Genomic DNA, 57,671 nt, shown 5'->3' with positions numbered 1-57,671 from the left:
CCCGGAAGGGGGACGGGGTGGTCAGGCAGATCACCTCGTCCGCCTCCGCGATCTCGCCCACGGTGTCCGCCGGGCCCACCGGAACGGCGAGGACCACCCGGGCTGCGCCAAGGGCGTGTGCCACCCGGCACGCGGCGCGCGCCGTCGAGCCCGTGGCGATCCCGTCGTCCACCACGATCGCCGTCTTCCCCCGCAGGTCCTCCTGCGGCCGCACCGCGCGGATGCGCGTGGTGCGCTCCCGCAGCACCTCGCGCTCGCGGGCCTCGACCAGGGCGAGCTCGCGTTCGGTGACACCCGACACGGCGATGACGTGCTCGTCCAGCACGCGCACGCCCCCCTCGCCGATGGCGCCCATCGCCAGCTCGGGCTGGAAGGGCACGCCGAGCTTGCGCACGATGATCACGTCGAGCGGCACATCGAGGGCCACCGCCACCTCGAAGGCGACCGGGACCCCGCCGCGGGGGAGTCCGAGGACCACCGCGTCCTGGTGGCGGTACCGGGTGAGGGCCCTGGCGAGCTCCCGGCCGGCCTGGGACCTGTCCTTGAAGACGTGCATGGCGACCTCCTCGCGTTCCTCCACTGTCCTCCCGCCGCGCGTGCGGCGGCAGGGCACAACGTCCATAGAGCGCAGCGCGCGGGCGCGGTGCCCCGAGGACCGCGCCCGCGGAAGAAGGCCTGCCCGGCTCAGTCGAGGCCGCGGCGCGCCAGGAGCGGCGCAACGTCCGCGTCCCGGCCACGGAACGCCCGGAATGAGGCCAGCGGGTCCCGGGAGTTCCCGCGGGAGAGGAGCTCGCGGCGGAAGGTCTCTCCGTTGGCGCGGGTGAGCCCGCCGTTCTCCTTGAACCACTCGACGGTGTCCGCGTCGAGGACCTCGCTCCAGATGTAGGACCAGTAGCCGGCGGCGTACCAGCCGCCGGCGAAGATGTGCTGGAAGTAGCCGGTGCGGTAGCGCGGCGGCACGAGGGGCACGGACACCCCGGCATCGGCGAGCGCCTTCGCCTCGAATGCGAGGGCGTCCTGGGGCTCCTCGCCCCGGCGGAGCCGGTGCCAGGCCAGGTCGAGCAGGGAGGCGCCGAGGTACTCGGTCGTGGCGAAGCCCTCGCCCCACAGCCGGGCGGCGTCGAGCCGGGCGAGGGTCTCCGCGGGGAGCGGCTCGCCCGTGGCGTGGTGGCGCGCGTAGTTCGCCACGACGTCGGGATCGAAGATCCACATCTCGTTGACCTGGGACGGGTACTCGACGAAGTCCCGGGGCACATTGGTCCCGGAGAAGCGCGGGTACTGCACGTCGGAGAGCATGCCGTGGAGGGCGTGGCCGAACTCATGGAAGACCGTCCGGAGCTCGTCCAGCGTCAGGAGCGCGGGCTCGCCGGCCGGGGGCTTGGGGACGTTGAGGTTGTTGATGACCACGGGGGCGTGGCCCAGCAGCCGCGACTGCTCCACGAGCGAGTTCATCCACGCCCCGCCCCGCTTCGTGGGCCGGGCGAAGTAGTCGCCGAGGAAGAGCCCGAGGCCCGAGCCGTCGGCGTCGAGCACCTCCCAGACGCGCACGTCCTCGTGGTAGCCCGAGAGGTCGGGCCGCTCCCGGAACGTGAGGCCGAAGAGCCTCCCGGCGGCGTAGAAGACGCCGTCCTCGAGCACCCTGTCCAGCTCGAAGTAGGGCCGCAGCGCCTGCTCGTCCACGGAGTACCGCTCCCGGCGGACCTTGGCGGAGTAGAAGGCCCAGTCCCACGGCTCGAGCTCGTGGCCCGCGGCCTCGGCGAGTGCCTCCGCCTCGCCCGCGGCATTGCGCACGGCCGCCGGAGCCAGCCGTCCCAGCATGTCCTCCACAGCCGAGATCGACGGCGCGGTCTGGTCGTCGACGGCCAGCTCGGCGAAGTCGGCGAAGCCGAGCAGCTCGGCCTTCTCGGCGCGCAGCCGGGCCATCGCGGTGACGAGGTCGAGGACGTCGGTCCCCCCGCCGGAGCTGCCGCGGGAGACCGAAGCCTCGAAGATGCGGCGGCGCAGGCCGCGGTCCTCGAGCACGGCAAGGTGGGGCTGGGCCGTGGGCTGGATGAACGTGAGCAGCCAGCCGGACTTGTGCCCGGCGGCGCGGGCCGCCTCGGCGGCGGAGGCCCTGTCGTCCTCCGGCATGCCCGCGAGCTCGGCGGGGTCGGTGACGAGGACCGCGGCCTCGTTGATGCCCTTCGCGACCCGCTGGCCGTACTCCGTCCCGAGGCGGGTGAGCTCGGCGTTGACCTCGCGCAGGCGCTCCTGGCCGGCCTCGTCGAGGGCGATCCCGGCGCGCCGGAAGGCGGCGAGCCATTCGGAGACCAGGCGCTCGGACTCCGGGTCGAGGCCCTCCACGGGGATGGCGGCGAAGCGCTCGTAGAGCGTGTGGTTGAGGTAGACGGCGTCCTCGTGGGCCGAGAGCTCGGGCATGAGCTCGCTCTCGAGGGCCCGGATGCCGTCGGTGCCGTGCGAGGACACGAGCGTCATGAACGCCGAGACGGCACGGTTCAGCAGGGCGCCCGAGCGCTCCATCGCCACCGCGGTGTTCTCGAAGTCCGGCGCGGCGCTGCTGCCGGCGATCGCGTCAATCTCGGCGAGGTGCTCGGCCAGGCCGGCCCGGACGGCCTCCGCGTAGTCGGCATCGTTGAGGTCGGCGAAGGGCGGGAGCCCGTAGGGCAGCGTGCTGGGGGCGAGGAGCGGGTTCGTCATGAAGTGAGGCTTTCATGTGCCGCGGCACGCGGACAAGGGGGCCGCGCCGGTGCGCCGCCGGCCCCCAGAACGGGCGACGGCGGCCGCGCGAGGTGCGCGGCCGCCGTCGTACCCGGTATCCGCCGGCCGGGCGTGTCAGCCCTGCGTGAACACGAGCGACATCGGGGTGGCCTGGGCCCCCTGGCCCTGGGGGTTGTCCTTGAACATGCCGGCGATCGTCTCGGTCGGCAGGTCCGTGTCGTGGCCCATGACGACGACGCCGAGGTCGTTGGCGTCCATGATGGCGGTGCCGCCGAACAGCTCCGCGGCGCCCGCCGGCAGCGCCGCGCGGACGGCCGCGCTGAGGGCGCGGGCCACGCCCTCGGGGTCCTTCGGCGCGAGCTTGACCGAGTTGCTCGCGGCGCCGAGGCTGTACGGCGTGGCGCCGTCGATCGCGTTGATGTTGTTCCCGACCACGTCGTAGAAGACGCCGCTCTTGCCCTGCAGCTTGCCCACCACGGAGGCCGCGGCGGCCTTGGCGATGAGCGGCAGGCCCACCTCGTTGATCGCGATCTGCATCGACCAGGGGCTCCCGAGCCCGATCCCCGCGGGGGTGCGGGTGACGAACTTCGACAGGACGCGGGCGGCGGGGGAGACCTCGATCTCCCAGACCGGGAAGGACCGGCCCTGCGTGATCGCGACGATCTTCTCGCTCACCAGCAGGTACCACGCCTTGCCGTCGACGGCGGCGCGCGCCTCCTCGGGGGCGCCGGGCAGCCCGTCGAAGAACCGCTCCACGTAGGACGTGACGGCCGGAGCGAGCTCGGTGTCCTTCGCGAAGACGTCCGTCTGCAGGGGGTAGCGGCGGTACACCCCCGAGCCCGAGGCGATGTCGAGCTCCTTGCCGGGGTTGGCCTCGTAGTCGCTCTTGTCCGCCTTGACGTCGGCGGGCGCCTCGTCCTTGTCGATGAACTCGCGCAGCCACAGCTCGACGTTCAGCAGGCGCCAGAAGATCATCGTGTCGGCGTCGTTCTTGCCGTTGAGGTACTCCTCGAAGGCGGTGAGGACCTGCTCGCGGTCCCAGTACGGGCGCGAGTAGAACGAGTTGGACATGAAGACCTTGTAGATGCGCTCCTTCATGAGCGTGAACCACTCGGCCTCGGGCGTGGTGAAGCCGATCTTGTTGCGCCGGTTGCTGATCATCTCGGGCAGGAGGCCGCGCGTGGCGTCGCGGAGCACGCGCTTGTTCCAGCCCTCCTTGATGATCGCCTCGTCGGAGAGGCTGAACAGGTACTTGACCACTTCCTTGTCGAGGAACGGCACGCGGCCCTCGAGGGAGAAGCGCATCGTGTTCTTGTCCTCGTAGCGCAGCAGCGAGGGCAGGGACTTGGCGAACAGGTCGTCGATGAGCCGGGCCTTGAGGTTCGCCCGGATGTTGCCGAAGGACTCGCCCGAGAACTTGCCGGTCCACGACTTCTTCAGCAGGGTGCCCATCGAGACGGTCTTCTTGCCGCTCGCCATGCCCTTGAGCCGGAAGCGGCCGAGCCGGTAGAAGATGTCCAGGCTCGAGCCCGACTCCTTGGCCAGCGTCGCGTAGTCGCCGGCAGCCTTGAGCTGGCGGAGGTAGGCGAAGTAGTAGGGGATGTAGCCCGCCATCATCTCGTCGGCGCCCTGGCCGTCCAGGAGCACCGTGACGTGCTTGGAGGCCTCCTTCATGACGCAGTACTGCGCGTAGGGGCCCGAGGAGATGATGGGCTCCTCCATGGTCCGCACGAAGTCGGCCAGGTCCGCGTCGAAGCCCTCCGGGGTGGGCTTGATCTTGTGCGCCTCGATGGTGCCGCTGCACGCGGCGATGGCGGCGTCGGCGTACGCCTCCTCGTCGTTGATCGCGTTGGGGAAGACCGCGCTGAATGTGTTCTGCTTCGCGCCGACGGCCTCGAGGCCCTCCGCCTTCTCCTGCATGAGCCGGTTGATGGTGACGACGACGGCGGACGAGTCCAGCCCGCCCGAGAGCGCGCTGCCCACGGGGACCTCGGAGTTCAGGCGGATCCGGATGGCCTCGGTGAAGCGGCGCCGGTACTCGTCGATGACCTCGGGCGTGTAGGGCGTGTTGACCTCGGCCAGCTCGGCGAGCTCTTCCCGCAGGCGCGTGAAGGAGGAGATGCGGAAGCGGCTCGTGGCGAGGTCCACCGTCATCATCTCGCCCGGGAGCAGCTTGCGGACGCCGTCGAAGAAGGTCTCCTCGGTGTCGTCGTGGATGCGGTACTGGAGGTACCGGTACAGGATCCGCTCGTTGGGCCGGGCCTCGACGAGCCCCGTGGCGAGGATCGGCTTGATCTCCGAGGCGAACAGCAGCTGGGGATCCTGCTCGGTGCCGGCATTGGCCCAGTAGAGCGGCTTGATGCCGAAGTGGTCACGGGCCAGGACCAGCTGGCCCCGGTGCCGGTCGAAGATGGCCAGGCCGAACATGCCGTTGAACCGGTCGAACGCCTCGGCGCCCCACTCCTCGTACGCCTGCAGCACCACTTCGGTGTCGGAGGCGGTGCGGAAGCTGCGGCCGGCCGCTTCGAGCTCGGCCCGCAGTTCCCGGTAGTTGTAGACCTCCCCGTTGTAGACGAGGACCGTCTGGCCGTCGGCACTGATCATCGGCTCCTGGCCGTGGGCGACGTCGACGATCGCGAGCCGCCGGTGCGCGAGCCCCACGCTGCCGTCGGTGAAGTAGCCCTCGCCGTCGGGCCCCCGGTGCACGATGCAGGTGTTCATCGCCTCCAGCAGCGATTCATCGAGCCCAGCGCCGAAATAGCCGGCGATTCCGCACATAGTGCTGTCCTCATCTGTTGTCCTGCGGGTCTGCGCTCCATGCTACCGGCGGGGCCCCGGGGAACCGCCGCGGAGGGTCCCGACTAGACTGTCACGGTGACATCGAACGCCCCGACCCCGCCGCAGCCAGCACCGGATCCCCGCCCAGCCCAGGACCAGGGCGCGCCCGTGGTCGGTGTGCTCGCCCTGCAGGGCGATGTGCGCGAGCATCTCGCGGCCCTGGAGCAGGCCGGCGCGCGGGCGGTCAAGGTGCGCCGTCCCGAGGAACTCGACGAGGTCGACGGCCTCGTGGTCCCCGGCGGGGAGTCGACCACCATTGACAAGCTGGCCCGTGCCTTCGGCATCGCCGAGCCGCTGCGGGCCAAGATCCGCGCAGGCTTCCCCGTGTACGGCTCGTGCGCCGGGATGATCCTGCTCGCCGACGAGATCGCGGACCCCACTCCTGATCTTGCAGGCAGGCCGCAGGAGTCGTTCGGCGGCCTCGACATCACGGTGCGGCGCAATGCGTTCGGCCGCCAGCGGGAGTCGTTCGAGACGGATCTGGACTTCAAGGAAGTGGACCAGAGCCGCGGGCCCGTCCACGCCGTGTTCATCCGCGGGCCGTGGGTCGAGCGCGTCGGCCCCGACGTCGAGGTCCTCGCCGAGGTCGATCCAGCGCACGCGTCGCACACGGCGACCCTCGGGGGCAGGTCTAGAATTGTCGCAGTGCGTTCTGGACGGCTGCTCGCCACATCGTTCCACCCCGAGGTGACGGGCGAGACACGGATCCATGAACTTTTCATCCGCATGATCAGAGGAGAAGCGTAGGCATGTCCGGCCACTCCAAATGGGCGACCACCAAGCACAAGAAGGCCGTCGTCGACGCCAAGCGTGCCAAGGCGTTCGCCAAGTACATCAAGACCATCGAGGTCGCCGCGCGCATGGGCGGCCCCGACCTCTCCGGCAACCCCGCGCTCGACCTCGCCGTCAGCAAGGCGAAGAAGAACTCGGTCCCCAACGACAACATCGACCGCGCCATCAAGCGCGGCGCCGGCCTGACCGGCGAGGCGATCGAGTACACCGAGATCATGTACGAGGCCCGCGGGCCGCAGGGCTCGGCGCTCCTCATCGAGTGCCTCACCGAGAACCGCAACCGCGCCGCGGCGGATGTGCGCCTGGCGGTCACCCGCAACGGCGGCTCCATGGCCGACCAGGGCTCGGTCAACTACCTGTTCGCCCGCAAGGGCGTCGTGGTCCTGCCAAAGAACGGCCTCTCCGAGGACGACCTGCTCATGGCGGTGCTCGACGCCGGTGCCGAGGAGGTCAAGGACGGCGGCGAGAACTGGATCGTCTACTCCGAACCCGCCGACCTCCAGGCCATCCGCGACGCCCTGACCGCGGCCGGCATCGAGTACGACACCGACGAGGCCGAGTTCGTGCCCTCGATGGAGGTCGACCTCGACGCCGACGGCGCGCGCAAGTTCGTGCGCCTCGTCGATGCCCTCGAAGACCTCGACGACGTGCAGAACGTGTACACGAACGCGGGCATGAGCGACGACGTCATGGCGGAGCTCGAGAACGACTGAGGCGTGAGTACCCCCGAGGCGCCCGGCGCGCGGACTGCGAGGCCGGGCGCCGGCCTGCGGGTGCTGGGTGTCGACCCGGGCCTGACCCGCTGCGGCATCGGCGTCGTGGACGTCGCCGCCGACCGCCGGGCGACCCTCGTCGCCGTCGGGGTGGTGGGGACGAAGGCCGACGAGCCTCTGGACGCGCGCCTGCTGGCCATCGCCCAGGCGATCGACGAATGGCTCGACCGCCACGAGCCGGAGGTCGTCGCCGTGGAGCGCGTCTTCTCCCAGCTGAACGTGAGCACCGTCATGGGCGTCGCCCAGGCCTCGGGCGTGGTGATCGCCGCGGCGGCGCGCCGCGGCATCCCGGTCGCGCTGCACACTCCCAGCGAGGTCAAGGCCGCCGTGACCGGCAGCGGCCGCGCGGACAAGGACGCCGTCACGCGCATGGTCACCAAGATCCTCCGGCTCGAGACGGCCCCGCGCCCGGCGGACGCCGCCGACGCCCTCGCGCTGGCCCTCGCCCACGCGTGGCGCGGCAGCGCTCCCGGCTCGCCCTCCGCTGCGGGACGCACGACGGCGATGCAGGCCACGGCGCTCACGGCCGCGCAGAGGCTGTGGCAGGAAGCCGAGGCGAAGGCGCGCCGCGGCCGATGAGCCGCGCACGCGCCGGGTGGCGGAAGGGCGAGCCGAGGCGAAGGCGCGCCGCGCCCCTTGAGGCGGGTCCACGCCGTCGCCCGCTAGAGTTCTCGTAGATATGTTCGGATCCAACGGCCACGGCAACGGGCAAGGCAAGGGGTATCGGTGATCAGCTTCCTCCGCGGTCCGGTCGCCCACGTGGGGCTGTCCTCGGGCGTGCTCGACGTCAACGGCGCGGGCATGGCGTTCTGGGCGACGCCCCAGACCCTCGCCGGGCTCAGGCTCGGCGAGGAGGCAACGGTCCACACCTCGCTCGTGGTGCGCGAGGACTCCCTGACGCTGTTCGGGTTCGCCGACGCCGAGGAGCGGGAGGTCTTCGAGGTGCTTCTGGGCGTCTCCGGGGTGGGCCCGCGGCTCGCGCTGGCCGTCCTGGCCGTCCACACCCCGGAGGCGGTCCGCGTCGCGGCGCACTCCGAGGACGCGAAGGCCTTCACCAAGGTGCCGGGGATCGGTCCGAAGGTGGGCGCCCGGCTCGTCCTCGAACTCAAGGGCAAGCTCGTGCCCCTCGGGACCGCTCAGGAGCCCGCGGTCGCCGCCGCGGGGGCCGAGGCGCCGTGGAAGGCCCAGGTCATCGAGGCGATGGCCTCCCTCGGGTGGAGCGAGAAGGACGCCGCCGCGAGCATCGAGAAGGCGATGGCCGACGCTCCCGAGGTCGCCGCCTCGGGAAGCGTCCCCGAGATCCTGCGGGCCACGCTGCGCTGGCTCGGCCAGGGCGCACGGGCGCTGAAGGCCGGCGCCCGTGGCTGAGCCGTCGCTGGTCGCCAGCCAGGAGGAGCCCGAGGAACGGGCCCTCGAGGCGGCGCTGCGGCCCAAGTTCCTCGACGAGTTCGTGGGCCAGGGGCGGGTCCGCCGCCAGCTCTCGCTGGTGCTCGAGGCGAGCCGGATGCGCGGCCGCACCGCGGACCACGTGCTGCTGTCCGGACCGCCGGGCCTCGGCAAGACCACGCTCGCCATGATCATCGCCGGCGAGATGAATGCTCCCCTGCGGATCTCCTCCGGCCCGGCGATCCAGCACGCCGGCGACCTCGCCGCGATCCTGTCCTCGCTCTCCGAGGGCGAGGTGCTCTTCCTGGACGAGATCCACCGCATGTCGCGTCCCGCCGAGGAGATGCTCTACATGGCGATGGAGGACTTCCGGGTCGACATCGTGGTGGGCAAGGGCGCGGGCGCGACGGCGATCCCGCTCGACCTGCCCCCCTTCACCCTCGTCGGGGCGACCACCCGGGCGGGACTCCTCCCCGGGCCGCTGCGGGACCGCTTCGGGTTCACCGGCCACCTCGAGTTCTACACCGTGGAGGAGCTCGAGCTCGTGCTGCGCCGTTCTGCGGGCCTTCTGGACCTGAAGGTGACCTCCGCCGGGTTCACCGAGGTGGCCGGGCGGTCGCGGGGCACCCCGCGCATCGCGAACCGGCTCCTGCGCCGGGTGCGGGACTGGGCACTCGTCCACGGCATCGAGCAGATCGACGCGCGCGCGGCGGGCGCGGCGCTGGACATGTACGAGGTCGACGCGCGGGGGCTTGACCGGCTCGACAGGGGGGTCCTGTCCGCACTCGTGACGAAGTTCGGGGGCGGCCCCGTGGGGCTGTCCACCCTCGCGATCGCGGTGGGGGAGGAACCGGAGACCGTCGAGACGGTCGCCGAGCCCTACCTGGTCCGCGAGGGCCTCATGGGCCGGACGCCCCGCGGGCGGATCGCCACGCCGCTGGCCTACGAGCACCTCGGCCTCCCGGTCCCGGCCAGCGCCCCGTTCGCCGAGAGCGCAACGCTGTTCGGTCCGGGCTCGGACGAGGCCGATGGATCGTTGGACTGATCGGGGCCGCCCTGCAGCGTGCCCTTAGACTGGGATCACACCCTCGCGTGGCCGAGGGCCCCTATGCCGCGCCCGGGACCCGCCCGAACGCTACCCGAGCCCCACACAGATTGGACCTTGTATGGACCTGATGACCATCCTCCTGCTGGCGGTCTTCGCCTTCTTCATCTTCACCATGTTCCGGCGGAACAAGAAGACGCAGCAGCAGCAGGCTGAGATGCAGTCCAAGTTCTCGCCCGGCGTGGAGGTGATGACGAGCTTCGGCCTCTACGGCCGGATCGTCTCGGTGAACGACGCCGAGAACAAGGTGGTCCTCGAACTGAGCCCCGGCAACGAGGCGACCGTCCACCGCCAGGCCGTGACCAAGGTCATCGAGCCCGCCGCCCCCGCGGCCGGCGAGCCCGCTGCCCCGCTGGCGGGCGAGGCCGCCCCCGAGGCCGGCGCGGCGCCGTCGTCCGGGATCACGCTCGGCAAGTCCGAGGAGGCGGCCCCCCGTCCTGAGGACCGGCTCGACGAGACGCCGGAGGAGACCCTGCGCCGCCTCAACGACGAAGGCAACACCAGCAAGTAGCCGAACGCGCCGCCCGGCCACCGCCGGGCGGCTCCGCGCCCACTGGGCGCCGTCCCCCATCGAAGGACCACCATGGCACGATCCCGCACGCGGCCGGGACTGAAGACCCTCATCTCACTCGGCGTCATCCTGCTCGCCCTCGTCGGCATCCTCGGCGGCGGAAAGCTGGCGGGCCAGGCATCCTGGGCGCCGAAGCTCGCCCTCGATCTCCAGGGCGGCACGGAGATGATCCTCGCCCCGAAGGTCTCGGGCGGGTCTCAGATCAACCAGGACCAGCTCAACCAGGCGGTCGAGATCATCCGGCAGCGCGTCGACGGCTCCGGTGTGTCCGAGGCCGAGATCAGCACCCAGTCGGGGCGCAACGTGGTGGTGAGCCTCCCGGGCACACCGTCCGCGGAGACGCGCCAGCTGATCCAGGCCTCCGCCGACATGAACTTCCGGCCCGTGCTCACGACCGGCGATCCCGCGGCGGTCCCGGCCGACCAGCAGCTCACGGCCGACAAGCTCCCGAAGCCGACGGCGGCGCCCAAGAACGCCAGCGACACCAACTGGATCACGGCCGACGTCTACAAGCAGTACGAGGCGCTCGACTGCACGAAGCCGCAGCCGGAGAGCACCCAGCGGTCCGACCCCAGCAAGCCCCTCGTGACCTGCGAGGCCGCGAACGGGACCCAGCCCGCGGTGAAGTACATCCTCGGCCCGGTCGAGGTCGTCGGCACGGACATCGCCGGATCCTCCTTCCAGCTGCAGCAGGGCCGCCAGGGTGCCGTCACCAACGAGTGGGCCGTGAACATCCAGTTCAACGACGCGGGCACGCAGAAGTTCAAGGCCGTGACGGAACGCCTCAACGGCTACTACGTGGCCAATCAGAACGACCCCAAGGCCCAGTTCGCGATCGTGCTGGACGACAAGGTCCTCTCGGCGCCCCGGACGCAGGCCGTCATCACTGACGGGCGGCCGCAGATCACCGGCAACTTCACCCAGCAGAGCGCCCAGGCGCTCTCGGACCAGCTGCGCTACGGCGCGCTGCCCATCAGCTTCGACATCCAGAGCGAGGACCAGATCTCGGCGACGCTGGGCACCCAGCAGCTCGAGATGGGCCTCCTCGCCGGTGCGATCGGCCTGCTCCTCGTGGTGGTGTACTCGCTCTTCCAGTACCGCGCGCTCGGGTTCGTCACCATCGCCTCGCTCGTGGTCGCCGGCGCGCTGACCTACCTCGCGATCGCCATCCTCGGCTGGACCGAGAACTACCGCCTGTCCCTGGCGGGCGTCGCGGGCCTCATCGTCGCGATCGGCCAGACGGCCGACTCGTTCATCGTCTACTTCGAGCGCATCCGCGACGAGCTCCGCGAGGGCCGGGGCCTGGTCTCCGCCGTCGAGAACGGGTGGAAGCGCGCCAAGCGGACCGTGCTTGCCTCCAAGGCCGTGAACCTCCTCGCCGCCGTGGTGCTCTACTTCGTCGCGGTCGGCAACGTCCGCGGCTTCGCGTTCACCCTCGGACTCACCGCGATCGCCGACCTCATCGTCGTCTTCATGTTCACCCACCCGATGCTGCAGGTGCTCGCACGCACGCGCTTCTTCGGCGAGGGCCACCGCTTCTCCGGCCTCGACCCGGAACGGCTCGGCGCCGTGCCCCTCTATCGGGGCGCCGGCCGGCTCCGCGAGGCCTCCGAGGCCGCCAGGGCCAACCTCAAGCCCAAGAACGCCGCCGCCGCGCGCGAAGCCGGCCGGCGCATGACCATCGCCGAGCGCCGCGCCGCCGAGGCCCAGAAGCAGTCCGAGATGACCGCTGCCTCCGGGCGGAGCGGCCGCGCGTCCAAGGGCGCGGGGGAGGAGAACTGATGTCCAACTTCTTCGCACGCTTCGGCAACGAGCTCTACACGGGCAAGCGCTCCTACCCCTTCGTGGAGCGCAAGAAGATCTGGCTCGGGGCGGCCGCGGTGCTCGTCCTCGTCTCGATCCTCATCCCGGTATTCACCGGCGGGTTCAACCTCGGCATCGAGTTCCGGGGCGGCAGCGAGTTCCGGGTCTCGGACACGGCCTCCACTGACGTCCACCGCGGCGAGCAGGCCGTGGACTCCGTGGCTCCTGGCAATCAGCCCCGGGTGAGCAACATCGCGCCCGGCACGATGCGGGTCCAGACGGAACGGCTCAGCGATACCCAGACCCTCGAGGTGAAGGGCAAGCTCGCGACCGCCTATGGCGTCGCCGCCGACCATGTGACGTCATCCTTCGTCGGGCCGACGTGGGGAGCGGACGTGTCCAAGCAGGCCCTGCTGGGCTTCGTCATCTTCGTGGCCCTCGCGGCCGTGCTCATGGCGCTGTACTTCCGCACCTGGAAGATGTCGCTGTCCGCGCTCACCGGCATGTTCGTCACGATGATCATCACCGCCGGGGTGTACGCGGCCAGCGGGTTCGAGGTGACCCCGTCGGCCATCATCGGCTTCCTGACCATCCTCAGCTATTCGCTCTATGACACCGTGGTGGTCTTCGACAAGATCCGCGAGAACACGGCGGACATCACGGCGTCGACGCGCAGGACCTTCGCCGAGGAGGTCAACCTCGCCGTGAACCAGACCCTCGTGCGCTCCATCAACACCATGATGGTCGCCGTGCTGCCCGTCGCCGCGATCCTCTTCATCGGTGCCGGCCTGCTCGGCGCAGGGACGCTGCGGGACCTCTCGCTCGCGCTGTTCGTCGGCATCCTGATCGGCACCGCCGCGACGATCTTCATCGCCGCGCCGATGTACGCGTGGCTGCGCGAACGGGAGCCCGGCCTCCGCAAGCAGGCGGAGCGCGTCGAGGCGCGTCGGTCCTCGGCGAACGCGGCCGTCTGAGCGGCCGCGCGGGGCATACACTGAGGGAATCCCGTCAACGAATGGAGGTCCCCTCGGTGGTGGAGCGTCCGACGTCCCAGGCCCCGGCAGGGGCGCCCGGTGCCGCGGGGAGCGGCGCCGGGGGCCCGTCGTCGCCCGCGCGCACGGCGTCCCCCGCACCGCAGGCCGCCCCGGCACCTGCCGGCGCGGGCGGGAACAGCCTGCTCGAGCGCCCTACGCTCGGCCGCCGGGACTGGTCCTTCGCGAGGCTGGCACGGCTGACCGGCCGCGGGCCGAGCGCCCACTCGCCGATCCTCGAGCCGCTGCTGCGCACCGTGCGCGCCAACAACCCGCGGGAGGACTTCGACCTCATCCAGCGGGCCTACGAGGTCGCGGAGCGCAGCCACCAGGGGCAGAAGCGCAAGAGCGGCGACCCCTACATCACCCATCCCGTCGCGGTGGCCACCATCCTGGCCGAGCTCGGGATGACCGGGACGACGCTTGCCGCGGCGCTCCTGCACGACACCGTCGAGGACACCTCCTACACGCTCGAGCAGCTGAAGAAGGACTTCGGGCCCGAGGTCGCGATGCTCGTGGACGGCGTCACGAAGCTCGACAAGGTCCAGTTCGGCGAGGCGGCCCAGTCGGAGACCGTGCGCAAGATGGTCGTGGCGATGGCCAAGGACATCCGCGTGCTCGTGATCAAGCTCGCGGACCGGCTGCACAATGCGCGCACCTGGCGCTTCGTCTCACCAGAATCCTCGGCCCGCAAGGCCCGCGAGACGCTCGAGATCTTCGCGCCCCTCGCGCACCGGCTCGGCATGAACACCATCAAGTGGGAGCTCGAGGACCTCTCCTTCGCGGCGCTCTACCCCAAGGTGTACGAGGAGATCGTGCGCATGGTGGGGGCGCGCACCCCGGAACGGGAGAAGCAGCTCTCGGTGATCCGCGCCCAGATCGCTGACGACCTGCGCGCGGCGAAGATCAAGGCCGAGATCACCGGCCGCCCCAAGCACTACTACTCGATCTACCAGAAGATGATCGTCCGCCAGAAGGAATTCGACGACATCAACGACCTCATGGGCGTCCGCGTCCTGGTCGACACGGTGCGCGACTGCTACGCAGTGCTGGGCACCCTGCATGCGCGGTGGAACCCGCTTCCGGGCCGGTTCAAGGACTACATCGCGATGCCCAAGTTCAACATGTACCAGTCGCTGCACACGACCGTGATCGGGCCGAGCGGGAAGCCGGTCGAGATCCAGATCCGCACGCACGACATGCACCGGCGGGCCGAGTACGGCGTCGCGGCCCACTGGAAGTACAAGGACCAGCCGCGCACGCAGAGCCACACGCCCAGCGGCAAGGCCTCCGAGATGGGCTGGCTCCGCTCGCTCGTGGACTGGCAGCAGGAGACCTCGGACCCGGGGGAGTTCCTCGACTCGCTCCGGTTCGAGATCAACGCGAAGGAAGTCTTCGTGTTCACGCCCAAGGGCGAGGTCATGGCGCTGCCCGCCGGATCCACCCCGGTGGACTTCGCCTACGCGGTGCACACCGAGGTGGGCCACCGGACCATCGGGGCCCGGGTCAACGGCAAGCTCGTCCCGCTCAACAGCGAGCTCAACCACGGCGACTGGGTCGAGATCTTCACCTCGAAGGCCGAGGGCGCCGGCCCGAGCCAGGACTGGCAGCACTTCGTCAAGAGCGCCCGGGCCCGCAACAAGATCAGGCAGTGGTTCTCGAAGGAGCGCCGCGAGGAGGCGATCGACAAGGGCAAGGAGCTGCTCACCCGGGCGATGCGCAAGCAGAACCTCCCGCTGCAGCGCCTGCTCAGCCACGACGCGCTGCTCGCCGTGGCCCAGGAGTTCCGCTACCAGGACATCGCGGGGCTCTACGCCGGCATCGGCGACGGCCACGCCTCGGCCCAGTCGGTGGTCGAGAAGCTGGTCGACAGCCTCGGCGGTGCGGCGGGTGCGGCCGAGGACATCGCCGAGACGATCGCGCCCACCAAGGGCAGCACTCCGCCCAAGTACTCCAACTCCGGCGTGATCGTGAAGGGCGTCGGCGACGTGTGGGTCAAGCTGGCCCGCTGCTGCACCCCCGTGCCGCCGGATCCCATCATCGGCTTCGTGACGCGCGGCTCCGGGGTCTCGGTGCACCGGACGGACTGTACGAACATCGCCACGCTGCGTGCCGAGCCGGACCGCATGGTCGACGTCGAATGGGCGCCCACCCAGTCCAGCGTGTTCCTCGTCGAGATCCAGGTGGAGGCGCTCGACCGCAAGAGCCTGCTCTCCGACGTGACCCGCGTGCTCTCCGAGAACCACGTGAACATCCTCTCCGCCCATGTGCACACGTCCACCGACCGGCTGGCCGTCTCGCGCTTCGCGTTCGAGATGGGGGACCCCAAGTACCTCAGCCATGTGCTGGGTGCGGTGCGACGGATCGACGGCGTATTCGACGTCTACCGCACCACCGGCAACCGGCGCCGCACCTAGCAGGAAGGCCCCCGCTCGGGCGGTCCGCCCGCCGTGCGGCCCTCCGGAGAGCCGAGCCGGCCGAGCACGCGTCGCGCCCTCTCCTTGTGGGGCTGCCGGGGCATCGCCTCGAGCCCCGCGGACACGAGGGCCGGGGTGAGTCCCAGGCCGGGATGGTCCAGCAGTCGCCGCAGCACGGGCAGCGCCGTGCGCTCCTCGGAGTGGAGCGCGAGGTCGATCGCCGTGCGGAGGCCGCTCGTGACCCTCAGTCCCGCGATGTCGACGACGTCGAGGTCCCCGAAGCGCACCTCGTGGACCAGGAGCCTGTCCCCGGTGCCGAGCCGCGCGAGCCGCCGGGTGCTCTCGACGAGCATGATTGGCCGCTCCGGCGCCGGCGCGCAGCCCAGGATCCAGGCCGCAGTCATCCGCCCCGCCACGGTCCGCTCGCGCACCCGCGGAGTGAGCGTCTGCGCCAGCGCCCGCGCCCTCAGCTGGGCCGTCGCACGCACCGCCGCGGGCACGTACACCTGGGCGAGGATCCGCCGGACCACCCCGTCGGACTCCATCGCCTGCAGTTCGACGGAGCTGAAGGGGAACCCGGCCGTGAGCACGGGCGGCCCGCCGAGGCCCGCGCCGCGGGGGAGGAGGGAATCTGGCATACGGTCATCATGCCCCGGCCTGCGGGCTGCGCGCGCGCCCGGGCCGATGCCTGTGGACAACGCCCCGCGGAGCGGACGCACTGAGGGCCCGGCACCGCACGATGGCGGTGCCGGGCCCTCAGGAGGACGGGGGGAGCCGGATCAGCCGAGCTCGTCCGCCGACTTCTTCAGCGTCGTGAGCCACAGGCGCCGCGCATCCAAGGCCTCCTGGGCCTTGGCGGTCGCCCGGGCGTCACCCTTCGACTGGGCCGCAGCGAGCTCCTCCTCGAGGCTCGTGATCGAGGCCTCAAGCTGGCTCAGGGCCGAGTCGGTGCGGGCCTTCGTCTCCGGATCCGTGCGGCGCCAGTTCTCGTTCTCGGCCTGCGCGACGGCGTCCTCGATGCGGCGGAGCCCCGACTCCATGCGTCCCATGTCGGCACGCGGGACGCGGCCCGCCTCCTCCCACCGCTCCCGGAGGGACTGGAGCGCCTTCTTGGCCGCGTTCAGGTCCTGCACCGGCAGGATCTGCTGGGCCTCGGCGAGGAGGGCCTCCTTGACCTTCAGGTTCGACGAGTACTCCCGGTCCACCGCATCGTTGGCGGCCTGGCGCGCCTCGAAGAACACGTTCTGCGCGGCCCGGAAGCGGACCCAGAGGGCGTCGTCCTCCTTGCGGCTCGCGCGCGGAGCGGCCTTCCACTCGTCCATGAGGCGGCGGTACTCACCGGCGGCCCAGCCCCAGTCCGTGGAGGTCTGGAGCGACTCGGCCTCGGCGATGAGGCGCTCCTTCACGGTCTTCGCCTGGGCGTTGATGCTGTCCAGCTGGGAGAAGTACGCGCGGCGGTGCCGGTCGAACTGGGTCCGCGCGGCGCGGAAGCGCTTCCACAGGGCGTCCTCGGCGGCGCGCCCGAGGCGCAGCCCCGACTTCTGGGAGGACTTCCACTCCTCGAAGAGCTCGTTCATCCGGGCCCCGCTCGACTTCCACTGCGTCCGCTCGGGGTCCTGGCCGCTGATCTGCTCGGCCTCGGAGACGATGGCCTCGCGCCGCGCGAGCTCCTCGGCCCGCGCAGCCTCATGCTGGGCCTTCTCGGCGGCCTCCGCCTGGATGAGGGACTGCTCGAGGGCGTCGAGGCGCCCCTCGGCCGCGCGGAGGTCGCCGACCATCGCCCGCTCAGCGAGCTGGGCCCGCAGATGGGAGGCGGCCTTGCGGACGTCGGCGACGGCAGCGTGGGAGGCGACCCGCTGCTCGAGGAGCCCGATCTGGGCCAGGACGTCCTCGAACTTGCGCGCGAAGTAGGCGAGCGCCTCGTCGGCGGAGACTCCCGGGTACTGCCCGACCGGATGCTCCTCGCCGTCGATGGTGAGGAAGACATGCCCATCGCCCTCGACCCTTCCCCACTTGGAGGCCTCGGCAAGCGAGACGGGCGCCGCAACGGGGGCGGCGACGACGGCGGGCGCCGGGGAAGGCGCCACCGGAGCGGCCGGCTTGAGCTTGGCCGCGAAGGCGGCGGGGGACGGTACGGACGCGGCCGTTGCGGCCGCGGTGTCGTCGGATTTCTGACTTTCGGTCACCGCTAGAACTCTTTCGATTGTGGTTTGTCCTTCGGAGGGGCTGCCGGGGTACCGGCAGCCCGCGTCACTTCACCGTGAACGAGTCTATCGTGACTGGCGTCACGGGAGCCCCGTCATTGCCGGTCTTGACGCCCTGGGCGGCAATCGCCTGGACGACGTCGAGGCCGGAGGTCACGTGGCCCACGACCGTGTAGCCGCCGGCGCTGTCCGAGGGAATGGTGGTGTCCTTGTACACGATGAAGAACTCCTGGCCGTTCCCGTAGGCGTTGCCCGCGGTCCGCGCGACCGCGATCGTGCCTGCGGGGTACTTGCCGTCTGCCGGCGTGTTCTCCAGCGGCCCCCAGGTGTAGGAGGGGTCGGAGGACCCGTCCGCCTTCTGGCCGCACTGCAGGAGGGCGAAGGACGCGCCGGTCGTGAGCCGGCCGCACTGCCGGCCGTTCAGCGTGCCTGCCTGCCCGAGGGACGAGAAGACGGCGGCGGCCTGGGGCGCCTTCGTGCCGTCGAGCTCGAACCCGACGGGCTTGCCGTTGAGGACGAGGCTGCCGGTGAACGTCTTCCCGGCGGCCGCTGCGGGCTTGGGGATCTGCGGGCCGTTGCTCTGGGCGGCGCTCGGCGTGGCCGACGGCGTGGGCGCCTCGAGCCCGGCCTGGGCGGCGGCGTACTCCGACGCGGTCGGGTTGGAGGCGAAGACCGTTCCCTGCAGCACGGCCGCGAGGACGACCGCGGCTGCGGCGGCCGTGGCGGCGATCGTGTTGTCGCGCCGGCGCCGTCTCTCCTTGCCCCTGCGCAGCTCGGCCTTCGCGTCCATGAGCTGGATGCGACGGCGGTCCTCACGCACGTTCCGCTTGGCCACCGGGCAGTCCTCCATCCGCACGCTCATCTCGGGGTGCCTGAACAGGCGCATAAACTTGTGCAGCAGTCAGTCTACGCACAAGGAGTTTGTCACCCATGGCACGTACCGCCTCGCTGTCCGGATTCCCCGAGTGGCTTCCGCAGGAGAGGCTCGTGGAGCTCCACGTGCTCGACACCCTCCGGCGCACCTTCGAGCTGCACGGCTTCGCCTCGATCGAGACCCGGGCGGTGGAGACCGTCGGCCAGCTCCTGCGCAAGGGCGAGATCGACAAGGAGGTCTACGGCCTCTCGCGGCTCCAGGACGACGAGGACTCGGCGAGCCGGGACGACGCGAATGCGCTGGCCCTCCACTTCGACCTCACCGTCCCCTTCGCGCGCTATGTCGTCGAGAACGCCGGCTACCTCGCGTTCCCGTTCCGCCGCTACCAGATCCAGAAGGTCTGGCGCGGCGAGCGTCCCCAGGAGGGCCGGGCCCGCGAGTTCACCCAGGCGGACATCGACGTGGTGGGCGACGGCGATCTCCCCTTCCGCTACGACGTGGAGCTGGCGCTGGTCATCGCGGAGGCGCTCTCCGCGCTGCCGATCCCGCCGTTCCGGCTGCGGATCAACAACCGCAAGCTGGCCGAGGGCTTCTACCGCGGCATCGGCCTGACCGACACGGCGGGCGTGCTGCGCAGCATCGACAAGCTCGAGAAGATCGGCCCGGAACGGGTCGCGGAGCTCCTGCAGGAGGAGCTCGGAGCCACGGCGGAGCAGGCGAAGGCCGCGCTCGAACTGGCGTCGATCCGCACCGAGGACACGTCCTTCGTCGAGCAGGTGCGCGCCCTCGGCGTGGAGGACGAGCTGCTCGCCGAAGGGCTCGCCGAGCTCGAGGAGGTCATCGCGGCGGCCTCGGCCGTCGCCCCCGGCAAGGTGGTCGCCGACCTGAGCATCGCCCGCGGCCTCGACTACTACACGGGCACCGTCTACGAGACCGTGCTCGTGGGCCACGAGCAGCTCGGCTCGATCTGCTCCGGCGGCCGCTACGACGCCCTGGCCACGAAGGGCACGCGGAAGTTCCCCGGCGTGGGGCTGTCGATCGGCGTCACCCGCCTCGTCTCCCGGATCCTCAGCCAGGGCCTGGCGACGGCGAGCCGCTCGGTGCCGACGGCGGTGCTCGTGACGCTCGTCGACGACGGCGCGTGGGCGGCCGCGCAGGGCATCGCCGCCAGGCTGCGCAGCCGGGGGATCGCGGTGGAGGTCGCCGCGAAGGCGGAGAAGTTCGGCAAGCAGATCAAGTACGCGGACCGCCGGGGGATCCCCTTCGTGTGGTTCACCCACGCCGACGGCACCCACGAGGTCAAGGACATCCGCTCCGGCGAGCAGGTCGTCGCCGACCCCGACTCGTGGATGCCGCCCGCGGAGGACCTCGTGCCGCAGATCGCCGCGGCGCCGTCGGCCTGAGGCCCTGCGGGTAAACTCGATCCGAACCAACTCGTCCCTACTGAAAGAAGAGCTGTGCTGCGCACACACGGCCTCGGAACACTGCGTCCCGAGCACATCGGACAGACCGTCACCCTCGCGGGCTGGGTGGCCCGCCGCCGAGACCACGGCGGGGTGGCCTTCGTGGACCTGCGCGACTCGACGGGGGTCGCCCAGGTCGTCGTCCGCGAGGAAGAGGTCTTCCACGGACTGCGCAACGAGTTCGTCCTCCAGGTGGTCGGCACTGTGGAGCGCCGGCCGGCCGGCAACGAGAACCCGCACCTCGCCACGGGCGAGATCGAGGTCATGGCCGAGAAGGTGATCGTCCTCAACACGGCCGATCCGCTGCCCTTCCAGGTCGACGAGCATGTCGAGGTCGGCGAGGAGGCGCGCCTGCGCCACCGCTACCTCGACCTGCGGCGCCCCGGTCCCGCCCGGGCCATGCGGCTGCGCTCCGAGGCCAACCGGGTGGCCCGGGAGCTGCTGCACGGCGAGGACTTCCTCGAGGTCGAGACGCCGACGCTGACGCGCTCCACCCCCGAGGGCGCCCGCGACTTCCTCGTGCCCGCCCGCCTCGCGCCCGGCTCGTGGTACGCCCTCCCGCAGTCCCCGCAGCTGTTCAAGCAGCTCCTCCAGGTCGGCGGGATCGAGAAGTACTTCCAGATCGCCCGCTGCTACCGCGACGAGGACTTCCGCGCGGACCGGCAGCCCGAGTTCACCCAGCTGGACATCGAGGCGAGCTTCGTCGAGCAGGACGACATCATCGCCCTCGGCGAGCGGATCGTCGCGGCCCTCTGGAAGCTCATCGACGTCGAGGTCCCGACCCCGATCCGCCGGATGACCTACGCGGAGGCCATGGCGAAGTACGGCTCGGACAAGCCGGACCTGCGGTTCGGGCTCGAGCTGACCGACCTCACGGAGTACTTCAAGGACACGACGTTCGGCGTCTTCAAGGCCCCGTACGTCGGTGCGGTCGTCATGCCCGGCGGCGCATCGCAGCCCCGCCGCACGCTCGATGCCTGGCAGGAGTGGGCCAAGCAGCGCGGCGCGAAGGGGCTGGCCTACGTCCTGTACAAGGAGGACGGCGAGCTCGCCGGACCGGTCGCCAAGAACCTCACCGACGCCGAGCGTGAGGGGCTCGCCACGGCCGTCGGGGCGAATCCCGGGGACTGCATCTTCTTCGCCGCGGGCGAGCAGGGCCCCTCGCGGGCGCTCCTCGGCGCCGCGCGCGTGGAGATCGGCCACCGCACGGGCCTCATCGACCCGGATGACTGGGCCTTCGTCTGGGTCGTGGACGCCCCGCTGTTCGAGGCGTCCGCCGATGCGAAGGCCTCGGGCGATGTCGCCCTCGGCTACTCCGCGTGGACGGCGGTGCACCACGCCTTCACCTCGCCCAAGCCCGAGTTCCTCGACACCTTCGACACCGATCCCGGCGAGGCCCTCGCCTACGCGTACGACATCGTGTGCAACGGCAACGAGATCGGCGGCGGCTCGATCCGTATCCATCGGCGCGACATCCAGGAGCGCGTCTTCAAGGTCATGGGCATCGGCGCCGAGGAGGCCCAGGAGAAGTTCGGCTTCCTCCTCGAGGGCTTCAAGTACGGTGCGCCCCCGCATGGCGGCATCGCGTTCGGCTGGGACCGGGTCGTCGCGCTCCTCGCGGGCGTCGACTCCATCCGCGAGGTCATCGCCTTCCCGAAGACCGGCGGCGGCTTCGATCCGCTCACGGCCGCGCCGGCCCCGATCACCCCGGAGCAGCGCAAGGAGGCCGGGGTCGACGCGAAGCCCGAGCCGAAGAAGGGCGCCGAGGCGTAGTCCCCGCACTCGCTCGACGCGCACGACGGCGAAGGCGCGGCTCCCGCTGGGGCCGCGCCTTCGCCGTGCCTGCTCAGGTCCGGTCCGGCAGCGCGATGTCCACGACCGCGCCCCTGCGCTCAGCCGCCGGGCCCGTCTCGGCCGAGATCACGAGGTGGCCGCCGGACAGTGCTGCGTCGAGGACGGTGGTGCTGCCGGACGCGAGTGCGCGGCTGTCGAGCCCGAGGGCCCGCCACGCGCCGTCGGCCCCGCGGCGCAGCGCCGCGGCATGCGACCGCGTCCTGGTTCCCACCGTCGCGACCAGGGCGGCGTCCTCGCCGTCCGAGGCCAGATCGGTGGCGATCGGTTCGTTCCCCTCGAGCGCATCGTGGGGCGCGGCGGACCAGGTCGCGCCGCTGTCGCTGCTCTCGTAGACCGCGACGCGCCGCGTCCGGTCGGCGAGTTCGTCAGTGACGGACAGGGCGAGCCTGTTGCCGACGCGGACGAGGCCTCCCACGGTCCTGTCTGTCCCTTCCGGGGCCGCAGGCACGGGCACCTCGGTGAACGCCGATCCGCCGGTGCTCCGCCAGGCCTTCAGCCGCGCGGTGCCCGCCGTGGTCGCCGTCCCGATTGCGATGATGGACCCGTCCGGGGCCTCGGCGAGCCTGCGCACCGTGACAGAAGTGCCCGTCGTTCCGGCGAACGCTGCCGTGCTCGGCCGAGTCCACTGCACGTCATCGTGCCGCCGGACCGCGATCGCGCCGCTGACGGTGCCCTGGCGGTCATCGACCTCGCCCGCGACGAAGAACGTCCCCTGGACGACGAGCCCGTCCCGGATCACCGTCTTGTCCTGCGGGCCGGGGCTGAGGACGGCCTCGGATCCGGTGTTCCACTGGGAGCCGTCCCTGCTCGTCCAGGCAACACCATGGGTGCTGGTGGAAAGCTGCCTCTGGCCGAACAGCATCCGGGCACCCTCTGCGGCGCGCAGGCCCCCGAAGCGCACGGGTGGGTCCGATGGCAGAAGGGTCGGCGAGCCGAAGGAACCGCCCTCGGTGCGCCGGAAGACCGCGGCTTGCGCGCCCGCGTGTCCGAGCGCCTCGATGCCCGTGCCCACAGGGGCGATCGATGTGAGTTCCGTCGTGGGTGCCGAGGGCGCGGGGATCGAGGAGCGGAGTGTGGCCTTCCCCGACGGCTCCACGTAGTAGACCTCGGTGTCGGCGGTCAGGGAATTGCTGACGTCGTGGAAGGACAGGAAGCCGCCTGGCACGGCGACGTTGCCTGCAGCAGACCGGTGGGTGTGCTCTGGCAGCCCGGGCAGGGACACGGTCTTCCATGAGCCGGGGGTGCCGACTCGCAGACTCTGGGTCACCGCCGTCGGCTCACCGTCGTTGCCGGCCGCGAGGTACGTGCCCTCCGATTCTTCGAGGGTGTCGGCGCCCTGATTGCGCCGGGTTCCGTCGCGCAGCGCCGTTTCGAGGGTCGCGACCAGCCCGGAGGAGCCTCGGGGCCGCAGGAAGGCCGCCTGCGGCGCGGTGGTTCCCGGATCAACCCAGGCCCAGCCGACGGCGGTGAATCCCTGCGGAGACCATGTCGCCGCGCGCAGGCCATCGTTGTATCCGGACCCGTACTCCGTCCTGGCGGGCCGCTCGGTCTTCCACGTCAGGCCGGCGTCGGTGGAACGTGCGATCACCGACGAGATGGCCGTGCCCCCGGAGGACGATGGGATTTCGTTCTGGCCCACGACCATGAGCTCGCGACCGGAGGATGCGAGGTCGTTCAGAATCAGCTCGCCCGGGAAGGCGAGTCCCCGCGAGGAAGCTGTGCCGACGTCCCAGACGATCCCGTCGGCGCTGGTGGCGACCTGCCATGGCGCTTCGTCCTTGCCGAACATGACGGTCCATCCGGACGTGGTGCCCGCGGCGAGCACCGTCCCCCCTCGGGAATCGCGATCCCTTCGCCGGACTGGGCGTATGCGCGGCCGTCGGCGCTCGTGAAGACCGCGAGGCGGTCCCTCTGCGCCGTAGCCGTTCGGCCCAGGGCGAGCCAGCCTGCCGGCCCGGCGACCAGGCGCTCGAGCGAGGCCTCGGTGGCCGGCTGGCCGTCGATGGTGGCGTCCTTCCACGTCGCACCGCCGTCATCGGAGAGCGAGATCCGCCATGGGCCGCCGACACCGACGCCGGACGAGACCACGACGCCGACCATGGTCCCACGGGCTGCCGGAGACCGTGCCCCCGTGAAGTGCCGCGGGACCCGGGAGAGGTCGGTGGTGATGGCGGCACTGTCGACGGCGACAGAAGGGTCCCGCTCGGGGCTGCATCCAGCCGCGCCCAGAGCGAGTCCGAGCAAGGCCGCCGAGGCGACCCATCTCCTGAAGCGGCTGAGCGTGGCGGGCGCAGGGCGCGAGTGAATCATGATCCCCCCGGATGGTGTGCGGAAGGCGGCCCCTTCCGGCCGCCTGCTGCGAACCTAGCAGCGGGGGACTGGTCGGCGCCCGTCGATCGCCGGCCCTGTGGATAACCGGTCCCGCGGTGTCGGCGGCGCGGGGTAGCGTAGTGGCGATGGAAGATCTGTTCGGTTCCAGCGACGGCGGCTACGCGGACGGCGGCGAGGAGGGCGCGCCGTCGGCCGCCTCTGACGCGCGCGCCGCGAAGGCGGCCCGGGACGCCCAGCGCAGCCCGCTCGCCGTCCGCATGCGTCCGCGCACCCTCGACGAGGTCGTCGGGCAGCAGCATCTGCTGGGGGAGGCGTCCCCGCTGCGCCAGCTCGCCGCGGGCGCCGCCGCGGGCGGCGCGTCCGTGACCGGACCGAGCTCGGTGATCCTCTGGGGCCCTCCCGGGACGGGCAAGACGACCCTGGCCCACGTGATCGCCCGCGGTCCGGGCCGCAAGTTCGTCGAGCTGTCCGCGATCACGGCAGGCGTCAAGGACGTCCGCCGCGTCATGGACGAGGCGCTGACCGCCCGCGACCTGCACCGCACCACCACCGTGCTGTTCCTGGACGAGATCCACCGGTTCACGAAGGCGCAGCAGGACGCGCTCCTCCCCGGCGTCGAGAACCGCTGGGTCGTCCTCGTCGCGGCGACCACGGAGAATCCGTCGTTCTCGGTGGTCTCGCCGCTGCTCTCCCGTTCGCTCCTGCTCACGCTCAGGCCCCTGACGGACCAGGACATCCGCGGCCTCGTGGAGCGGGCGGCGGCGGACCCGCGCGGCCTCGGCGGCGCGGTGCGGCTCGCGGACGACGCCGCGGACCACCTCGTGCGCCTGGCCGGCGGCGACGCCCGCCGCGCCCTGACTGCGCTCGAGGCGGCCGCCGCCGTCGCGCTCGGGCAGGCGCGCGACGACGGGCACGACCCCGCCGAACCGGTCACCGTCGAGGTGGCCCACACGGAGAAGGCGGTCGATGCCCACGCCGTCCGCTACGACCGCGCCGGAGACATGCACTACGACGTGGTGAGCGCGTTCATCAAGTCGATCCGCGGATCCGACGTGGATGCGGCGCTGCACTACCTGGCGCGGATGGTGGAGGCGGGGGAGGACCCGCGCTTCATCGCGCGCCGGATCGTCATCTCGGCCGCCGAGGACATCGGGATGGCGGACCCCACCGCGCTCCAGACGGCGGTCGCCGCGGCCCAGGCGGTCCAGCTCATCGGCATGCCGGAGGGGCGGATCGTGCTCGCGGAGGCCGTGGTGCACCTCGCCACGGCCCCGAAGTCCAATGCCGCCTACATGGGGATCAACGCCGCCATCGCGGACGTGCGGGCCGGCCTCGGCACCGGGATCCCGCCGCACCTGCGGGACGCGCACTACGCCGGAGCCGAGCGGCTCGGCCACGGCAAGGGCTACCGGTACGCGCACGACGCGCCGCACTCGGTGGCCCGCCAGCAGTACCCGCCGGACGACCTGGTGGGCAAGGACTACTACGTCCCCACCGCCAACGGCGCCGAGCGCGAGCTGCAGGCGCGCGTCGAGCGCCTGCGCGGGATTGTGCGCGGCAGCTGACGCCCTGCGGCCATGCTAGGCTAGATGACCGTCTGGCACGTCCGGGCCGCTGCCTCCTGCGAGGCGCGCGTCCGTCGGTAGCAGAAGGCAGTCGCGGGCCAACGCTCTCCACCTCCGGAGGCCAGTAATCCTTACGCCGCGGCATCAATGAAAGGACACACGTGTCGAGCACTCGTGCCCGCCGTCAGACGCGCCTCTCGCGCTCTCTCGGCCTCGCCCTCACCCCCAAGGCCGCCAAGTACATGGAGCGCCGCCCGTACGGCCCCGGTGAGCACGGCCGCGCCCGCAAGAAGCAGGACTCGGACTACGCGGTCCGCCTCCGCGAGAAGCAGCGCCTCCGCGCCCAGTACGGCATCCGCGAGGCGCAGATGACCCGCGCCTTCGAGGAGGCCAAGCGCACCAAGGGCCTCACCGGTGAGAACCTCATCGAGCTCCTCGAGATGCGCCTCGACGCCCTCGTGCTCCGTGCCGGCTTCGCCCGCACGATCGCCCAGGCCCGCCAGCTCGTGGTCCACCGCCACATCACGGTCGACGGCGCCCGCGTGGACCGCCCGTCCTTCCGCGTCGCCGAGGGCCAGCTCATCAGCGTCCACCAGCGCTCCGAGACGATGACGCCGTTCCAGGTCGCCGCTGCCGGCGCCCACCGCGACGTCCTGCCCGCCGTCCCCGGCTACCTCGACGTCAAGCTCGAGGCCCTCCAGGCCCGCCTGGTGCGCCGCCCCAAGCGGACCGAGATCCCGGTGACCTGCGAAGAGCAGCTCGTCGTCGAGTACTACGCCCGCTGATCCGCTCCGCCCCCGGGCGGACGGGCAGTGACGAGGAGCCCGCGGCGCGCGCCGCGGGCTCCTCGCGTGTGTAAGGTAGCCAGAGGTGCGCGGGCCAGCCGCGCGCCGGGAGGAGGAACCGTGTCCGGAGGGGACATCGCAGGACTCATCGCAGCAGGCGTCTTCGCCGTGCTCGTGGCCCTGCTGGCCGTGCCGATCCTGAAGCTCGGGCGCGTGCTCGACGAGCTCCGCGCCTCGATCCGCACCCTCGCCGACGGCGCCACCCCCCTGATGGACGAGGTCACGATGACCGTCTCCACCACGCACGAGCAGCTCAAGAAGGTCGACGGGATCGCCTCCAACGTCTCCGACACCACCGCGAACGTCTCGGCGCTCTCCTCGCTCGTCGCGGCCACGGTCGGCTCGCCGCTCGTGAAGGTGGCCGCCTTCTCCTACGGCGTCCGCTCGGCCTTCGCCCAGCGGCAGAGGACGCCCCGCGCCTCCGGCCGCCGCAGCCGCTGACCGGCGCGTCCGGCAGCAACCAAGGAAGGGAAACCGTCGTGAAGCGCATCGTGTGGCTGTCGGTGGGTGTGGCGCTCGGCGCCGTCGCCTACCAGAAGATCGCCGCGGCCCGCTCGCTCGCCTCGCCCGGGGGCATCAACCGGGCCGTCGCCTCGCTCGCGGACAGCGTGGCCCACTTCGCGGACCAGGTGCGCGCAGGGATGGCCGAGCGCGAAGGCGAGCTGCGCCAGGGCCTCGGCCTGCAGGACTAGCTGCCGCGCCTAGAATTGATGAAGGCATCCGGGCCCACCAGTGCCCGGATCTGCTGGCCGTCCGGCGCCGCGGCGCGCTGCGTCCACTCGTAGAGAAGGTTGAAGAACACGCCCATGAAGTCGCACGAGATCACCCGACGCTGGATCGACTACTTCGTCAGCAAGGGACACACGGCGGTGCCCTCGGCATCGCTCGTCTCGAGCGACCCCTCCCTGCTGTTCACGGTGGCGGGCATGGTCCCGTTCATCCCGTACCTCACCGCCCGCGAGGAGCCGCCGTTCCCGCGCGCGACCAGCGTCCAGAAGTGCATCCGCACCGGGGACATCGAGGAGGTCGGCAAGACCGCCCGCCACGGCACGTTCTTCCAGATGTGCGGCAACTTCTCCTTTGGTGACTACTTCAAGGAGGACGCGATCCGCTTCGCGTTCGACCTCCTGACGAAGGGCGTCGACGACGGCGGCTACGGCCTGCCTGCCGAGAAGCTGTGGGTCACCGTCTACGAGGACGACGACGAGGCGGCCAACCTCTGGCTGGCGCACACCTCGATCCCCGCCGAGCGCATCCAGCGCATGGGCAAGAGCGACAACTACTGGTCCACCGGCCAGCCCGGCCCCGCCGGGCCCTGCTCCGAGATCTACTACGACCGTGGCCCCGCCTACGGCATCGAGGGCGGCCCCGCCGCGGACGACAACCGCTACATCGAGATCTGGAACCTCGTGTTCATGCAGTACCAGATCGAGAACGTGCGCTCGAAGGTCGACTTCGACATCGTCGGAGAGCTGCCCAAGAAGAACATCGACACCGGCCTCGGCATGGAACGCCTCGCGATGATCCTCCAGGGCGTCGAGAACATGTACGAGACCGACCAGGTCCGCCCCGTGATCGACAAGGCGGCCGAGCTCTCGGGCAAGGAGTACACCTCCGCCGAGACGGCCGACGATCCGCACCACGCCGACGACGTCCGCATGCGCGTCGTCGCCGACCACGTCCGCAGCGCGCTCATGCTCATCGCCGACGGGGTGACGCCCTCGAACGAGGGCCGCGGCTACGTGCTGCGCCGCCTCATCCGTCGCGCTGTCCGCGCGATGCGCCTCCTCGGCGTCGACAGGCCCGTGCTCCCTGCGCTCCTGCCGGCCTCCCGCGATGCCATGAAGGGCGTCTACCCGCAGGTCGAGAAGGACTTCGACCGCATCAGCCGGATCGCGTACGGCGAGGAGAAGGCCTTCCTGCGCACGATTGCCGCCGGCACCGCGCGCCTCGACGAGGCCGTGAAGGCCTCGAAGTCGGCCGGCTCGCCCCTCTCCGGCGAGGAGGCCTTCACGCTCCACGACACCTACGGCTTCCCCATCGACCTGACCCTCGAGATGGCCGAGGAGGCCGGGGTCTCCGTCGACGAGACCGCCTTCCGGGCGCTCATGGAGGACCAGCGCCAGCGCGCCCGCAAGGACGCCAAGGAGAAGAAGTCCGGCCACGCCGACCTGACGCTGTTCCAGGAGCTGCACGCCGCCGGGGACACCGTCTTCACCGGCTACAGCGAACTCGGCGGCGAGTCCCGGATCCGCGGCCTCGTCTCCGGCGGCTCCCGCGTGGACCGCGCGTCGGCAGGCGAGGAAGTGGAGATCGTCCTCGAGGAGACCCCGTTCTACGCCGAGGCGGGCGGCCAGGCGGCCGACCGTGGCCTCATCAGCGCCGACGGCGTCCTCGTCGAGGTGCTCGACGTCCAGCGCCCGATCAAGGGCCTGTCGGTCCACAAGGCGATCGTGCGGGAGGGCGAGCTGAGCGCCGACGCCCTGGTGCGCACCGCCGTCGACCGCGAACGGCGCCACGGCGCAGAGCAGGCGCACACCGCAACGCACCTCGTGCACGCCGCCCTGCGCCAGATCCTCGGCCCGGAGGCGGTCCAGCGCGGCTCGTTCAACAAGGCCGGCTACCTCCGCTTCGACTTCGCCTGGGGCGAGCAGCTCTCCGGCGCGGCCAGGAGCGAGATCGAAGAGGTGGCCAACCTCGCCATCCGCGACAACTTCTCCGTCAACACCGCCGAGATGCCGCTCGCCGAGGCGAAGGCAGCGGGGGCCATGGCCCTGTTCGGCGAGAACTACGGCTCCCGCGTGCGCGTGGTCGAGATCAACGGTCCGTGGTCGATGGAGCTGTGCGGCGGCACCCACGTCGGCACCACCGCGCTCATCGGCAGCCTGACGCTGCTCGGCGAGCAGTCGGTCGGCTCGGGCAACCGCCGCGTGGAGGCCTACGTGGGCCTCGACGCGTTCCGCCACCAGGCGGCGGAGCGGGCGCTCGTGTCCGAGCTCAGCGAGATGTTCAAGGTGCCCTCGGCGCAGCTCACCGACCGCATCTCCGCGACGCTCGAGAAGCTCAAGACGGCCGAGAAGGAGCTCGAGCGGCTCCGCAAGGAGAAGCTCGCCGCGTCCGCGGCCGCCCTCGTGGGCAGCGCGAAGGACGTCGCCGGGGTCCGCCTCATCACGCACGACGCCGGCGAGCTCGGCTCCGCGGACGAGCTGCGGGCGCTCGCGCTCGACCTCCGCGCCCGCCTCGGCTCCGGCCCGGCCGCCGTCGCCGTGGCCGGCGTCGCGAAGGGCCGCCCCGCGGTCCTCGTCGCCACCAACGAGGAGGCACGTGCTGCCGGCGTCAAGGCAGGTGCCCTCGTGCGCACCGCCGCCGGGATCCTCGGAGGAGGCGGCGGCGGGAAGGACGACGTGGCCCAGGGCGGCGGGACCGACCCGTCGAAGATCGTCGAGGCGCTGGGCGCGGTCGCGACCGCGGTCGCCCAGCGCTAGCGGGGGCCGCCTATGACTGCCCCCCATCACCCGGAACGGCCCTTCCCGCGCGGCGTGCGGCTCGCCGCGGACGTGGGAACCGTGCGTGTCGGAGTCGCCGTGTGCGACCCCGACGGCATCCTCCCCACCCCGCTCAAGACCCTGTCCCGGGATCCCAAGCGCAACAGCGACATCGCCGTCCTCGCCAAGGAGGCAGCCGCCCGCGGCGCGGTCGAGGTGTTCGTCGGCCTGCCCCGGACGCTCGCGGGCCGGGAGACCCAGTCCGCGGCACTCGCGAGGTCCTTCGCCGAGCGACTGGCCGTCGCCCTCGATGCGGCCGGGACCGCCTGCGGCGTGCGGCTCGTGGACGAGAGGTTCAGCACCGTCGAGGCGGAGCGCAGCCTGCGGGCGGCCGGCATGGACGCCCGCGAGCAACGTAGAGTGGTAGACCAGATGGCGGCGGTCGGTATACTCCAGCACGCGCTGGACCTGATCCGTGGCCGCGGTGAGGCCGGCGACCCTGTGGGTGTCCCGGAGGTGCGGACTGGGGCGATCCGCAGCGACGACTCGGATGTGAGAGGCTAGCGAGAATGGACCCCCAGGACAACACGACCCCGGCCGTGCCTGACCGGCCCTTGACCCGCCGCGAGATCCGTGAGCGTGAGCGCGCCCGTCAGGAGGAGCAGCAGCGCATGCTCGCCCCGCAGCGGCGCGCCTCGACGTCCCCTCCGTCCGCCTTCCCCCGGACCGCTGCCGCCTCCGACGGGACGTCGCCGCCCGCGGATTCCGCACCCCAGCGCGGCCCGGCCGCATCGTGGGAGACCGTGCCCTCCCAGGTCCGCCCGCCGCAGTCCGGCGGACCGTCCACGCCGGCCGCGACCCCCGAGGACCGCGCTGCCCCCTCCCCGGACGGCGGCGGTCCCCGCGCGGGGACCCCCCACGGGCGCCGCCGCGCCCGCTCCTTCGAGACGGCGGACGCGGCCGTCCCGCCCACCTCCGCGACGATGGGCTGGGGCGCCTACCCGCCGTCGTCCGGCCCGCACGCGCCCGCCTACTCCCCGCCCTCCGCGATCCCCTCCGCCGAGTCGGGCGCCCCCTCGGTGCTGCCAGCACCCGTTCCGGCGGCACGCCCCGCGGCGGATGCCTCCCTGCACCACCTCCCGTCCGACGGCGGAGCTCCGCCCTCCGGCACGGGCGACCCGGCGGCGGCGTCGTACCTCCCCGCCGTGCCCGAGGCCCAGCCCGCCACGAGGCTCGTTGACCGGGTCCCGGCGCCGTCCGAGGACGCACCGATCCGCCGCAACGTCTTCCCGGCCGCCGCCCAGGCCTTCACCCGCGGCGCGGCGGCCCCCGCCGTCCTCGAACCGGAGCCCGCACCCGCCGAGCCGGCCGGCCATCCCGCCTGGGACGGTGCACACTCCCTTGGCGTGCACGACGACGCCCACGACGCAGACTTCCTCGACGCGGCTGAGCACGGGCACCACGCCCTGGCCGTCGACGACCACCCGCTCGACATCGCCCTGCCGCTCGACGCGGGCCATGGAGTCTTCGGCGAGCCGGTCGCGCACAAGCCCTCCCGGCGGTCCCGCCGCTTCAGGGTCGTCATCGGGCTCACCCTCGCCCTGGGCCTCTTCGTCGGAGCGGCCCTGATCGGGGTCCAGTTCCTCAAGCCGCTCCTGGGCATCGACCAGGTCAAGGACTTCCCCGGCCCGGGCTCGGGCTCGGTCGTGGTGACCGTCCAGCCCGGCTCCGGGCCTGCCGCCGTGGCCAGCACCCTCCAGCAGCAGGACGTGATCGCCGACGCGGGCACCTTCCTCAAGGCCTTTGCGGCGGCGGGCGGCGATCTCCACCCCGGTGACTACACGTTCAAGAAGGAGATGAAGGCCTCGGACGCGGCGGCGATCCTGGCCGGCTCGGACAGCGCGAAGGTGATCTACTTCGCCCTGAGCGCGGGGATGCGGGTGGGGGACTCGCTCGATGCGATCGCGAAGGCTGCCTCGGTGGACCGCAAGGACCTCGATGCGCTCAACTCCAAGCCGGGGGACTTCGGGCTGCCGGCGAAGGCGAAGAGCCTGGAGGGCTACCTGGCGCCGGGGGAGTACCGGTTCCCGGTGGGGACCTCGGCCAAGGACATCCTGGCCAAGCTGGTCTCGACCACGGTGGACGAGCTCAAGCAGGACGGCATCACCGACCCGGACCAGCAGTACCAGGTCCTGACGGTGGCGAGCATCGTGCAGGCCGAGGGCGGGCAGGCGGACTACGGGGACGTGGCCGGGGCGATCGAGAACCGGCTCAAGCCCAACGACCAGACCAACGGGCTGATCCAGTCGGATGCGACGGTGACGTACGGGCTGGGCACGAAGACGGTGCAGCTGACGGAGGCGCAGAAGCAGGACGCGTCCAACCCGTACAACACGTACGTCCATCCGGGCCTCCCGCCCGGGCCGATCGGCTCGCCGGGGTCCAAGGCCGTGGCCGCGGCGGCGCACCCGACCGCGAACGACTACCTGTACTGGGTGACGGTCAACCTCGACACGGGGGAGACGAAGTTCGCCAAGACCTACGCCGAGCACCAGGGCTACGTGGCCCAGTACGAGCAGTGGTGCACCGCCAACCCGGGCAAGTGCCAGTGACCGTGGCCCGCGCCGCCGTCCTCGGCCACCCCATCGGGCACTCGAAGTCCCCGGCCCTGCACCGCGCGGCCTACCGGCTGCTGGGCATCGACATGGAGTACGGCGCCTTCGACCTCACCGAGGACCAGCTCCCGGCCTTCGCCGCCCGCGTGCGGCGCGAGCCCGGGTGGCGGGGCCTGTCGGTCACGATGCCGCTCAAGGCCGCGTTCGTGCCGCTCGTGGACCGCGTCGAGGGCCTCGCGGCCGAGCTCGGCGTGCTCAACACGGTAGTCGTCGAGGACTCGGCCGCCGGCCCCGTCCTCGTAGGGCACAACACGGACGTCCTCGGCATCACCGAGTCGTTCCGGCACGCGGGACTGGATGCCGTGAGCGATCCCGTGGTCGTCGGTGCCGGGAACACGGCCCTGGCGTCCGTCGCCGCCCTGGCGAGGCTCGGCGCCCGCCGCGTCGAGTTCCTCGTGCGTGACGCGGCACGGGCCGGGGAGGCCGCCGCGCTGGCTGCCAGGCTCGGCCTCCAGGTGGCCGTCTCGCCGCTCGGAGGGGGAGCCGCCCGGCTCGCCGCGGCAGACGCCGTCGTCAGCACCCTGCCGCCCCGCGCCGCGGACGGGCTCGCCGCGGAGCTGGCTGCCGTTCCGGCGGACGACGGCGCCGCGCACGTCCTGCTCGACGTCGCCTATGATCCGTGGCCCAGCCGGCTGGCCGCGGCATGGGAGGCGCGGGGAGGCCTCGTGCTGCACGGGCTCGAGATGCTCGTCTACCAGGCCGTCGAGCAGATCGTGCTGTTCACCGGGCGGGAGGACGCCCGGTCGCAGGCCGTCATAGATGTGATGTGCGCCTCAGTGAGCGCACCCCAGCACACGGCATAGCGCCGCCGCGTGGCAGGATTGATGTCATGTTGCGTTGGTTGACGGCCGGTGAGTCCCATGGCCCGGCACTCGTAGGCATCCTCGAGGGGCTCCCCGCCGGCGTCGCCCTCACAAGCGAGGACATCCGCCAGGCCCTCGCGCGCCGCCGCCTGGGCTACGGCCGCGGCGCGCGCATGAAGTTCGAGGCGGACGAGGTCACGATCCTCGGCGGTGTGCGGCACGGCAAGACCCAGGGCGGCCCCGTGGCCATCCAGGTCGGCAACACGGAATGGCCCAAGTGGGAGCAGATCATGGCTTCCGACCCGGTCGATCCGGCCGAGCTCGAGGGCCAGGCGCGCAATGCGCCGCTCACCCGGCCCCGGCCCGGCCACGCGGACTTCACGGGCATGCAGAAGTACGGCTTCGACGAGGCCCGTCCGGTCCTGGAGAGGGCCTCCGCCCGCGAGACCGCTGCGCGTGTGGCCCTCGGCACCGCCGCGGCGGCGTTCCTCGCCGAGCTCGGCATCGAGCTCGTGAGCCACACGACCCAGATCGCCGGCGTCGCCGTCCCCGACGACGCCCCGCTTCCGCTCCCCGGCGACGTCGAGGCGCTCGACGCCGACCCGCTGCGCTGCTTCCACGCCGAGACCTCCGGGGCGATGGTGGCCGAAGTGGACGCCGCCCACAAGGAGGGCGAGACCCTCGGCGGCGTCGTCGAGGTCCTCGCCTACGGCCTCCCGCCGGGCCTCGGCAGCTACGTGCACTGGGACCGGCGGCTCGACGCGCGCCTCGCCGGCGCCCTCATGGGCATCCAGGCGATCAAGGGAGTCGAGGTCGGCGACGGCTTCCGCACTGCGGCACGGCGCGGCTCGGAGGCCCACGATGAGATCGTGCGCGAGCCGAACGGCAAGATCGTCCGCTCCACCAACCGGGCCGGCGGGATCGAGGGCGGCATGAGCATCGGCGACGTCCTGCGCGTCCGTGCCGCGATGAAGCCCATTGCCACCGTCCCGCGCGCCCTGCGCACGGTGGACGTGGCCACGGGCGAGGCCGCCAAGGCGCACCACCAGCGCTCGGACGTCTGCGCGGTGCCCGCCGCGGGCGTCGTCGCCGAGGCCATGGTCGCGCTCGTCCTCGCGCAGGCCGTCCTCGAGAAGTTCGGCGGCGACTCCGTGGGGGAGACCCGCCGCAACCTCGAGTCGTTCCTCGCCGCCATCCCGGCAGCGCTCGACTCGGTGGCGGGATGACGGCCGCCCGCGGCCGGCTGGACCGTCCCATCGTGCTGTTCGGCCCGATGGCCTCGGGCAAGAGCTCGGTGGGGGCGGCCCTCGCAGAGCTCCTCGGCGCGCGCTTCCTCGACACCGACGCCCTCGTGGTCGCCCAGCACGGGCCCATCCCCGAGATCTTCGCCGCGCACGGCGAGGAAGCGTTCCGGCAGGCCGAGGCGGACGTCATCGCACAGGTCCTCGCCCAGAGGCATCCCGAGGGGCTCGTGCTCGCCCTCGGGGGAGGGTCGGTCCTGAGGCACGAGACCCGGGCACTCCTCACTGACGTGCACCGGGTGTACCTGCGGGCATCATGGGACGACGTCGCCCCGCGGCTCGTCGGCAGCGCCGACCGTCCGCTGCTGCACGGCGACGCAGAGAACAGCTGGAAGGCCCTCATGGACCGCCGGCGCCCCGTCTTCGAGGCGCTCGCGACGCTGAGCGTGGACACGGGGCACAACACCGCGGCTGAAGTGGCCGCCCAGATTGCGGGCACGCTCGCGGCCGGGAGCCGCCGTGCCACCGAGGGAGTCATCGCATGAGCAGCGACGCTGCGGTCATCAAGGTCACGGGCAGCACGCCCGCCGAGAACTACGACGTCGTGGTCGGACACGGCCTGCTCGGCCGGCTCGCCCCGGTCCTTGGCGAGCGGGTGCGGCGCGTGCTGGTGATCCACCCCAGGGCGCTGAGGGCGACCGGAGACGCCGTCCGCGAGTCGCTCGAGGCGGACGGGTTCACCGCCCTCACGGCGGAGATCCCCGACGCCGAAGAGGGGAAGCACATCCAGGTCGCGGCGTTCTGCTGGCAGGTGCTGGGCCAGAACGACTTCACCCGCTCCGACGCCATCGTCTCGGTGGGCGGGGGAGCGGTCACCGACGTGGCGGGCTTCGTCGCGGCAACCTGGCTGCGCGGCGTCCGGGTGGTGCACCTGCCCACGAGCCTGCTCGGCATGGTCGACGCCGCAGTGGGCGGCAAGACGGGCATCAACACCGCCGAGGGCAAGAACCTCGTCGGGGTCTTCCACCCGCCGGCGGCCGTCCTGGCGGACCTCGACGCGCTGGCCACCCTCCCCCGCAACGAACTGCTCACCGGCATGGCCGAGGTGGTCAAGTGCGGCTTCATCGCGGACCCCGCGATCCTCGACCTCATCGAGAAGGACCCCGAGGCCGTCGCGGACCCCGCCTCGGACGTGGTGCGCGAGCTGATCGAGCGCTCCATCGCGGTCAAGGCCAAGGTCGTCTCGGCGGACCTCAAGGAGTCCGGCCTGAGGGAGGTCCTCAACTACGGCCACACCCTCGGCCACGCGATCGAACTGGCGGAGCGCTACTCGTGGCGGCACGGCGCCGCGGTGAGCGTGGGCATGATGTTCGCCGCCGAGCTGGCGCGCAGCGTGGGACGCCTCGACGATGCCACGGCCGACCGCCACCGCACCATCCTGACCTCCCTCGGGCTGCCGACCACGTACCGCGGCGACCGCTGGCAGGCCCTCCTGGACGGCATGCGGCGGGACAAGAAGGCCCGCGGCGACCTCCTGCGCTTCGTGGTGCTCGACGACGTCGCCAAGCCCGGGATCCTCGAGGTTCCCGATGCGTCGCTGCTGTTCGCCGCCTACCAGGAGATCGCGCAGGGAGCCGCAGAATGATCAGCGACCGCCGCGAGTGGCCGGACGCGGGGTTCCCCGGCGTCGCGGTCAACCCGGAGACGTTGGACACAGAGATCATCGACGAGGAACGCTGTGCCGATGCCCTCGCCGCGAGCAGCGACCCCCGCGACCACGCGCTCGTCGAGCTGGCCCGCGGACACGTCAGCGCGGCCGCGGAGATCCTCGTGGAGGCCCGCTACACCGACCCGGAGTCCTTCCGTCTGAAGGTGCTCGAACTCGACGTGCTGCGCGCCGGCAACCGCAACGACCGCGCCGTGGAGCGGGCACAGCAGCTCCTGAGCGAGTCGAAGGGCACGCCCAACGAGGCGATGGTCCTGCAGTACCTGGGCAAGATCCAGTTCTCCCGCGGGAACTACGCCGCGGCGGAGAAGGCATTCTCCCAGGCGCTCGACCTCCGGGTCGCCGCCTCGGCCGATGCGAGCCTCATCTACTCCTCGACGGTGGCCCTCGGGCGGGCCCGGGAGCTGCGCAGCCGCGAGCAGTGACAGCCCACGGGGCGCGCTCTGGTTAGAATGGTCTGCGGATTTGACGAGACGAACGCAACGAGAGGCGCCACGTGGCAACCACCAACGACATCAAGAACGGCACCGTGCTGAACCTGGACGGCCAGCTGTGGAACGTCATCGAGTTCCAGCACGTGAAGCCGGGCAAGGGCGGTGCCTTCGTGCGCACCAAGCTGCGCAACGTGCTCTCGGGCAAGGTCGTCGACAAGACCTTCAATGCCGGCACCAAGATCGACACCGCCACGGTGGACCGCCGTGACTTCCAGTACCTGTACAAGGACGGCGCCGACTTCGTGTTCATGGACACGGACACGTACGACCAGATCACGGTCGCCGGCGAGACCGTCGGCAACGCGGCCAACTTCATGCTCGAGAACCAGACGGTGCTCATCGCGCTGCACGAGGGCAACCCGCTCTACGTCGAGCTCCCGCCGAGCGTGACGCTCGAGATCACCTACACCGAGCCGGGCCTGCAGGGCGACCGCTCGTCCGCCGGCACCAAGCCCGCCACCGTCGAGACCGGCTACGAGATCCAGGTTCCCCTCTTCCTCGAGACCGGCACCAGGGTCAAGGTCGACACCCGTGACGGCGGCTACCTGGGACGTGTCAACGACTAGTGAGCGCCCGTGGAAAGGCCCGTGCGCGGGCCCTCGACATCCTCTTCGAGGCCGAGCAGCGCGGTGTTCCGGCGTCGGTGGCCATCCAGGGCCGCCGGGACCGGACCGAGCAGGTGATCAACCCCTACACCGTCGAGATCGTGGACGGCGTGACCGCCAGGCAGTCCCAGATCGATGAGATCCTGAGGACCTACGCGCAGGGATGGACGCTCGAGCGCATGCCCTCGGTCGACCGCATCATCCTGCGCATCGGCCTGTGGGAGCTGCTCTTCAACGACGACGTCCCGGACGCAGTCGCCGTGAGCGAGGCCGTGGCCCTGGCCCGGACCATGTCCACCGACGAATCCCCGAGCTTCGTCAACGGGCTCCTCGGGCGGCTCCAGGAGCTCAAGCCGACGCTGCTGGCCTAACCGGCTCCACTTCGGCGGCCGCCCCGGCTCACAGCTGCGGGCGGCCGCCGGATACCCCGAGCAGCGCGTCACGTTCGCGGCCTATCCGGTCCAGGAGCTCCTGCTGGGCCGCGGCGTAGCCGCGCACGTCACGACCGCTGAGCACGCGCTGGCGCGCCGCCGCGAGGTCCGTCGCGGTACGGATGAATGACCGCATCGCGGGGCGCCTGCCCACGCCGCCTGCCCACCTCAGGCCCGCGCTGCGGCCCCGCGGCGTCGCGAGCATCTCGACCTCGAGGGGCGAGAACCAGCCGGCCTGGGCGTACTCCACCAGGCGCGCGTGCGTGAGCCGCGCCTCGGCCCGCCGCAGGAAGTACACCCCCAGCGCGGCCGCCCCGAACAGCGGGATCTGGACCAGGACGTAGAGGAGGAAGAAGTCCTCCCCGCCGCTGTTCCAGATGTTGTGCAGGAGCATGGCCGGGGCCAGGCCCACGAGGAATGCGCCTACGACCAGGCCCGGGCTCCAGCGCCGGGCGGCGAGCCCCATGATGAGCCCGAGCGTCCCCGTGAACATCGCGTGGGCGAACGGGGAGAGCACTCCGCGCATCGTGAAGATGACGGCCAGTGACGCGGCGGACCCGGAGGTCTCGCTGAAGAACCGGCCGAAGTAGAGGATGTTCTCCGTGAAGGCGAACCCCGCGGCGATCGTCATGCCGTAGACGATCCCGTCCACCGGCCCGTCGACATACTTGCGCGCCGCGAGCATGAGGATGAGCAGACCCAGCCCCTTGGTGCTCTCCTCGACGACGGGCGCCTCGACCGTGGCCAGGAACCGCAGCGTCGCGGCGGCGCCGGAGCGCGGTCCGAAGGCGTCGAGGAACAGCGGCTGGATCAACGCCGTCGCCGCGACCGACATGACGGCCCCCCAGACGAGGGCCAGGACGATCAGGCCCCGCGGCTCGGGCTCCCAGCGGTCCACGGCGAAGACCGCGAGCAGCACGATCGCCAGCGGGAACAGGGAGAGCACGAAGCCGACCAGCAGGCCGGAGCTCCCCGTGGCCCGCAGCAGGAAGGGAACCACCACGGCCAGCCCCGCGAGCAGCGCCGCGGCACCGCCGAGCAGCAGCGCGAGCGCCCCCGGGCGCATCCGCGGCCCGCGCGGGGGCGGCACCGCGAGCGGCGGCCACGCGCCGCCCGGCCCAGCCGCCGGCGCGGGCGCCAGGGGAGTGCCCGGTGCGGGCGCCGCCGGACCCGCGGGCGCTGCAGGCGGCTGCCACGGGCGCGGCGGAGGGACGTAGCTTCCGGGCTCGGGCTGCTCCCACCGCGGCGGCTCGTTGCTCGTCATGGCCCAAGGCTAGCGCCGCGTCGAGGCTTCCGGCCCGGCGGCGCGGGTGGGCGCGTGACGGCGCCCACACCGGGCATCCGGGGCGGCGGGGCCTGTGATAGCGTGGATCGACAGTTTTCCTCATTTAATTCCGTCCTGTGAGGCGGGGAAAGGGGTCTGCTGTGGCACCTGCCTCTGCAGAAGAGCGCAGCGTGAGTGCCGGCCGGGTTGTCCTCTCAGGGGGCGACATCGACCGCGCGCTGACGCGCATCGCGCACGAGATCCTCGAAGCCAACCGCGGCCCCGAAGGGATCGTCCTCCTCGGCATCCCGCGCCGGGGCTATCCTCTCGCCGTCCGGCTCGCGGCGAAGCTCGCCGCCGCCGATCCCGCGGTGGACCCGGCCGCCGTCGTCGGCCAGCTCGACATCACGATGTTCCGCGACGACCTCTCGCGGCAGCCCACCCGCCCGCCGGCCCGCACGATCCTTCCTGCCGGGGGGATCGACGACAAGGTGGTCGTGCTCGTCGACGACGTGCTGTTCTCCGGCCGCACCATCCGCGCCGCCCTCGATGCCCTCGTCGACCTCGGCCGGCCCCGCTCGGTGCGCCTGGCGGTGCTCGTCGACCGCGGCCACCGCGAGCTGCCGATCCGCGCCGACCATGTCGGCAAGAACCTGCCCACCTCCCGCGCCGAGAAGGTGCGCGTGCGCCTCGCCGAGGTCGACGCCGGCTCCGGCTTCCCCGAGGACCTCGTGGCCATCGAGGGCCCCGAGGAGGCGGCACACGGATGAAGCACCTGCTCTCGACGAAGGACCTCTCGGCCGAGGACGCGATCCGCATCCTGGACACCGCCGAGGAGATGAGCACGGTCAACTCCCGCGAGGTCAAGAAGCTGCCCGCCCTGCGCGGACGCACCGTGGTGAACCTGTTCTTCGAGGACTCGACCCGCACACGCATCTCCTTCGAGGCCGCCGCCAAGCGGCTCTCCGCAGACGTGATCAACTTCGCCGCGAAGGGCTCGTCCGTCTCGAAGGGGGAGTCCCTCAAGGACACCGCCCAGACGCTCGAGGCCATCGGCGCCGACGCGGTCGTCCTCCGCCACTCCGCCTCAGGCGCCGCCCACCGGCTCGCCGTGACCGACTGGATCAGCGCGGCGGTGGTCAACGCGGGCGACGGGACCCACGAGCACCCGACCCAGGCACTCCTCGACGCGTTCACGCTGCGGCGCCACCTCTCCCGCCTCTCGGGCACGCCGTCCGCGGGGGGCGACCTCGCAGGCGCGCGCGTCCTGATCGTCGGCGACATCCTGCACTCCCGCGTGGCCCGCTCGGACGTGTGGCTGCTGGCCACCCTCGGGGCGCACGTGACGCTCGTCGCGCCGCCGACGCTCCTGCCGATCGGTGTCGACGGGTGGCCGTGCGAGGTCACCTATGACCTCGACGAGGCCATCGCCTCGCGCCCGGATGCCATCATGATGCTGCGCGTCCAGGCCGAGCGGATGAACGCCTCCTACTTCCCCTCCACGGGCGAATACTCCCGCCGCTGGGGCCTCGGCGACGAGCGGTTCGCCCGCCTGTCGGAGCTGGGCCTGAAGGACACCGTCATCCTGCACCCGGGGCCGATGGTCCGAGGGCTCGAGATCTCCTCGGCCGCCGCGGACTCCGAGCGGTCCCAGGTCCTCAAGCAGGTCGCGAACGGTGTCTCCGTGCGCATGGCCGTGCTCTACCTGCTGATGTCCGGCGGATCCGCGGGGCACGCCGCGGCCGCCCCCGAGCTGAAGGAGACAGCCTCATGACGGCTTCGCCGCGCTACCTCGTCCGGGGCGCCTCCCTGTACGGCGAGACCTCCGCCGACCTCCTCATCGCCGACGGCGTGATCGCCGGGGTCGGGTCCGGACTCGACGCCTCCGGCGCCACCGTGGTCGACGCCGACGGCCTGGTCGCGCTGCCCGGGCTCGTGGACGTCCACACGCACCTGCGCGAGCCGGGCCGCGAGGACGCCGAGACCGTCGAGACGGGATCGAAGGCCGCCGCCCTGGGCGGCTACACGGCCGTGCACGCGATGGCCAACTCGAATCCGGTCGCCGACACCGCGGGCGTGGTCGAGCAGGTCGCACACCTCGGACGCCGCGCCGGCTGGGCGGACGTGCGTCCCGTCGGGGCCGTGACCGTGGGCCTGAAGGGCGAGCGGCTCGCGGAGCTCGGCGCCATGGCCGAGTCCGCCGCGGCCGTGCGGATGTTCTCCGACGACGGCATGTGCGTCCATGACCCGGTCCTCATGCGCCGTGCCCTCGAGTACGTCAAGGCCTTCGACGGCGTCGTCGCCCAGCACGCGCAGGAACCGCGGCTCACCGCGGGCGCGCAGATGAACGAGGGCGCCGTGTCCTCGGTCCTCGGCCTCCCGGGCTGGCCCGCGGTGGCGGAGGAGAGCATCATCGCCCGCGACGTCCTCCTCGCCCAGCACGTGGGCTCGCGCCTGCACGTGTGCCACGTCTCCACCGCCGGGTCGGTCGAGATCATCCGCTGGGCCAAGGCCCGCGGCATCGACGTGACGGCGGAGGTCACCCCGCACCACCTGGTGCTCACCGACGAGCTCGTGCGCACCTACGATCCGGTGTACAAGGTCAATCCGCCGCTGCGGACGCACGACGACGTCGAGGCGCTCCGCGCGGCCCTCGCCGACGGCACCATCGACGTCGTCGGGACCGACCACGCCCCCCACCCGAGCGAGCACAAGGAGTGCGAGTGGGTGCAGGCGGCCATGGGGATGACGGGCCTCGAGACGGCGCTCTCGGTGGTCCAGCTGGCGATGGTCGAGACCGGCCTCATGGGCTGGCGGGACGTGGCACGCGCGATGTCCGAGGCACCCGCGAGGATCGGACGGGACAGCGACCACGGCCGTCCGCTCGCCGAGGGCGAGCCCGCGCACCTGGTCCTCGTGGACCCGGCCGCCCGGTGGACGGTGGACCCGGCTGCCCAGGCCACCAAGGGCCGCAACTCGCCCTTCGCGGGCCGCGAGCTGCCCGGACGGGTCATGGCGACCTTCTACGCGGGCCATCCGACGGTGCTCGACGGCGTGCTCAACGCCCCGCACCCCGCGTTCGCCGGCGCCCACGCAGGGGAGCGCTGATGGACCGCCTGGGACCGGGCCTGGCGATGCTCGCCCTGGCCGTGGTCCTCGCCGGCCTCATGTGGCTCGGATGGCGCGGCCGGCTCAGACGGCAGTCCGGGATCCCGGCGCCCCGTCCGGTCCCGGCGGACGCCGGCGCCGAGCGCTACCGATGCAGCGGCCAGTATGTCGTCACGACCACGGCGGGGGACTGGCTCGACCGCGTGGCGGCCCACGGCCTCGGAGTGCGGACAGGGGCGGACGCCGTGGTCCTCGACGGCGGCGTGGCGTTCGACCGGTCGGGCGCCAGAGCCGTCTTCATCCCGCGGGAGGACCTGCAGGATGTGGGCCTCGCCTCCGGGATGGCCGGGAAGTTCGTCGAGAAGGACGGCCTCGTCGTCGTCGGCTGGCTCCTCGGGGAGACCGCCGTCGAGACGGGGTTCCGCCCCCGCTACGCCGAAGAGAAGAACGCCCTCGTGGCGGCAATCGAGAATGTGATGGGTTCCGCGGCCGGACGCGCCGCGGGTCAGGGAAAGAGTGAGCAGTGACTGAGAACGCCACCAGCGTGCCAGAGGCAGGGACAGCGGCAGCCGCAGGCGGCCCGGCGCAGGGCACCAGGACGCGGCAGCCCGCCGTCCTCGTGCTCGAGGACGGGACGACGTTCCGCGGCCACAGCTACGGCGCCGTCGGAACCACCCTCGGCGAGGCCGTCTTCGCGACCGGCATGACCGGGTACCAGGAGACGATCACCGATCCGTCCTACGCGCGGCAGATCGTCGTCCAGACCGCGCCGCACATCGGCAACACGGGAGTGAACAGCGAGGACGCCGAGTCCCGCCGCATCTGGGTCGCCGGCTACGTGGTCCGCGACCCCGCGCGCCGACCGTCCAACTGGCGCAGCGAGCGCAGCCTGGACGAGGAGCTCGAGGCCCAGGGAATCGTCGGCATCCAGGGTGTCGACACGCGCGCGATCACCCGCCACCTGCGCGAGCACAAGACGATGCGCGCCGCCATCTTCTCCGGCGACGCCGCGCGCCGCCCCGACCAGGAGCTGCTGGAGGCCGTGCGCGCGAGCGCGCCCATGGAGGGAGCCCGCCTGGCCGAGGAGGTCAGCGTGGACACCGCCTACACGGTCGAGCCGGCCGAGCACGGCTGGGAGGGCGAGCCCCGCTTCACGATCGCGGCCATCGACCTCGGCATCAAGGCCATGACCCCCCACCGCTTCGCCGAGCGGGGAGTCCGGGTGCACGTGCTCCCCGCCACCGCGACCATCGAGGACGTGCGGGCCGTCGGCCCCGACGGCTTCTTCATGTCCAACGGCCCGGGCGACCCGGCCACGGCGGACGCCCAGGTGCGCCTGCTGCGCTCGGTGCTCGATGAGAAGCTGCCCTACTTCGGCATCTGCTTCGGCAACCAGATCCTCGGCCGGGCCCTCGGCTTCGGGACGTACAAGCTGCGCTACGGCCACCGCGGGATCAACCAGCCCGTCATGGACCGCCGCACCGGCAAGGTCGAGATCACGAGCCAGAACCACGGCTTCGCCGTCGACGCCCCGCTCGAGGGCGCGACCGCCGCGCCGGAGGAGCGCTACGGCCGCGTCGAGGTCTCCCACGTCAGCCTCAACGACCAGGTCGTCGAGGGCCTCGCGTGCCTCGACATCCCGGCGTTCTCCGTCCAGTACCACCCCGAGGCCGCGGCCGGCCCGCACGACGCCGCGTACCTGTTCGACCGCTTCATCGACCTGATGGAGTCGTCGTCCGCGAGCACCAAGACCCCTGAGACCGAGGAAGCGAAGAAGTAATGCCCAAGCGCACAGACCTGAAGAGCGTCCTGGTCATCGGCTCCGGCCCGATCGTGATCGGCCAGGCCGCAGAGTTCGACTACTCCGGCACGCAGGCCATCCGGGTGCTCAAGGAGGAGGGCCTGCGGGTCATCCTCGTCAACTCGAACCCGGCCACGATCATGACCGACCCGGAGCTCGCGGACGCGACCTATGTCGAGCCCATCACCCCGGACGTCGTGGAGAAGATCATCGCCAAGGAGCGCCCGGACGCGGTCCTGCCGACCCTCGGCGGACAGACCGCCCTCAACACGGCGATCGCGCTCGACAAGAACGGCGTGCTCGAGAAGTACGGCGTCGAGCTCATCGGCGCGAACGTCGACGCGATCGAGCTCGGCGAGGACCGCGAGAAGTTCAAGGGCGTCGTCGAGCGCTGCGGCGCGGAGAGCGCCCGCAGCCACATCGTCCACACCATGGACGAGGCGCTCACCGCCGTCGAGGACCTCGGCTACCCCGTCGTGGTCCGCCCCTCCTTCACGATGGGCGGCCTCGGCTCCGGCATGGCCTACAACGAGGAGGACCTGCACCGCATCGCCGGCGCCGGCCTCCAGTACAGCCCGACCACCGAGGTGCTCCTCGAGGAGAGCATCCTCGGCTGGAAGGAGTACGAGCTCGAGATGATGCGCGACAAGAACGACAACGTCGTGGTCGTGTGCTCGATCGAGAACTTCGACCCCGTCGGCGTGCACACCGGAGACTCCATCACCGTCGCCCCGGCACTGACGCTCACCGACCGCGAGTACCAGAAGCTGCGCGACGTCGCGATCGCCGTCATCCGCGAGGTCGGCGTGGACACGGGCGGCTGCAACATCCAGTTCGCGGTCGACCCCGCCACCGGCCGCGTCGTCGTGATCGAGATGAACCCGCGCGTCTCCCGCTCCTCCGCCCTGGCCTCCAAGGCCACCGGCTTCGCGATCGCCAAGATCGCCACGAAGCTCTCCCTCGGGTACACGCTCGACGAGATCCCGAACGACATCACCCAGAAGACGCCGGCCAGCTTCGAGCCGACGCTCGACTACGTGGTCGTCAAGGTGCCGCGCTTCGCGTTCGAGAAGTTCCCCGCCGCCGACCCGACCCTCACCACGACCATGAAGAGCGTCGGCGAGGCGATGGCCCTCGGCCGCAACTTCACCGAGGCCCTGCAGAAGGCGCTGCGTTCCCTCGAGCAGAAGGGCGCCCAGCTCGACTTCTCGCCGGTCCCGGACTACGAGGTCGCCGACCTCGTCGAGCAGGCCAAGCGCCCCACCACGCAGCGCCTCGCCCAGGTGCAGCGTGCCCTCCTCGGCGGCGCGACCGTCGAGGAGCTGTTCGAGGCGACGAAGATCGATCCCTGGTTCCTCGACCAGCTCGTCCTCCTGAACGAGATCGCGGCGGAGATCAAGGCCGCCCCGGCGCTCACCGAGGAGGTGCTCCGGCTCGCCAAGCGCCACGGCTTCTCGGACGAGCAGATCGCGGCGCTGACCCACTCCTCGGAGGCCGTGGTCCGCGGCGTCCGCCAGGCGCTCGGGGTCCGCCCGGTGTACAAGACCGTGGACACGTGCGCGGCCGAGTTCGCCGCGTACACCCCGTACCACTACTCGTCCTACGACGAGGAGGACGAGGTCGAGCTCCACAAGAAGCCCTCCATCATCATCCTCGGCTCCGGCCCCAACCGGATCGGCCAGGGCATCGAGTTCGACTACTCGTGCGTCCACGCCACCATGGCGCTGCGCAAGGCCGGCTACGAGACCGTCATGGTCAACTGCAACCCCGAGACCGTCTCCACCGACTACGACATCTCCACGCGCCTGTACTTCGAGCCGCTCACGCTCGAGGACGTGCTCGAGGTCATCGCCGCAGAGGAGCGCACGGGCGGCGTCATCGGGGTGTTCGTCCAGCTCGGCGGCCAGACGCCCCTCAAGCTGGCCCAGCAGCTCGCCGACGCGGGCGTGCCGATCCTCGGCACCTCGCCCGAGGCGATCGACCTCGCCGAGCACCGCGGCGCGTTCGCCAAGGTGCTCGACGACGCCGGCCTCGTCGCGCCGAAGAACGGCACCGCCGTCTCCTTCGAGGAGGCGCGGCGCATCGCGGACGAGATCGGCTACCCGGTCCTCGTGCGGCCCTCGTACGTGCTCGGCGGCCGCGGCATGGAGATCGTCTACGACGAGCCCAACCTGCGCCGCTACATCGACAACGCGACCGAGATCACCCCGGACCACCCGGTCCTGATCGACCGCTTCCTCGAGGACGCGATCGAGATCGACGTCGACGCCCTCTACGACGGCACCGACCTGTACCTGGGCGGGATCATGGAGCACATCGAGGAGGCCGGCATCCACTCCGGCGACTCCGCGTGCGTGCTGCCGCCGGTCACCCTCGGCACCGACGTGGCCGAGCGCGTCCGGGCCGCCACCGAGGCGATCGCCGAGGGCGTCGGCGTCCGCGGGCTCATCAACATCCAGTTCGCCCTCGCCGCGGACGTCCTCTACGTGCTCGAGGCCAACCCGCGCGCCTCCCGCACCGTGCCGTTCGTCTCGAAGGCCACCGGCGTCCAGCTCGCCAAGGCCGCCGCGCTCATCGGCACGGGCGTGACGATCAAGCAGCTGCGCAGCGCGTACCGGATGCTGCCCGAGACCGGCGACGGCGCGGTGCTGCCCGAGAGCGCGCCCGTGGCCGTGAAGGAGGCCGTGCTCCCGTTCAGCCGCTTCCGCACGCCCGAGGGCACGGTCGTGGACAGCCTGCTCGGTCCGGAGATGCGCTCCACCGGCGAGGTCATGGGCATCGACAAGCACTTCGACACGGCGTTCGCCAAGAGCCAGGCCGCGGCGAACAGCTCGCTGCCGACCTCGGGCCGGGTGTTCGTCTCGGTGGCAAACCGGGACAAGCGCTCGATCATCATGGCGGTGAAGAAGCTCTCCGACCTCGGCTTCGAGATCCTCTCCACGGGCGGCACCGCCGCCGTGCTCAACCGCAACGGCATCAGCGCCACCGTGGTGCGCAAGGTCAGCGACGGCGGCGAGGGCACGATCGTGGACCTGGTCAACGACGGCAAGGTCGACATGGTCTTCAACACGCCCTCCGGCGGCGCCGCGCGCGGCGACGGCTACGAGATCCGGGCCGCCGCCACGTCGGTGGGCAAGCCCTGCATCACGACGGTCGCGGAGTTCAACTTCGCGGTCCTCGCGATCGAGGCCATGCGCAGCTTCGAGTGGGACGTCACGAGCCTGCAGGAGCACGCCGCCTCGGTCCGCGGCGCGTCGGCTGCGTCGGCCGAGCTGGCCGCGGAGCCGGCCCGTGCCTGAGCCCGCCGGCCTCCCGGCGAGCCGCGCGCCCTTCGGCGAGCGGCTCGCCGGGGCCATGGCCGCCAGGGGCCCGCTGTGCGTCGGGGTCGACCCGCACCCGTCGCTGCTGGCCGCCTGGGGGCTGACGGACGACGCCGAGGGCCTCCGCCGCTTCTCGGCCGCGGTCCTCGAGGGGGTCGCCGACGTCGCTGCGGCGCTCAAGCCGCAGGTCGCCCTCTACGAGCGTCACGGCTCTGCCGGGATCGCGGCGCTCGAGGAGCTCCTCGCGGCGTCGGCCGACGCCGGACTGCTCACGATCGCCGACGCGAAGCGCGGGGACATCGGCTCCACCATGGCGGCGTACGCCGAGGCCTGGCTGGGGGAGGGGTCCCCGCTCGCGGCGGATGCCGTCACCCTCAGCCCGTACCTCGGGTTCGAGTCGCTGCGTCCCGCGCTCGACACCGCCGCGGAGACCGGCCGCGGCGTGTTCGTGCTCGCGCTGACCTCCAACCCCGAGGGCGCCTCGGTCCAGCACGTGGGCGGCGAGGCCTCCGTGGCCCGCCGCATCGTGGATGCCGCGGCCGCGGAGAACCGCCGGTACGCGGGCGCTGAACGGGGCCACGGCTCCGTGGGCCTCGTGGTGGGCGCCACGGTCGGGGACGCCATCGGCCGCCTCGGCCTCGACCTGGCCGCGATGGGCGGCCCGATCCTCGCCCCGGGCCTCGGCGCCCAGGGAGCCACCCCCGCAGTCCTGAAGGAGACCTTCGGGCCCGCCTACACCCGGGTGCTGGGGACGTCCAGCAGGGACATCCTCGCGGGCGGCCCCGGGCCGCAGGGAGTGCGTGCCCGTGCGGAGCGGACCCTCGAGGGCTTGCGGGGCTGAGTCGCGCCGGTCTACGTTCTAGGGGAGTCCGCGTGCCGCTGTGGCCGCGGGCTCCCGAGCGATCCGGGCGAGCACGGAGGCGGCGCAGTGGCCTTGGAACCCCTGACACCCGAGGAGAGGCGCGCGGCGCTGGGGAAGGCGGTCGAGGCGCGCGGGACCCGTTCGCGCGCCAAGGCAGCGCTCCAGTCGGGTGAGCTGACCGTCGAGGAGCTCCTCGCCCAGGCGGACCACGACGAGGCGCTCGCACGGCTGAGGGTCACCGAGATGCTCGAGTCCCTCCGCGGCATCGGACCGGTGCGCGCCCGGGCGATCCTCGCCACACTCGGCATCGCTCCGAGCCGCCGCCTCAGGGGCCTCGGCGTCCACCAGCGGCGGGCGCTGGTAGATTTTCTGGCAGGCTGAAGCATGCCCGGGGCGCCCCGGGCTCTGACGAAGGGACAGCGTGGAGCACGCACAGGGCCAGACGGCCGCAACCGAGGCCGGGCACGGCGGGCTGACCGTCCTCGCGGGACCCACCGCTGTGGGCAAGGGCACGGTCTCGACCTACATCCGGGACACCTATCCGGAGGTGTGGCTCTCGGTGTCGGCCACGACCCGGGCCCCGCGCGAGGGCGAGGTCGACGGGGTGCACTACTACTTCGTGGGCCCCACCGAGTTCGAGCGGCTCGTCGCCGAGGGTGCGTTCCTCGAGTGGGCCGTGGTCCACGGGCAGAACCGCTACGGCACGCTGCGCCGCACCGTCCAGGAGGCGATCGCCGCCGGGAAGCACGTCCTGCTCGAGATCGACCTCCAGGGCGCGCGGCAGGTGAAGGCAGCGATGCCGGACGCGCAGTTCGTGTTCCTGGCCCCTCCGAGCTGGGACGAAATGGTGCGCCGCCTGCGCGGCCGCGGCACCGAAACGGCCGAGGAACAGCAGCGCCGGCTCGAAACGGCTAAAATAGAGCTCGCTGCCGAGCCCGAGTTCGACGTCACCGTCGTCAACGACGACGTGAAGCGCGCGGCAGATGAGCTTGTGTCACTCATGGGACTGACGCCGCACGCCCGGCCCGCGTCGCGCTAGCGCGCCGGCCATCCGCTAAGAAAGAGCATTGGAGACCAACTGTGTCCTCGACCCCCGAAGGCATCATCAACCCGCCGATCGACGACCTCCTCACGAAGTCCGACTCCAAGTACGGCCTCGTGATCTTCGGCGCGAAGCGTGCCCGGCAGATCAACGCCTACTACGCCCAGCTGCACGAGGGCCTCTTCGAGTACGTCGGCCCCCTCGTCGACACCCGCCTGAATGAGAAGCCGCTCTCCATCGCCCTGCGCGAGATCAACGAGGGTCTCCTCGTCGCAACCCCCGCCGCCGAGGAAGAGGCCCCCGCGGAGTCCGAGGACCAGTAGGGGCCGGGAGCCAGGAGGAGGTCGGCTGCGTGCGCGTGGTCCTGGGGGTCGGCGGCGGGATCGCCGCGTACAAGGCGGCCCTGCTGCTGCGGCTGTTCACCGAGGCCGGGCACGACGTCACGGCGGTGCCCACCGAGGCCGCGCTCAGCTTCGTCGGCAAGGCGACGTGGGAGGCCCTCTCGGGCAAGCCGGTCCGCACCGACGTCTTCGAGGCCGTCGAGACCGTCAACCATGTGCGCCTCGGCCACGAGGCCGATCTGGTGGTCGTGGCTCCCGCGACCGCTGACCTGCTCGCCCGCGCCGCGGGCGGCCACGCCGACGACCTCCTGACCACCACGCTCCTCATGGCCCACTGCCCGGTGCTGCTCGCGCCGGCCATGCACACCGAGATGTGGCAGCATCCTGCCACCCAGGCCAACGTGGCGCTCCTGCGCGAGCGGGGGGTGAACGTCCTCGACCCCGCCTCCGGGCGCCTCACGGGCGCGGACTCGGGCCCCGGCCGGCTCCCGGAGCCGGAGGAGATCTTCGGCGCCGCCCTCGCCCTCGTGGGCGAAGCCTCGCAGGACGACGCCGGCCGCCCCTCCCGGCCGCTGGCAGGCCGCCGCGTCCTGGTCTCCGCGGGCGGCACCCGCGAGCCCCTCGACCCCGTGCGCTTCCTCGGCAACCGCTCCTCCGGCAAGCAGGGCGCCGCCCTCGCGCGCGCGGCCGCGGAGGCGGGCGCCGACGTCACCCTGGTCGCCGCCCACATGGACGTCCCGGCGCCCCAAGGCGCCCGGGTCGTCAGCGTGGGCTCTGCGCTCGACCTGCGCGAGGCCATGCTCGCCGAGGCCCCGGGCGCCGACGTCGTCATCATGGCCGCCGCCGTGGCCGACTTCCGCCCCTCCGAGCCGCAGGCCAGCAAGATCAAGAAGCGCGATGACGCCGCCGATCCCGTCATCACCCTCGTCCGCAACCCCGACGTCCTGGTGGAGCTCGTGCAGCGGCGGAACGACGCCGAGCCCGGCCAGCTGATCGTGGGCTTCGCCGCGGAGACCGGCGACGACACCTCGAGCGCCCTCGACTACGGCAGGGCGAAGCTCGCCCGCAAGGGGTGCGAGCTGCTCGTCCTGAACGAGGTCGGCGCCGACGCGACGGGGTCGGAGCGCGTCTTCGGCCGGGACAGCAATTCTGTGCTCATCCTCGCCCGCGACGGCGAGCCCGAGCACGCGGCGGGCAGCAAGGACGAGGTGGCTGCCGCCGTCGTGCGCCGGATCACCCGTGAGCTCGCCGCCCGCACGACCCAGTAGAGTGGACCAGTGACCCACGCTCCCGATTCCGGCACCACTGCCCTGCGCCTCTTCACCTCCGAATCCGTGACCGAGGGGCATCCCGACAAGATCTGCGACCAGATCAGCGACTCCATCCTCGACGCGCTCCTCGCGGCCGATCCGGAGTCCAAGGTCGCGGTGGAGACGATGGCCACCACCGGCCTGGTCCACGTCGCGGGCGAGGTCACGACGGACGCGTACGTCGAGATTCCGCAGATCGTGCGCAACACCATCCTCGGGATCGGCTACGACTCCTCGGCCAACGGCTTCGACGGCGCGCGGTGCGGCGTGTCGGTCTCGATCGGCCAGCAGTCCTCCGACATCTTCGACGGCGTGTTCAACTCCCTCGAGTCCCGCGAGGGCACGATGGAGGACGAGTACGACCTCCAGGGTGCCGGCGACCAGGGCATCATGTTCGGCTATGCCTCGGATGAGACGGCCACCTACATGCCCACGCCGATCTGGCTCGCCCACCGCCTCTCCGAGCGCCTGACCGAGGTGCGCAAGAACGGCGAGCTCGCGTACCTGCGGCCCGACGGCAAGACCCAGGCGACCGTGGGCTACGACGGCGACCGCCCCGTGAGCGTCGAGACCATCGTCATCTCGAGCCAGCACGCCGAGGGCACCGACCTCGCCACCCTGCGCGCCGACCTCGCGGACCACGTCGTCAAGCCTGTCCTGGCCCTGGCCGAGCTCGAATCGGACCACGTTCGCAGCATCCTCAACCCCGCCGGCGCCTTCATCATCGGCGGCCCCGTCGGAGACGCCGGCCTGACCGGCCGCAAGATCATCGTCGACACCTACGGCGGGTTCGCGCGCCACGGCGGCGGGGCCTTCTCCGGCAAGGACCCGTCGAAGGTGGACCGCTCCGCCGCGTACGCGATGCGCTGGGTCGCGAAGAACGTCGTCGCCGCAGGCCTCGCGCGGCGCGCCGAGATCCAGGTGGCCTACGCGATCGGGCAGGCCCGCCCCGTGGGGATCTATGTCGAGACGTTCGGCACCGAGAGCGTGGACCCGCTGCGCATCAGCGCGGCCGTGAGCGAGGTCTTCGACCTGCGGCCACGGGCCATCATCGAGGCGCTCGACCTCAAGCGCCCCATCTACGCCAAGACCGCCGCCCATGGTCACTTCGGCCGCGAGGAGCCGGACTTCACTTGGGAGCGGCTGGACCGCGTCCAGGATCTGAAGGACTTCTTCGGGGCGTGAGCCGCGTCAGGCGCGGGCGATGAGCGCGAGCCAGCAGCCCGCCGAGCCCGTCCAGCCGTCGCTGCTGTCCGGCTTCCCGCTGCCCGAGCAGGCCCCGCCCGGTCCGCGGCCGGCGCGTGAGCTGCCGGTGGCGCGCGTGTGCGTCGAGTCCCCACTGCCCCAGCTGGACCGGCTCTTCGACTACCTCGTGACGGAGGAGCTGGACAGCGCAGCCACGCCGGGCGTGCGCGTCAAGGTCCGCATCGCCGGCCGCGAGCATGTCGGGTTCCTGCTCGAACGGCGCGATTCGTCCGACGCCGGGGTGCGGCTCTCGCCGCTGGGCGCCGTGCTCTCGCCGCTGCCCGTCCTGGCTCCCGAGATCGCCGAGCTCGCCTCCGCCGTCGCCGAGCGGTGGGGCGGCGCCCTCGGCGATGTCCTGCGCTTCGCCGTCCCGCCGCGGGCCGTCAAGGTCGAGGCCGAGTTCGCCGCGCGGGCCGGGAAGCCCGCCCCGGCCGCCCCCGAGCCGCCGGCCGCGCCGCGCGCCGACGCCGGCTGGAGCGAGCTGAACCCCGGCAGCGCGTTCCTGCGCCACGTGGCTGCCGGCGGGAGCCCGCGGGCGGTCCTGCAGACCGCCCATGGCTACGGGCCCGCCGCGTGGCCGCACACCATCGCCGCCGCCGTGGCGGCCGCACGCTCCTCGGGGCGGGGGGCCCTCGTGGTGGTCCCCGACCGGCGGGACCTCGACCGGGTGCACGCGGCGCTCCAGGCAGCGCTCCCCGGCGATCCGGCCGTGAGGCTCTCGGCGGAGGACGGCCCCAGCGCCCGATCCCGGGCCTTCCTCGAGCTCCTCACCGGCAGGGCGCGGATCGCGGTGGGGACCCGCGGGGCCGTGTTCGCCCCCGTGCAGGACCTCGGGCTCGTGGTCTGCTGGGACGACGGCGACGACCTGTACCTCGAGCCGCGGGCGCCCTACTTCCACGCCCGCGAGGTCCTGCTCCTGCGCGCCGACCAGGCCGGCTGCGCGGCGCTGCTCGCGGGCCACGCCGTCTCGGTCGAGGCCCAGCGACTGGTCGAGTCGGGCTGGCTGCAGCGCATCGCTCCGGGCAGGGCGGCGCTGCGCGCCTCCACGCCCCGGATCACGAGCACGGCGGACAGCATCGAATCCGCGCGCGACCCGCTCGCCCGCGTCGCGCGGCTGCCGCACGCGGCCTGGCAGGCGGCCCGCGAGGCCCTCGCCGAGGGCCCGGTGCTCGTGCAGGTGGCCCGGGCGGGCTACGCCCCGTCGCTCGCCTGCGAGCGCTGCCGCGAGCCGGCGCGGTGCCGGCACTGTTCCGGGCCGCTCGCCGAGCAGCCCTCGGGCCGCGAGCGCCTCGTGGCCTGCCGGTGGTGCGGGACACCCGAGCTCGCCTTCTCCTGCCGTGTCTGCGGAGCCCACGCCTTCAGGCGCACCGCGATCGGCGCCCTGCGCACGGCCGAGGAGCTCGGCCGGGCCTTCCCCGGAGCGGTCGTGGTCACCTCGGCCGGCGACTCGGTCAAGTCCGAGGTCCCGGGGTCGCCGGCCCTCGTCGTGGCCACGGTCGGGGCCGAGCCCCTGGCGCCCGAGGGCTACGCCGCCGCGCTCCTCCTCGACGGGGAGGCGCTCCTGCGCCGGGAGAGCCTGCGCGCGCCCGAGGAGGCCCTCCGCCGGTGGCTCAATGCGGCCGCGCTCGTGCGCCCGGCCTCGGCCGGCGGCCGGGTGGTCATCACCGCAGGGGAGAGCGAGGCGCTGGCCGCCCTCGTGCGCTGGGATCCGGCGGGGTTCGCCTCACGGGAGCTAGCCCTGCGGCGCGAGCTGTCGCTGCCGCCGGCGGTGCGCACCGCGGCGGTCACCGGTGCCATGGGCGACGTCGAGGCGTTCCTCGACGTCGCGCGGGACGTGACGTCGCTGGCGGGGGTGCGCCTCGTGGGGCCCGTCCCGGGCGAACCGGCGCAGGCCCTCGCCTTCTTCCCGATCGCCGCGGGTCCGGCCGTGGCCCGCGGCCTGCACGCGGCACGGATCTCCCTCGCCGTGCGGCGCTCCGGCGGCCCGGTGACCCTCCGCCTCGACGCCCCCGACCTGCTGTGAGCGATCTGCTGTGAGCGGCCCGGCCCGCGCCCCGCGGGGCGCGGACGTGCCGCAGGGGATCAGCGGCGCCGGCTGCGCCGTGCGTGGGAGTTGATGGCCTCGCGGGCGGCGGCGAGCAGCGCCTCGGCGGACGCGTCCCAGCTGAACGTCGCGGCCTGGGCACGGGCCTCGGCGGACGCCGCCTCCCAGGCGCCGGGGGCCTCGAGCGCGCGGACGGCGGCGGCGAAGTCGGCGGGCGAGTCAGGGTCGACGTAGGACGCCCCCGCGCCGCCGACCTCGCGGAAGATCGGGATGTCGCTCGCGACCACGGGCGTCCCGAGGCTCATCGCCTCGACGAGGGGCAGCCCGTAGCCCTCGGAGCGGGACAGGCTCACCAGCGCAGTGGTGCGCCTCAGGAGCGCCTCGTAGTCCTCCTCCGACACGCCGCCGTGGAAGACGACGCGGGCCCCGGCCGGGACGAGGGACTCGAGCTCGGCGCGCCGGGCGGGTGAGATCCGCGAGAGGAGGTGCAGCTCGTAGTCCGCGAGATGCCCCATGCCCGCGATCACCGTCTCGACGTTCTTGTACGGCATGAAGGACCCCATGTACAGCAGGGTCTTCTCGGCGCCGGCCGCCGCAGGCCTCGGCTCGCGGCCGCCCTGCGGGGCGTTGCCGACGATCCGGACGGGGCGGCGGGTGAGACGCTTCTCGGACATGAGCCAGCGGGTCGTGTGGCTCACGGTGGCGACCACGTCGGCCCGGTTCAGCAGCACCCGCTGGGGCCAGTACGCGCGGTGGTACAGGCGCCACAGCACGCGTACGGGCGCGGGGAGGAACCCGGGCGGCTCGGGGTGCTCGTAGTAGATGAGGTCGTGCAGGGTGAGGATGAGCGGGTAGCGCCGCCCCCACGAGCCCATCGTCTGCATGGGGCAGAACACGACGTCGGGCCGGAGCCGGTTGACCTGGGCGGCGATGAACAGCTCGCGGGGAGACAGCGGGCTCGTCACCTTGACGTGGGGCACGGGCGGCAGGAGTGCTAGCTGCCGGTCGTCGCTGATGAGCATGGCGACGTCGGCCCGGCGCGCCACTGCCTCGATGAGGCTCGCGCCGAACCGGCTGATGCCGTCGTGCTGGTCCGTGCGCGTGAAGCGGGCGTCGATGAGGATCCTCATGCCGTCCTCTCGGAGATGAAGTCGGCGATCGCGGCCGCCGCCGGACCGGGCGTCTCGTAGTGGATGAGATGTCCGACCCCGGGGACCACGGTCAGGCGCGAATCGGCCAGCCGGGCGTGGAAGCGCCGCACATCCGGCAGTGCGGCGATCTCGTCCCGCTCGCCCGCCACGAGCAGCACCGGAAGGTGCAGCTGGTCCGCGACCTCCGCCGCGTCGTGGGAGATCGAGGCCCGGAACGACTCCAGCAGCGAGGACCGCGTGGCGAACTCGCTGAAGTGCTCGCGGTGCTGCCCGTGGACGAAGGCCCGCAGGCCGGCGTCGCGGGTCTTCGCCATGGCCTCGCTCATGAGGCGCACCACAGCGCGGCTGCGCAGCAGGGCGGTGCCCGGTCGGGCCGGGAGGGCGGCGGCGCCCCAGTAGTAGAACTCGGCGAGCCGGCTGAGGACGGCCTGGGGCCCCTCGAGGGCCGGTGCCGAGATCGGATTGACCAGGACGAGCCGCTCGAAGCGGCCCGGGTGCCGTGCCATGAAGTGCGCCGCGACGATGGACCCGAAGGAGTGCCCCAGCAGCACCGTGTCCGGCCCGAGGGCGAGCCCGTCGGCGAGGAAGGCGAGCCAGCGGACGTAGCCGTCGATCGAATGCTCGCCGGCCAGGACGCCGGAGGCGCCGAAGCCGGGCAGGTCCGGCATGACGAACCGCACGTCGGGGAGGGCATCGACGATCCGCAGCAGTCCGTGGTGCGTGCCGCGGAAGCCATGGACCGCGAGGACGGTCGGTGCGTCGGCGCTCGGCGGTGTCGCCGGCCGGCTGACCGGCTCATAGGTGAAGACCGCCGTGGGCGCGCCCGCGACGTCGACGGTATCGAGGCGCTCCCGCGCTGCCAGCTGCTGGGACAGGAACGGCTCTGCGGCCAGCGTCATGGGGGTCATGTCCTTCTCAGTTGACGTCATCGGGGTGGGAGCCGCTGCGGAAGCCCCGGTCGAGGCCGGCGATCCGCTCCCGTTCGCCGTCGGCGAGCGCGAAGCCGAACACGTCCGCGTTCTCGCGGATGCGCTGCGGGCTGCTCGCCTTCGGGATCACGATCGTCCCCTCCTCGAGGTGCCAGCGGATCACCGCCTGGGCCACGCTCACGCCGTGCGCCTCGGCGATCCCGCGCAGCACCGGGTCCTCGAGGATGTGCCCGCGCGCGAGCGGGGACCAGGCCTCGGTGGCAATGCCGAGCTCAGCGTGGAGCGCGCGCAGCTCGCGCTGCTGCAGCCACGGGTGGAGCTCGACCTGGTTCACGGCAGGCGCCTCGCCGGTCGCGTCGACGAGGCGGCGCAGGTGCTCGGGCTGGAAGTTGCTCACGCCGACAGCGCGGACCCTTCCGTCCTCGCGCAGCCGGATCAGCGCGCGATACGTGTCGACGTACAGGTCCCGGCGCGGGCACGGCCAGTGGATGAGGCACAGGTCCACCACATCCAGCCCGAGTTCGGCCTGGCTGCGGTCGAAGGCCCGCAGGGCGGCGTCGTACCCCTGGTCCGTGTTCCAGATCTTCGTGGTGACGAACAGCTCGGTGCGGTCGAGGCGGCCGGAGGGGGCGTCGTCGGACATCGCCCGGCGGACGGCGCGGCCCACGCCCGCCTCGTTGCCGTACATGGCCGCCGTGTCGAGGCTCCGGTACCCGGCCGCGATGGCGTCGCCCGCGAGCCGCTCCGCATCCTCGGGCGGCACCTTGTACAGGCCGAACCCGAGCTGGGGGATGGCCACGCCGCGGGCAAGGGGGACCGTGGGGGAGGCGATCATGGTCTCCACCCTACCGGCGTGCCCGGCCGGAGCAGCCGACCGTCCGGCAGCCGCACTAGGCGTGCTCGGTCAGCAGGGCCCGGCCGGTCGCCTCGTCCACGATGAGGTCGGTGACCAGACGCGCGTTGAGGGCACCGCGCAGCGCCTCCGCCTTCGACGGCCCGGAGACGATGCACAGCCGCCGGGGGACCCTGCGCAGTGCCGCGAAGTCCGGGCCCGTGGCGCGGGCGTTGAGGCCGATCCCGTCGGAAGACCCGTCCGCCCGGAAGAAGACCGTCGCCACGTCGCCCACCACGCCCTCAGCGGCGAGGGACTCGAGGTCGTCGCGGTCGAGGTAGCCGCCGGAGTACACGTGGCTGGGCACTTCGGCGCCGACCGAGCCGACGCCG

50 protein-coding genes (2 of these 50 only partly in view) are annotated in these 57,671 nt (G+C 72.1%); 38 read left to right on the top strand and 12 right to left on the bottom strand.

Features of this window, described 5'->3' with window-relative positions; translation table 11 throughout:
• The 3 genes from ACVWWH_RS08475 to asnB form a co-directional block, all read right to left on the bottom strand.
• Positions 1–556, bottom strand: the start of a protein-coding gene (locus ACVWWH_RS08475; RefSeq protein WP_457316263.1) for a phosphoribosyltransferase family protein. It extends 779 nt beyond the left edge of the window; only the first 556 of its 1,335 coding nucleotides appear in the window; its start codon is at positions 554–556; its stop codon lies beyond the left edge, outside the window.
• A gap of 128 nt (positions 557–684) precedes the next feature.
• Positions 685–2,697, bottom strand: coding sequence for a M3 family metallopeptidase (locus ACVWWH_RS08470; RefSeq protein WP_457316262.1), 2,013 nt, complete (start codon positions 2,695–2,697; stop codon positions 685–687).
• Between the two features lie 135 nt (positions 2,698–2,832).
• On the bottom strand, positions 2,833–5,496 hold the full coding sequence (gene asnB / locus ACVWWH_RS08465; protein ID WP_457316261.1) for an asparagine synthase (glutamine-hydrolyzing): 2,664 nt from the start codon (positions 5,494–5,496) through the stop codon (positions 2,833–2,835).
• A 168-nt stretch (positions 5,497–5,664) separates the two neighbouring features.
• On the opposite strand from asnB, the gene pdxT reads away from it, so the two are divergent.
• The 9 genes from pdxT (at position 5,665) to ACVWWH_RS08420 (ending at position 15,434) form a co-directional block, all read left to right on the top strand.
• Complete coding sequence (gene pdxT, locus ACVWWH_RS08460; protein ID WP_066497963.1) at positions 5,665–6,303, top strand: pyridoxal 5'-phosphate synthase glutaminase subunit PdxT; 639 nt, start codon at positions 5,665–5,667, stop codon at positions 6,301–6,303.
• Between the two features lie 2 nt (positions 6,304–6,305).
• Positions 6,306–7,061, top strand: coding sequence for a YebC/PmpR family DNA-binding transcriptional regulator (locus tag ACVWWH_RS08455; RefSeq protein WP_066497961.1), 756 nt, complete (start codon positions 6,306–6,308; stop codon positions 7,059–7,061).
• Positions 7,062–7,115: 54 nt separating this feature from the next.
• Positions 7,116–7,700 carry a crossover junction endodeoxyribonuclease RuvC gene (gene ruvC, locus ACVWWH_RS08450; protein WP_066502344.1) on the top strand — a complete coding sequence of 195 codons (585 nt, stop codon included), beginning with the start codon at positions 7,116–7,118 and terminating at the stop codon, positions 7,698–7,700.
• Positions 7,701–7,847: 147 nt separating this feature from the next.
• Positions 7,848–8,489, top strand: a complete 642-nt coding sequence (ruvA, locus tag ACVWWH_RS08445; RefSeq protein WP_457316260.1) for a Holliday junction branch migration protein RuvA — start codon at positions 7,848–7,850, stop codon at positions 8,487–8,489.
• Positions 8,482–9,552 carry a Holliday junction branch migration DNA helicase RuvB gene (gene ruvB / locus ACVWWH_RS08440; protein ID WP_066497959.1) on the top strand — a complete coding sequence of 357 codons (1,071 nt, stop codon included), beginning with the start codon at positions 8,482–8,484 and terminating at the stop codon, positions 9,550–9,552. Before ruvA ends, ruvB begins: the two co-directional genes overlap by 8 nt.
• Positions 9,553–9,682: 130 nt before the next feature.
• Complete coding sequence (gene yajC, locus ACVWWH_RS08435; RefSeq protein ID WP_084249765.1) at positions 9,683–10,123, top strand: preprotein translocase subunit YajC; 441 nt, start codon at positions 9,683–9,685, stop codon at positions 10,121–10,123.
• A 72-nt stretch (positions 10,124–10,195) separates the two neighbouring features.
• Positions 10,196–11,965, top strand: coding sequence for a protein translocase subunit SecD (gene secD / locus ACVWWH_RS08430; protein WP_066497957.1), 1,770 nt, complete (start codon positions 10,196–10,198; stop codon positions 11,963–11,965).
• Positions 11,965–12,960 carry a protein translocase subunit SecF gene (gene secF / locus ACVWWH_RS08425; RefSeq protein WP_457316259.1) on the top strand — a complete coding sequence of 332 codons (996 nt, stop codon included), beginning with the start codon at positions 11,965–11,967 and terminating at the stop codon, positions 12,958–12,960. Before secD ends, secF begins: the two co-directional genes overlap by 1 nt.
• A gap of 41 nt (positions 12,961–13,001) precedes the next feature.
• Entirely contained in the window at positions 13,002–15,434 is a 2,433-nt protein-coding gene (locus ACVWWH_RS08420; RefSeq protein ID WP_084249452.1) for a RelA/SpoT family protein, read from the top strand.
• Here the strand turns inward: ACVWWH_RS08420 and ACVWWH_RS08415 are convergent.
• The 3 genes from ACVWWH_RS08415 to ACVWWH_RS08405 form a co-directional block, all read right to left on the bottom strand.
• Positions 15,431–16,072: a hypothetical protein gene (locus ACVWWH_RS08415; protein ID WP_457316258.1), complete on the bottom strand. Its 642-nt coding sequence runs from the start codon at positions 16,070–16,072 to the stop codon at positions 15,431–15,433. The genes ACVWWH_RS08420 and ACVWWH_RS08415 overlap by 4 nt on opposite strands.
• 141 nt (positions 16,073–16,213) lie before the next feature.
• Positions 16,214–17,620 carry a DUF349 domain-containing protein gene (locus tag ACVWWH_RS08410; RefSeq protein WP_457316257.1) on the bottom strand — a complete coding sequence of 469 codons (1,407 nt, stop codon included), beginning with the start codon at positions 17,618–17,620 and terminating at the stop codon, positions 16,214–16,216.
• Between the two features lie 64 nt (positions 17,621–17,684).
• Positions 17,685–18,500, bottom strand: coding sequence for a peptidylprolyl isomerase (locus ACVWWH_RS08405; RefSeq protein WP_457316256.1), 816 nt, complete (start codon positions 18,498–18,500; stop codon positions 17,685–17,687).
• 68 nt (positions 18,501–18,568) lie between these two features.
• Here ACVWWH_RS08405 and hisS point away from each other — a divergent pair, with 68 nt between their 5' ends.
• Both hisS and aspS read left to right on the top strand, forming a co-directional pair.
• A complete protein-coding gene (gene hisS, locus ACVWWH_RS08400) occupies positions 18,569–19,915 on the top strand; it encodes a histidine--tRNA ligase (protein ID WP_457316255.1) in 1,347 nt (448 codons plus the stop codon).
• 54 nt (positions 19,916–19,969) lie between these two features.
• Complete coding sequence (aspS, locus tag ACVWWH_RS08395) at positions 19,970–21,748, top strand: aspartate--tRNA ligase (RefSeq protein ID WP_457316254.1); 1,779 nt, start codon at positions 19,970–19,972, stop codon at positions 21,746–21,748.
• A gap of 73 nt (positions 21,749–21,821) precedes the next feature.
• On the opposite strand, the gene ACVWWH_RS08390 is transcribed toward aspS, so the two are convergent.
• Positions 21,822–23,654 (bottom strand): hypothetical protein, encoded by a 1,833-nt coding sequence (locus ACVWWH_RS08390; RefSeq protein WP_457316253.1) that lies wholly within the window; start codon positions 23,652–23,654, stop codon positions 21,822–21,824.
• A 631-nt stretch (positions 23,655–24,285) separates the two neighbouring features.
• On the opposite strand from ACVWWH_RS08390, the gene ACVWWH_RS08385 reads away from it, so the two are divergent.
• The 14 genes from ACVWWH_RS08385 to nusB all read left to right on the top strand — a co-directional run bounded on the left by ACVWWH_RS08385 (position 24,286) and on the right by nusB (position 37,970).
• Complete coding sequence (locus ACVWWH_RS08385; protein WP_457316252.1) at positions 24,286–25,725, top strand: replication-associated recombination protein A; 1,440 nt, start codon at positions 24,286–24,288, stop codon at positions 25,723–25,725.
• A gap of 161 nt (positions 25,726–25,886) precedes the next feature.
• A complete protein-coding gene (gene rpsD / locus ACVWWH_RS08380) occupies positions 25,887–26,510 on the top strand; it encodes a 30S ribosomal protein S4 (protein ID WP_307113810.1) in 624 nt (207 codons plus the stop codon).
• A 120-nt stretch (positions 26,511–26,630) separates the two neighbouring features.
• Positions 26,631–27,011, top strand: coding sequence for a DUF948 domain-containing protein (locus ACVWWH_RS08375; RefSeq protein ID WP_066497941.1), 381 nt, complete (start codon positions 26,631–26,633; stop codon positions 27,009–27,011).
• A gap of 38 nt (positions 27,012–27,049) precedes the next feature.
• Positions 27,050–27,262 carry a hypothetical protein gene (locus tag ACVWWH_RS08370; RefSeq protein ID WP_066497939.1) on the top strand — a complete coding sequence of 71 codons (213 nt, stop codon included), beginning with the start codon at positions 27,050–27,052 and terminating at the stop codon, positions 27,260–27,262.
• A gap of 114 nt (positions 27,263–27,376) precedes the next feature.
• Entirely contained in the window at positions 27,377–30,055 is a 2,679-nt protein-coding gene (gene alaS, locus ACVWWH_RS08365) for an alanine--tRNA ligase (RefSeq protein WP_457316251.1), read from the top strand.
• A gap of 12 nt (positions 30,056–30,067) precedes the next feature.
• Complete coding sequence (ruvX, locus tag ACVWWH_RS08360) at positions 30,068–30,619, top strand: Holliday junction resolvase RuvX (protein ID WP_457316250.1); 552 nt, start codon at positions 30,068–30,070, stop codon at positions 30,617–30,619.
• A 5-nt stretch (positions 30,620–30,624) separates the two neighbouring features.
• The gene (gene mltG, locus ACVWWH_RS08355; RefSeq protein ID WP_457316249.1) at positions 30,625–32,667 is read left to right on the top strand and encodes an endolytic transglycosylase MltG; all 2,043 of its coding nucleotides are present in this window, start codon (positions 30,625–30,627) and stop codon (positions 32,665–32,667) included.
• Positions 32,658–33,533: a shikimate dehydrogenase family protein gene (locus ACVWWH_RS08350; protein ID WP_457316248.1), complete on the top strand. Its 876-nt coding sequence runs from the start codon at positions 32,658–32,660 to the stop codon at positions 33,531–33,533. The genes mltG and ACVWWH_RS08350 overlap by 10 nt, the downstream gene beginning before the upstream one ends.
• Before the next feature lie 26 nt (positions 33,534–33,559).
• Complete coding sequence (gene aroC, locus ACVWWH_RS08345; protein WP_066497928.1) at positions 33,560–34,759, top strand: chorismate synthase; 1,200 nt, start codon at positions 33,560–33,562, stop codon at positions 34,757–34,759.
• Entirely contained in the window at positions 34,756–35,319 is a 564-nt protein-coding gene (locus tag ACVWWH_RS08340) for a shikimate kinase (protein WP_141305639.1), read from the top strand. Before aroC ends, ACVWWH_RS08340 begins: the two co-directional genes overlap by 4 nt.
• Entirely contained in the window at positions 35,316–36,419 is a 1,104-nt protein-coding gene (aroB, locus tag ACVWWH_RS08335) for a 3-dehydroquinate synthase (protein ID WP_457316247.1), read from the top strand. Before ACVWWH_RS08340 ends, aroB begins: the two co-directional genes overlap by 4 nt.
• Positions 36,416–36,925 carry a tetratricopeptide repeat protein gene (locus ACVWWH_RS08330; RefSeq protein WP_457316246.1) on the top strand — a complete coding sequence of 170 codons (510 nt, stop codon included), beginning with the start codon at positions 36,416–36,418 and terminating at the stop codon, positions 36,923–36,925. Before aroB ends, ACVWWH_RS08330 begins: the two co-directional genes overlap by 4 nt.
• Before the next feature lie 71 nt (positions 36,926–36,996).
• Positions 36,997–37,560, top strand: a complete 564-nt coding sequence (gene efp / locus ACVWWH_RS08325) for an elongation factor P (RefSeq protein ID WP_066497923.1) — start codon at positions 36,997–36,999, stop codon at positions 37,558–37,560.
• The gene (nusB, locus tag ACVWWH_RS08320; RefSeq protein WP_447418945.1) at positions 37,560–37,970 is read left to right on the top strand and encodes a transcription antitermination factor NusB; all 411 of its coding nucleotides are present in this window, start codon (positions 37,560–37,562) and stop codon (positions 37,968–37,970) included. Before efp ends, nusB begins: the two co-directional genes overlap by 1 nt.
• A 28-nt stretch (positions 37,971–37,998) precedes the next feature.
• On the opposite strand, the gene ACVWWH_RS08315 is transcribed toward nusB, so the two are convergent.
• Complete coding sequence (locus tag ACVWWH_RS08315; protein ID WP_457316245.1) at positions 37,999–39,294, bottom strand: PrsW family intramembrane metalloprotease; 1,296 nt, start codon at positions 39,292–39,294, stop codon at positions 37,999–38,001.
• Between the two features lie 161 nt (positions 39,295–39,455).
• On the opposite strand from ACVWWH_RS08315, the gene pyrR reads away from it, so the two are divergent.
• The 13 genes from pyrR (at position 39,456) to ACVWWH_RS08250 (ending at position 54,346) form a co-directional block, all read left to right on the top strand.
• On the top strand, positions 39,456–40,064 hold the full coding sequence (gene pyrR / locus ACVWWH_RS08310) for a bifunctional pyr operon transcriptional regulator/uracil phosphoribosyltransferase PyrR (protein WP_457316244.1): 609 nt from the start codon (positions 39,456–39,458) through the stop codon (positions 40,062–40,064).
• Positions 40,061–41,068, top strand: a complete 1,008-nt coding sequence (locus tag ACVWWH_RS08305; RefSeq protein ID WP_457316243.1) for an aspartate carbamoyltransferase catalytic subunit — start codon at positions 40,061–40,063, stop codon at positions 41,066–41,068. The genes pyrR and ACVWWH_RS08305 overlap by 4 nt, the downstream gene beginning before the upstream one ends.
• Entirely contained in the window at positions 41,065–42,402 is a 1,338-nt protein-coding gene (locus tag ACVWWH_RS08300) for a dihydroorotase (protein WP_457316242.1), read from the top strand. Before ACVWWH_RS08305 ends, ACVWWH_RS08300 begins: the two co-directional genes overlap by 4 nt.
• Positions 42,402–42,929 carry a PH-like domain-containing protein gene (locus tag ACVWWH_RS08295; RefSeq protein ID WP_457316241.1) on the top strand — a complete coding sequence of 176 codons (528 nt, stop codon included), beginning with the start codon at positions 42,402–42,404 and terminating at the stop codon, positions 42,927–42,929. Before ACVWWH_RS08300 ends, ACVWWH_RS08295 begins: the two co-directional genes overlap by 1 nt.
• Before the next feature lie 17 nt (positions 42,930–42,946).
• Positions 42,947–44,182 carry a glutamine-hydrolyzing carbamoyl-phosphate synthase small subunit gene (gene carA, locus ACVWWH_RS08290; protein WP_457316279.1) on the top strand — a complete coding sequence of 412 codons (1,236 nt, stop codon included), beginning with the start codon at positions 42,947–42,949 and terminating at the stop codon, positions 44,180–44,182.
• Positions 44,182–47,502 (top strand): carbamoyl-phosphate synthase large subunit, encoded by a 3,321-nt coding sequence (carB, locus tag ACVWWH_RS08285; RefSeq protein ID WP_457316240.1) that lies wholly within the window; start codon positions 44,182–44,184, stop codon positions 47,500–47,502. Before carA ends, carB begins: the two co-directional genes overlap by 1 nt.
• Positions 47,495–48,364: an orotidine-5'-phosphate decarboxylase gene (pyrF, locus tag ACVWWH_RS08280; RefSeq protein WP_457316239.1), complete on the top strand. Its 870-nt coding sequence runs from the start codon at positions 47,495–47,497 to the stop codon at positions 48,362–48,364. The genes carB and pyrF overlap by 8 nt, the downstream gene beginning before the upstream one ends.
• An 87-nt stretch (positions 48,365–48,451) precedes the next feature.
• A complete protein-coding gene (mihF, locus tag ACVWWH_RS08275; RefSeq protein WP_457316238.1) occupies positions 48,452–48,766 on the top strand; it encodes an integration host factor, actinobacterial type in 315 nt (104 codons plus the stop codon).
• Between the two features lie 40 nt (positions 48,767–48,806).
• The gene (gmk, locus tag ACVWWH_RS08270) at positions 48,807–49,424 is read left to right on the top strand and encodes a guanylate kinase (RefSeq protein ID WP_447418939.1); all 618 of its coding nucleotides are present in this window, start codon (positions 48,807–48,809) and stop codon (positions 49,422–49,424) included.
• A gap of 41 nt (positions 49,425–49,465) precedes the next feature.
• Positions 49,466–49,750: a DNA-directed RNA polymerase subunit omega gene (gene rpoZ, locus ACVWWH_RS08265; protein WP_066497902.1), complete on the top strand. Its 285-nt coding sequence runs from the start codon at positions 49,466–49,468 to the stop codon at positions 49,748–49,750.
• Between the two features lie 29 nt (positions 49,751–49,779).
• Positions 49,780–51,036, top strand: coding sequence for a bifunctional phosphopantothenoylcysteine decarboxylase/phosphopantothenate--cysteine ligase CoaBC (gene coaBC, locus ACVWWH_RS08260; protein WP_457316237.1), 1,257 nt, complete (start codon positions 49,780–49,782; stop codon positions 51,034–51,036).
• Between the two features lie 9 nt (positions 51,037–51,045).
• Positions 51,046–52,263 (top strand): methionine adenosyltransferase, encoded by a 1,218-nt coding sequence (gene metK / locus ACVWWH_RS08255; RefSeq protein WP_066497898.1) that lies wholly within the window; start codon positions 51,046–51,048, stop codon positions 52,261–52,263.
• 19 nt (positions 52,264–52,282) lie between these two features.
• Positions 52,283–54,346, top strand: a complete 2,064-nt coding sequence (locus ACVWWH_RS08250; RefSeq protein ID WP_457316236.1) for a primosomal protein N' family DNA-binding protein — start codon at positions 52,283–52,285, stop codon at positions 54,344–54,346.
• Between the two features lie 59 nt (positions 54,347–54,405).
• Here the strand turns inward: ACVWWH_RS08250 and ACVWWH_RS08245 are convergent, their stop codons facing one another.
• The 4 genes in view from ACVWWH_RS08245 to ACVWWH_RS08230 are tightly spaced (at most 55 nt apart) and all read right to left on the bottom strand, a layout consistent with a single transcriptional unit that may run on beyond the window.
• A complete protein-coding gene (locus tag ACVWWH_RS08245; RefSeq protein ID WP_457316235.1) occupies positions 54,406–55,497 on the bottom strand; it encodes a glycosyltransferase family 4 protein in 1,092 nt (363 codons plus the stop codon).
• Complete coding sequence (locus tag ACVWWH_RS08240; protein WP_457316234.1) at positions 55,494–56,417, bottom strand: alpha/beta fold hydrolase; 924 nt, start codon at positions 56,415–56,417, stop codon at positions 55,494–55,496. The genes ACVWWH_RS08245 and ACVWWH_RS08240 overlap by 4 nt, the downstream gene beginning before the upstream one ends.
• A 16-nt stretch (positions 56,418–56,433) precedes the next feature.
• On the bottom strand, positions 56,434–57,282 hold the full coding sequence (locus ACVWWH_RS08235) for an aldo/keto reductase (RefSeq protein ID WP_457316233.1): 849 nt from the start codon (positions 57,280–57,282) through the stop codon (positions 56,434–56,436).
• 55 nt (positions 57,283–57,337) lie between these two features.
• Positions 57,338–57,671, bottom strand: partial view of a sugar-binding transcriptional regulator gene (locus ACVWWH_RS08230; protein ID WP_084249448.1) — the end only. It continues 566 nt past the right edge of the window; the window shows 334 of its 900 coding nt (coding positions 567–900); its start codon lies beyond the right edge, outside the window; the stop codon is at positions 57,338–57,340.

It is taken from the genome of Sinomonas sp. RB5, from assembly GCF_054063535.1.
This window is presented reverse-complemented; position numbering and strand designations above follow the sequence as displayed.

What these genes read in the sequence shown, in the direction of transcription:
- alaS (WP_457316251.1), top strand. Translation starts at nt 27,377, where the DNA reads ATGAAGTCGCACGAGATCACCCGACGCTGGATCGACTACTTCGTCAGC.
- carB (WP_457316240.1), top strand. Translation starts at nt 44,182, where the DNA reads ATGCCCAAGCGCACAGACCTGAAGAGCGTCCTGGTCATCGGCTCCGGC.
- yajC (WP_084249765.1), top strand. Translation starts at nt 9,683, where the DNA reads ATGACCATCCTCCTGCTGGCGGTCTTCGCCTTCTTCATCTTCACCATG.
- aroB (WP_457316247.1), top strand. Translation starts at nt 35,316, where the DNA reads ATGAGCAGCGACGCTGCGGTCATCAAGGTCACGGGCAGCACGCCCGCC.
- asnB (WP_457316261.1), bottom strand. Translation starts at nt 5,496, where the DNA reads ATGTGCGGAATCGCCGGCTATTTCGGCGCTGGGCTCGATGAATCGCTG.
- ruvX (WP_457316250.1), top strand. Translation starts at nt 30,068, where the DNA reads ATGACTGCCCCCCATCACCCGGAACGGCCCTTCCCGCGCGGCGTGCGG.
- ACVWWH_RS08305 (WP_457316243.1), top strand. Translation starts at nt 40,061, where the DNA reads ATGAAGCACCTGCTCTCGACGAAGGACCTCTCGGCCGAGGACGCGATC.
- secF (WP_457316259.1), top strand. Translation starts at nt 11,965, where the DNA reads ATGTCCAACTTCTTCGCACGCTTCGGCAACGAGCTCTACACGGGCAAG.
- secD (WP_066497957.1), top strand. Translation starts at nt 10,196, where the DNA reads ATGGCACGATCCCGCACGCGGCCGGGACTGAAGACCCTCATCTCACTC.
- ACVWWH_RS08405 (WP_457316256.1), bottom strand. Translation starts at nt 18,500, where the DNA reads ATGAGCGTGCGGATGGAGGACTGCCCGGTGGCCAAGCGGAACGTGCGT.
- ACVWWH_RS08340 (WP_141305639.1), top strand. Translation starts at nt 34,756, where the DNA reads ATGACGGCCGCCCGCGGCCGGCTGGACCGTCCCATCGTGCTGTTCGGC.
- ACVWWH_RS08245 (WP_457316235.1), bottom strand. Translation starts at nt 55,497, where the DNA reads ATGAGGATCCTCATCGACGCCCGCTTCACGCGCACGGACCAGCACGAC.
- ACVWWH_RS08300 (WP_457316242.1), top strand. Translation starts at nt 41,065, where the DNA reads ATGACGGCTTCGCCGCGCTACCTCGTCCGGGGCGCCTCCCTGTACGGC.
- ACVWWH_RS08420 (WP_084249452.1), top strand. Translation starts at nt 13,002, where the DNA reads ATGGAGGTCCCCTCGGTGGTGGAGCGTCCGACGTCCCAGGCCCCGGCA.
- ACVWWH_RS08235 (WP_457316233.1), bottom strand. Translation starts at nt 57,282, where the DNA reads ATGATCGCCTCCCCCACGGTCCCCCTTGCCCGCGGCGTGGCCATCCCC.
- ACVWWH_RS08415 (WP_457316258.1), bottom strand. Translation starts at nt 16,072, where the DNA reads ATGCCAGATTCCCTCCTCCCCCGCGGCGCGGGCCTCGGCGGGCCGCCC.
- ACVWWH_RS08455 (WP_066497961.1), top strand. Translation starts at nt 6,306, where the DNA reads ATGTCCGGCCACTCCAAATGGGCGACCACCAAGCACAAGAAGGCCGTC.
- ACVWWH_RS08470 (WP_457316262.1), bottom strand. Translation starts at nt 2,697, where the DNA reads ATGACGAACCCGCTCCTCGCCCCCAGCACGCTGCCCTACGGGCTCCCG.
- ACVWWH_RS08330 (WP_457316246.1), top strand. Translation starts at nt 36,416, where the DNA reads ATGATCAGCGACCGCCGCGAGTGGCCGGACGCGGGGTTCCCCGGCGTC.
- ACVWWH_RS08240 (WP_457316234.1), bottom strand. Translation starts at nt 56,417, where the DNA reads ATGACGCTGGCCGCAGAGCCGTTCCTGTCCCAGCAGCTGGCAGCGCGG.
- aroC (WP_066497928.1), top strand. Translation starts at nt 33,560, where the DNA reads ATGTTGCGTTGGTTGACGGCCGGTGAGTCCCATGGCCCGGCACTCGTA.
- ACVWWH_RS08315 (WP_457316245.1), bottom strand. Translation starts at nt 39,294, where the DNA reads ATGACGAGCAACGAGCCGCCGCGGTGGGAGCAGCCCGAGCCCGGAAGC.
- ACVWWH_RS08295 (WP_457316241.1), top strand. Translation starts at nt 42,402, where the DNA reads ATGGACCGCCTGGGACCGGGCCTGGCGATGCTCGCCCTGGCCGTGGTC.
- mltG (WP_457316249.1), top strand. Translation starts at nt 30,625, where the DNA reads ATGGACCCCCAGGACAACACGACCCCGGCCGTGCCTGACCGGCCCTTG.
- hisS (WP_457316255.1), top strand. Translation starts at nt 18,569, where the DNA reads ATGGCACGTACCGCCTCGCTGTCCGGATTCCCCGAGTGGCTTCCGCAG.
- ACVWWH_RS08250 (WP_457316236.1), top strand. Translation starts at nt 52,283, where the DNA reads ATGAGCGCGAGCCAGCAGCCCGCCGAGCCCGTCCAGCCGTCGCTGCTG.
- ACVWWH_RS08385 (WP_457316252.1), top strand. Translation starts at nt 24,286, where the DNA reads ATGGAAGATCTGTTCGGTTCCAGCGACGGCGGCTACGCGGACGGCGGC.